Genomic DNA, 56,086 nt, shown 5'->3' on the forward strand with positions numbered 1-56,086 from the left:
ATGGACCCGTGGTTCGGAGGCAGACGCCCGAATACGCTTTCCGTAAGTGCTTATTTCTCTAAACAGACTGATATCAGTAGTAACTACTATAATAATAGTATGTCTAATTATTATAGCGGTTATCCATATTATGGTGGTTACGGTAGTAGCTATGGCGGTTATAACAACAACTACGAACTGGCATATGATCCGGATAAGTCGATCATGATGTTCGGACTTTCTGCCGGTTACGGTAAACGTTTGAACTGGCCGGATGACTACTTCCAGTTCATGGCAACTTTGAACTATCAGATGTATGTCATGCATGACTGGGCGTACTTTCTGGTTCAAAATGGTACCAGCCATAATATAAACCTGGAATTGATGTTGCAGCGTAACTCTACCGACAACCCGCTGTATACCCGTCGTGGTTCAGAGTTTTCCTTCTCTGTCAGCGCAACCCCTCCTTACTCTTTATGGGATGGAAAGAACTATGCAAACATGAGCGATAATGACGAAAGTAAATTCAAATTCATTGAATACCATAAGTGGAAGTTCAAAGCAAAGATCTTCTCCCCGTTGGCTCCTTCGGCAATTAAACGTACACCGGTATTGATGACCCGTGTGGAATACGGCTTCCTGGGATCTTACAACAAACATAAACGTTCTCCGTTCGAAACCTTCTATATGGGTGGTGACGGTATGAGTGGATACTCCAGCACATACGCAACGGAAACGATCGGTTTGAGAGGGTACGAAAACGGTAGTATCGCAGGTAATGCCGGTTACAATTCTTATGGATATGCTTACTCCCGCCTGGCCATGGAGTTACGTTATCCGTTCTTGCTGGAACCATCTTCTACGATCTACGGCCTCGTATTTGTTGAAGCCGGTAATGCATGGAAAGATTTGAAGAGCTTTAATCCGTTTGACCTGAAGCGTTCCGTTGGTATCGGTGCCCGCATCTTCCTTCCGATGATCGGTTTGATGGGAATAGATATGGCTTACGGATTCGACAAAGTCAACGGCAAAAGAGGCGGTTGGCATCCTCACTTTATTATAGGACATGAATTTTAAAACAATCAGGATGAAAAATATATTGATCTTAGTATTCGTCTTCACGACACAGATAATAACCTCTCAGAATTACAAAGAATTAACCCCAGAGGAAAAAGAGGGTGATTTGAATTATCTGATCGAAGTATTAAAAAATAATTATCCGTATTTCGATAGATACGAATGTACATACGGAAAATCCTGGCTATCTCAAAAAGATCTTTTTCTAGAGAAGGTGCGTAACTCGAAAGACAATGAAAATTACCTGGTCCAGCTTGATTCTATTATAAAAAGTTTACATGATAAAGAAGTCGATTTGGCTCCCACCTATTATTGGGATCACTTTCGGACTAAATATGGGGAAGCTTATTTTATGAATCCGGGATACACACCTTGGGTAAATACATTAAACCAATCTCAAAAAGAAATGCCCTATTGGAGCAATTTGTTAAAAAAGGAGAACATAAAAACAACTGTAAACAATAATGATTTACAATATAAAGATTCTTTGGTCCGTTCTCCGGAGATCGGGATAATGCGTATCCCATCATTCGATACGGAATGTATAACAAATACGTTCCAAAGAATAAACGAATTTCTTTACCTGGTAAATAGTTACGACTATCTTATAATTGATATACAAGGAAATAAGGGAGGTAGCAGTTCCTTTTGGATGGACGGCATAGTGAGTAGGTTAATACAAACACCCGTTAACTTTAACCGTCATTTTGCCATAAAAAAAGGAACGATCAATTATTTATTCTTCTCGCGGTATTTGAATAACATATCCGGTATAATTCCCTCATCGCTACCGTCATTGCCTTTGGAGTTTTCAGAACAGAACTTTAAACTCGTTGAAGAAACAACAACAATTCAACCTTTTCTACCCATACCTTTTAAAGGAGAGATCATACTGCTTACCGATTCTGCTGTTTTCTCCGCTGCAGACGAATTTGCCAGTTTTGCCAAAAGCAGTTCATGGGCTACTATTGCGGGAGAAACTACCGGAGGCGGAGGAATAGGAAGCGATGCCGTATTGGTCCGGTTACCGGCCAGCGGCATCATAGTCCGCTATCCGGCATTGGCCGGATTAAACTCAAATGGTAGTTTACACAGGGTAGATAAAACGACTCCGGATATAGAAATCAAAGGAAGCAATGCAGATGAAAGGCTAAACAATTTGATTAATAAATTAAACAACAGGCATTTATTGATGGTACAACTTTCTGAGAACAAAAGTCCTTATGAATAATATCATAACCCAGGAAATACTTTCTGCATTCCGTGAAGGTGATCATAAAGCATTCGAGATCATATTTCTGACTTATTACAACAGAGTCAAGTTTTTAATTTATAGTTTTACCAAATCAAATACTGATGCGGAAGATATTACGGAAGAGTTATTTGCTAATTTGTGGGCAAACCATACGACAGTTAATCTCAATAAATCATTCCATTCCTATCTGCATACGGTTGCCTACAATGCAGCAATCAACTTTTTAAAGCATAAATTAGTACATCAGGCCTATGTCAGTTGTAATCTGGATCAAAGGTATTCGCCAAGCAGTGAAGATGAAATGATTTGTAAAGAAACATCCTTATTGATCGATATGCTCGTAGATAAAATGCCTAATCAACGAAAACACATATTCATATTAAGCCGATATAAGGGTATGAATAACGGAGAAATAGCTACTTTTTTAAACACAACTAAAAGAAATGTAGAAACCCAGCTAAGTCTGGCCATCAAAGAGTTGAGAAAAGCTTTACTTATCTATTACCTGCTTTTATTTATATCCTGATCTCAATATATATCAAAGGTTTTATTATGATGGTATACAGATAACACAAATCAGACAGACAACCGCAGATAATCAATTTTAAGTATATATCTGTGGTATCTGCCTGATCTGCGTACCATTTAGTTCTCTTCAGGTAGACTTTCGTATTTAGACATTAATCATCCAACTCTCCCTGATTCCGCATATGTTTGCCATCGCAGAAGGGTTTGTTCTGTGAAAGACCGCAACGGCATAACGTAACGCGGTTGCGCACCGGATAGACACGTCCGTTTTCGTCTTCTATAGGAATACCGCCTTTCACCCAGATAGGACCGTGTACGCTGGCAGGGACATCTTCCAGGATACTGATGCCTTCAGGCAGTTCGGGTTCAATCCGTTTACCATCTTTCGTAACGGCTGTCAGACGACCGCTGGGGCAGTTGGCGCACTGTTGTTTTACTATTTCAATCGTATCCTTCGAGTCACCCTCCTCCACCTGTTGCCAGGCAGTACCGTGCGTATCGCAGAAACGGGCTACCGCACAGAGGCTTTCGGCATCCAGCATATCGATGACTTTACCTTCATAAAGGACAGACATTTCATCATACGAATCGTGACTGGCTGTCGTATCTCCTTTAAAGCCAATCTTTTTATGCGTTCCGTCGCAAAAAGGTTTGTTGTGCGAGCCACCGCAACGGCACAGATGATATACGCCTTCGACGGAATACTTTTGTATTTCCTTATAACCGGTGGAAGCTCCTTTCCGGTCGCCGATATAACGTAACTGATTCACCGGGACATCCCCGATCACTTCGTAAGGTCCGTTTGGGAGAACCTTGATTTTCTTTTCACTATTAGATTCCATCACCTAAGTTGTTTTAATTTTATGTACTATTTATTAAACAACGTGGATTTCAGTTTGTTTAGTCAAACCTTCCGGAAAATCAAGCCATCCGCTAAAATCCCAGTCCAAGCTCAAACATGAAACGGAAACTATCGGTCGAACCGAACCATGAATACTTCGTCGTGACCTTGTTGATCAACGTCAGCCATACCCCTCCTCCGTACGAGGTATGCCATCTTTTCGATTCTTCACCCGGGAACCAGACACGGCCGTAGTCGAATCCGGCAAACACTCCGTACTTCAAAGGGGTGAACGGATTCTTAAGTTTCCCCATATCCAACCGGATATCCGAATATTGGTAAAAAGCTTGTTTCCCGATAAAACGGTTATCCCGGTAACCGCGTAGCTCGGTGGATGCCGCCTGGTAGAATTCGTATTTATTGTTGAAGAGCAGTTTACATTTCGCCATCGTCGCCCAGGTCAGACGATCGGTAATCCGTACGTCCAGTTCCATGGAAGCACCGGCATAAGGGAAATTACGTCCGGCATCCCTCAGATTCATCATCCAACCGGCTGTTACAGCTCCACCGATCCGGGGGATAAAAGAAGAAAGCTCTTTCTCCGTCTCCAGCGTAGCCCCCAGGTCGAAGAAGTAGTTATTCTTGAAAATCCGGTGATCTTCGGGATAATATTGGTTGATGAAACGGTCGCTCGTTTCCTTCGCCTTGAACATTTCCAACGAAGTTCGAACAGTCAGCTTTTCATTCTTTCCGAAATTGAGCAGAAAAGAAGGCGACAGTTTGAACTCGCGGATATGGACACGGTTGTAATTTTTCTTCGCTTCCTTATATCCGTCCGTATTATTCCCGAAACCGAAAAAGTTATAGAAATTCCTCTTCGAACTGATTGTCGCCTCTATATTGAACGATTTCTTTCCGTCGTAAGAAGGAAAAATCCCTTGGTACATGAACCCTTGCAGGTAATTATAGCCGACACGGTGCTGGTAAGTAAACGGCGAACGTTTAAAGCCATACATCGTATAGGTAAAGAATGTACCGAGACTGAATCCTTTATCCGAGTCGTAAATCCCCCAGGGTGTGAGCGACATTTTATGATATTTGATCTTATTGTAGTCATACTGATGTATTTCCGGTATATCCGAAAAAACTTTACGAGCATGAGGAATGGAGTCTAACCGGGCCTTTTCCGACTTATACTCATAAATCCGTATATGATGGCCTGGGTCCAGCCGGTAGCTATTCTCACCACGGCCGGCAATCAGGAAGACGGGCATTTCTTTCTTTGCTTCTCCGTTCACTTCAAAACGGTCGTCACCTTCAAGACCGTATAGCCAAAGTTCCTTGGTCTTTTTACGGCTATATTTCCGGTCGAACACCAGTCGGTCTGTCTCTTTATCGTAGATGCGGATAAACAAACTGTCGGGATTAGTACGATCGATGACGAAACGGTCAGAACGGTTGCTTCCCGTCAGAACCGGGGTTCGCTGCAACTGATCGAAATAAGACGTTGCTATCTCTTCCAAACTATCCCGTCTCTGTTTCACGATCGCGCTGATCCGTTCGATCTCCTTATCCTCTATTCCCTTCGGCAAACGCGAGAAAGCATCGTCTATCACCGAATCGGTCAGTGTCCGGCGGATGAATCGGGCCTGCTGCATCCATACATCGGCATCACTTTGGGAAGCCAACGCCATATCCAAAGAAAAACCCAAGGCGTTCTCTTTGCGGACGCTTTTCAGCGAAGGATCGTAATTAACAATGAAACCCAGGCCCAACACCCGGAGCATTTGTTTGAACAAAACGCCGTCAACCTTCGTAAAAGCATGGTTACGGTCGATGACGATCGGGTCGAAGGTTAGGCTGTCGCCCTGCTGACGAGCTATCCAGTTCCAGTTTTCGGGTATCTTATTCCAGTCACCTATCACCATATCCAACAGACGTTCGCGGATATAAAGTTCCTGATTCACCTGATAATTCTTATCCGTCCGGATAGTATCCAGCAAATCTTCTGTCAGGAGAATATTCGGGCGGGTATTAAAATCGGGCACATCGATGACACTGACCAGTTTATTTCCGATAGGCGTTCCATCCGCCACTGTATCGGTTGTGGAATACTCGGGCAAGTAAAAGATTCGCGAATTATTTGAGTTCAGCCCCGACGAACGCGCCAGATAATCGGCAGAGATAAAGGTAAACGGATTGATAATAGTATAGGCATCACCGATAAACTGGTCCAGATATGTATTTCTGAATACTTGTTTGCTATAGACTTCCTGGAAGAATTTCGATTCGAGGAAGGTGGTATATCCGCCTAGCGGCTTTAAAAGACATAACTGTGCCTGATCGTTTTCCAGAAGTAATCCCTGGAAATCAGTAGCCTGCTCCACCACCTTCATCCCGCCCCAAAGCGTTTGCAGGGTGACGGCAGGCACGGTGATCGGGATAGCATATAATTTCCGGTAATGTTCTCCCCAAAGCATCTTATAAAAATCACTTTTCTCAGTGGCCGACGACGGGTAGATCGATTTCCGGACCAGCGAATCGCCTTCGGTCATACCGGCACTGTCGACCGGCAACAATAGATCCGCTGCCGCCTCCGGAGACGGAAAAAACAGCAGGACCAACAATAATATATAGTAACAGACAGTATAAACATGTAATTTCATCATCTGCAAACTGAATCACAATTATATTCAAACAAGTAACACCTGTATATTTACATAACAGAGCAGACATTCAACTTGTTTTACTCATAACGCCTGGCAGCCTGATCCAGTTTTTTTTCGTATTTTAGCAGACAAAAAACGAATCCTTTAAAAAGAGAAGCTTATGAGTTTTGCTGGCCATGTTTTCGATATGATACGAAGGAACAAAGAAGATCGGGAGATGCTCAGACAGCTCCGTGACCGGGGAAAAGACACCCGTGCAAAGTATGCTTCACAACTCCCGGACATCAGTGCCGAAGAGTTCGACCGGATCAACCGGCAGGTGAAAGAACGCGAACAAGATGAACAAAAGTACTTCTTACAAATAAAATATGTGATTTTACTGGCTGCCCTTGCCGCCTTTATCTTATTATGGATCATATTAAAAGTATTCTCTTTCTGATATCACTATAACTTCGCCTGGTGGGAAGAGATTTCACCCAACCGCTACGCCATCGTCCACCGCAAAGGGGCCACTCCTGCCGGAAAAGAGTAAAAGAGAGTAATCTACGAAACATCTTATATAATGTAAAACCAGCAAGATCGGACAAATAGAAACCATAAAAGTTTCTTATATTTGTCATCCAGGCCAAAAAGACTCTATTTTAATGAACAAACATAGTTTTACCGAATCTTACGACACATGCCCCGCCCTGCTGACAGAGGGTGCTATCGTCGAAAGATTACGCCACGAATACCGGATCTCACTGGACGAACAGATCGTCCACGCCGGATTGATATACGACGAACAACATAAGCAACAACTGGCTGCCATCTACAGCCAGTATCTGGATATCGCGGAAAGCTCGCGGCTCCCTCTCCTGCTGATGACCCCTACCCGGAGAGCGAACAAAGAACGGATTGCCGCATCGGTATTCAGGGAGAAAGATATCCTGGCGGACAATGTCGCCTTCCTTTCTGAGCTAAGGGACCGGTACACGACTCCGGTCTATATCGGCGGACTAACCGGATGCCGGGGAGATGCTTACAGTAACCGGAAGTATTTTTCCAAAGAAGAGGCTTTCAGCTATCATCTTCCTACGCTCCTTGATTTCAAAGAGTCCGAAGTCGATTACTTGTTTGCCGGCATCATGCCCGAACTGACCGAAGCAATCGGCATGGCCAAGGCAATGGAGACAACCGGTTTGCCCTACATCATCAACTTTATGATCGGACGCAACGGGCGGCTGATGGACGGCACATTCATCCACGAAGCAATCGAGGCTATTGATAAACAGACTTCACGCCCTCCCGTCTGCTATATGGCGAACTGCGTACATCCGGATGTCCTCTTTGAAGCTTTGTCGCATCCGATGAACGATACGGAGCTGGTGAGAACGCGCTTCAACGGCATCCAGGCGAACGCATCCAGTCTCAGTCCCGAGGAACTGAACGGTTGCTCCTGCCTGCAATCGTCGACCGCCGCCGAACTTTCAGACCGCCTTATGACTTTATTATGGGATTTCCCGCTGAAAATCTGTGGCGGTTGCTGCGGAACCGACGGCTCGCACCTGAAAGAGTTTGCCGATATCCTGTCGCGCCGCGCCGGATAGTTTCATTCACCCGGCACCACCTTCAAGGCGGTTGTATGCTTGATCTCGTTCAACACGAACGAACTTTGCATCTTGACGATACCATTTACTTTGGTAAGCTTGTTAAAGACAAACTGGTCGTATGCGGCCAGGTCTTTAACAACCACCTTGAGAAAGAAGTCGTAGATGCCGCCGATCGAATAACATTCCATCACCTCGTCGATCTCTTGTATCTCTGCTTTGAACCGCTGGATATGCTCATCGTTGTGCACCGCCAGCGAGACGTTGCAGAAAACCACGAGCGGAAGTCCTACCTTCTTATTATCCACCAGGGCGACATAATTCCTGATATAGCCTTCTTCTTCCAGCCTTTTCACCCGTTCGTAGACAGGCGTTTTCGAGATATTCAGCTCTGCCGAAAGCTCTTTCATATTCACTTTGGCATTATTCTGCAAAGCCTGTAAAATTTTAATATCGATCTGATCCAGTGTTGCCATAGTATTTTTTCCTATTTTCGTTGTAAAAGATATTCCCAAAACACACATTATCCTGTATAGAACCCAAATATAGGAATAATTCCTTATTTTCAACAAATATACAGAACCTATTTACTTAATACATATATTTGCGGAACCATTTTCCTCCATTGTTAATAGAAATTCATAAAAATATGGCAAAGAATAATCTGACTTACTGGTATCATCTGATCGCAATCATCACGGTTATTATCTGGGGTACGACTTTCGTTTCGACAAAAATCCTGATTCATAACGGACTGTCTCCCGTCGACATTCTTTTCTACCGTTTCGCGCTGGCTTATGTCTGCATCTGGTTTATTTCTCCAAAGGTACTGTTTGCCCGGAGTAAACGGGATGAACTTATGTTCGTAGCCGCCGGACTTTGCGGGGGATCGATCTATTTTATTACCGAAAATACGGCGCTGGGGATCACGCTGGCTTCAAACGTGTCGCTCATCATCTGCACCGCTCCTATCCTGACGGCGTTTCTTTCGCTCCTGTTTTACCGCGGGGAAAAGATCAAACCGAATCTGATCTACGGCTCGGTCATGGCGCTGATCGGGGTGGCGTTTGTCGTGTTCAACGGTAGTTTTCTACTGAAGATCAATCCACTGGGGGATATGTTGACGCTGATCGCAGCGTTGATGTGGGCGTTTTACTGCCTGATACTGAAACAGATGGGGAACCGGTATCCGACATTGCTGATTACCCGGAAGGTGTTTTTCTACGGGCTTGTCACATTAACCCCGATGTTCTTGCTCCATCCGCTGAATACGGATACGGCGATACTCTTCCGCCCGGTCGTTGCAGCTAACCTGCTGTTCCTGGGTGTGGTAGCATCGATGCTTTGTTACATCATGTGGAACACGGCAGTCAAAGAGCTGGGTCCGTTCCGCACGGCCAACTATATCTATATTGTCCCGCTGGTGACGCTGATCACTTCCGCCATCGTGATCGACGAAATCATCACGGTGATCGCCCTGATCGGATCGGTCTTTATCCTGAGCGGGGTTTATATTGCGGAGAGGGGATTTCATTTTAAAAGAAACAAGGGATAAATAAATATTCGTTTCATGTATCATCATAGTCTTAAAATCTTGCCTGAGAATAAAAAATAAGGCTTTAAGCATGCTGAAAACAAATAATGGTTATCTTTACGAGACTAAGATTAATCATAAAAAAATATCTTAACTATGAACGAATTGCAATTAATCCAAAGTAAGATCTATGAAATAAGAGGTCAAAAAGTGATGCTGGACAAAGATCTAGCGGAGTTATACCAGGTTACAACCGGAAACCTGAATAAAGCAGTTCAAAGGAACATTAAGCGTTTTCCCCTTGATTTTATGTTTCAGTTAACAAAAAGCGAGTTTGAAGAACAAAACTTGATATTCCAAAATGGAACATCAAGATGGGGTGGAACTCGTAAGTTTCCCTTTGCTTTTACAGAACAGGGATTAGCTATGCTTTCAGGAGTACTCAATTCGGACATCGCGATACAGGTAAATATAAATATTATGCGTGCTTTCGTTGCTGTCCGCCAGAAATTAATTATGCCCCCTATCGATAAGTTCACAGCACTTAAGCAGGAAATAAAAGACCTGAGAGAATATATCGAAGAGACGTTTACCGATTACAACGACATCAACGAAGATACCCGGATACAACTTGAATTAATCAATAAAACACTGGCTGAATTGCAAGTACAAAAGACACTATCGGATAAGCCACGTAACCCGGTAGGCTTTGTGAAGCCAAAATAATTTACTCATAGAAACGTACGGGGATAGTGTATCTTACCCGAATAACCTCTCCCCGACGTTTACCTGATTTCCTTTTAGATACCTTCTTCATCCAAGCGTTCGGACGAAGAGGAACGGATTACTTCAGTGCCTCAACCACCTGCGGCAGCATCGTCCAGATAGCGTTTTCGCACTGTGCTGTGTAGAAATTGCCATCTATCTCGGATTTTTCGTCGGTAGCCTGGGCAGACTGGATGGCAGGCTTTGCCAACGGGTGAACGGCCACTTTCTTTCCTTTCGCAACGCCTGCGATCTCAAACATCATCGCGGCGGCACAATGTCCGATCATGATCTTGCCTTTATCACCAAAGGCTTTGATAACGGCCAGCATATCCTGGTTGTACTGCTTGCCGGCATTTTCGCTGAACACCGGAACGGCATCGCCGCAACCGAACACCAGCGCATCGAACTCGTCCTCATGCCCTTTCAGGTTGGCTATCACATCATCCACGATCAGCTTGATACCTGAATTTGTCTTGATCTCTGCCGTCTCGGCAACAGCAAACACCTTATAAGAAATTCCGTTTTCAAAAAATGCTTCCAGATACTGGAACAACCCTGATCCGTTCACCGGATTTACTGCTAAAACTGCTACTTTCTTTGACATAATTGTAATTATTAAGTGAAACAATAGTTACCTTTCGTAAGTTTATTACCTTTGTGCAGCAAATGTAGACGATCCGGGCGAAAGAAACAAGAACGCACCTCGGAATAAGCTACTTACACGCAGGTAACCATTATTGAGTTTCAACATCATACGAAAAGAAAGAAAATGAAAAATTTTCATCCTACAGGAAATTGCCCGGTCCGGGACGTCCTCAGCCGACTTGGCGACAAATGGTCGATGCTGGTCCTGACTACACTGAGTGCGAACGGCACGATGCGTTTCAGCGACATCCACAAGACCATCGACGATATCTCGCAACGGATGCTGACCGTCACGCTCCGTACCCTCGAATCCGACGGCCTTGTGCACCGCAAAGTCTATCCCGAAGTGCCGCCCCGCGTGGAATATTGCCTCACGGAAATGGGCACGACACTCATGCCTCATATCCAGAACCTGGTAGATTGGGCACTCGGACATATGGACGAGATTCTGACCAGCCGGGAGACGGCTAAAGGATAAACAATCTTGAAAATCAGCCCTTTTCCCGAAACGGCCACCGCTACGGAGAAGTCCCTATTGCCTTGCCGGAAAAAAGAATACATGCCTTGCAAAAAGAGGATACATCCTTTTGAAAAATAGGGTGCATGCTTTTCGGAAAAAGGGTGCATGCTTTTTGAAAAGAGGGTGCATGCTTTTTCGATAAAGGGTGCGGACCTTTTGCGCAAGGGAAAAATAGGGTTTTATCCGAAGATATAGAGACAGTTGCTTTCAGATGCGGATCTTGCCGATCAACTCCCGGACGACCGTTTTCAAAGATTCCGGCGCGATGATCTCCGCCCGGTCGGCAAACGACAGGTACCAGTGGCCGAACTTGTCGAGCGAATAGGTCCGGTATTTCTGGACGAAGTACTCCCCGTCCGCCACCTCCTCATAAAGTCCGTAAGTGTATTTGGAAACTTCCGTATCGCGTGCCACGTCACGGTGGACACGGAGCGTCACTTCGACCTCATCCTCTACATCATAGATCCGGGGGATCAGCTCGTCAAGCGGAAGATGCTCCTCCTCGAAACCGTTTTCGCCCAGACAGAGGTGGACGATTCTGCCGAGATGGAAGGTGCGGTAATCCCTCCTCAACTTGCACCAGGCGAGGACATACCAGATGCCTCCCATGAAGAACATACCCTGGGGTTCGATCGTGCGGTGGGTGACCTGGTAGTTGTAGCCCGCCTTGTAGGTCATGACGAGCTGTTTCTTGTTCAGCAACGCCTTCATAAGGGTTTGCAGGACGTTGGCAGAGGCGGTGCGCGTATTCTGGTGGATACCCGAGATACGGATATAGGGGTCGAAATGATGGAGGATATCCTTGTCGGCCGTCCGCAGCACGGCGCGTATCTTGTCCATCCCGCTGCGGAATACATCGTAGGTATCGCCGTCGGTCTGATGGCAGACCAGTTTCTCCGCCACGAGGAAAGAGAGGGCCTCGTCGATCGTGAACATCAGGGGCGGCAGCTTGAAACCGTCCACCAGCGAGTAACCCAGCCCTGCCTCGCCGCCGACAGGGATCCCCGACTCTTCCAGCGAACGGATGTCGCGATAAACCGTCCGGAGACTTACACCGAACTGATCCGCTATCTCACGTGCGGTGACGACCGGGCGGGATTGCAGCTTGACCAGTATAGCGGATATTCGTTCCAGGCGGTTCATTGTGTGCGTTTGTCTGATTGATTGGTGACAAAGATACAACTTTTACGTTACCGGCAGCGGGATCAGCAGATCATCGCCCGGATAGAAGCCGGGATGAGGCGGATAATACAGATGCCCTCTCCCGTCGGTCCTTCGGGTGAGTATTCGTTCATCCAGTCTTGCCAGAGTTCGCGTTTCAATGCTTCGTCGGTGATGATCTCGGCTTTGCCTGCGATCTGGACCTGCCCGCTCTCCATCGTAGCGTACATCACTTCACAGCGCGGATCCAGGCGGAGGTTCGCTAATTTCTGACAGCTGGCTTCTGTCGCAAAATGGAGTTGCTGCAAGGTCTGGCCTGCCAGGTTGTTGAGCCCCGAAAGGCGCGGTCCCGTCTCCGGATTGCTGGTGGCAACGATGCCATATTCAAATCCCCGGATGAACTTTTCCGCTTCTTCCACCTGCTCTTTCGTCATCCCCGTAACTTCCCCTAAATAAAACAATTTCATTTCCATCTTCGTAGTTTTTTAATGTTAATATTCGAACTGTGAAGCAAAGGTATGGGGAGGCGGTGACAACAGTATGTCAGCAGGGAAGAGATTATTTCGATAGTAAAAAACATTTTATTTCGATGGTGATGAAAAAAAGAGAGGAAAAGATAGAGTATATCACAATAAGTATTTATATTTGTAACCCATAGGTTACATTATAAAACCTAGAGGTTATATTAATAAACACTAGTTAACACATTTGTCATTATGGAAGCATCTATCATTGAAAAAACAGAGAAAGCTAGATTTAATGTCATGTTATTGCAGATAATCAGTTTTGGATTTTGGATGGCCGGAGGGATTTTAATTCAATTTCCTTTCAGTAAACCTGTTATTATTATATGTAGTGTAATGTCGGCTATTTCCGGCTTATTATTCTGTTATGCAACGTTTAAGAACCTGTTCCTCAGCCGGGAGATCAAGAACAATAAAGAGTTATTCTATGCTCTAAGTAACGAAATGTACAAAAGTTTCGATTACAAAGCCCGAACCAGTGGCTTATTCTCCACACTTATAAGCGTAATACTTATTTATTTGCTGGATGATTATATCCACTTGCCGGTCAAGATGTACTGTTTAATCCTTCTGTTCATCGCCGTTATTACGGTAGGTGTACATCGGTTGATTCTATATAAATAATAGTCAGATGGAAAACAAAGAACTAATTAATAAAATAAAAGTCTACCGGGCGATAAAAAAGATCAGCCAGGAAGAACTGGCCATTGCCATCGGGGTTACCCGCAAAACTATAAATACCATCGAAACAGGTAAATATATCCCTTCAACTATCCTCGCATTAAGGATCGCCCGATATTTTAACGCTCCCGTCGAAGCTATCTTTGAGTTGAATGAAAACGACGAGGCCACTTGATCATACTCCGAAAACCGAACAATTTTCAGATAAATGAAAGGTCTCCTTCTTTTTTATTTCAAAGGATATAGAGTTTTCCTTTTTATTATGTAAGTTTACAACTCAAACCATAAATCTAAAATCGTATGCTTGATAATACTCAAATTGATAGAATATTTAAGAAGTTAAGAAAGATATATCCTATAATAACAGGAACAGCAATCGGACTATTTTTATCAGGGAATATTGTTCCTATACCTCCCAATTTCCCTTATAGTCACGGGATATGGGGAGTTATGGGAGTCTGCATAATTATCCTGATCTCCTTCATTTTCTCCTATCTGAGCTACGTGATTAAAAAAAAGATCGGCCTCCTGCAAAAGAAAGACGGCGAGGCATAGAATTAAGCTATCATTCAATCCTCTTTTCATCAGAAACATTTATACAAAACTACGGTTTATTTCAAAAAAAGTAGTCGTTTTGTACAAATAAGATCCAATTACACACCCAAAACAATATTAGCATCAATATGCAATTTCCGGCTTATATCTCTGGCTACCTTTAATGTCGGTTCACATTTACCGGAAAGATACTCACTAATCCGGGAAGGACTAACACTCAACAACTCTGAGAGCTTTGTCTGGGTAAGATTCATTTCATACATACGAAGCTTAAGTACATCTACCAGAAGAGGGGTTTCCACTGGAAAATGTTCTTCTTCGTAATCGGCTACTAAGTCCGAAAGCAAATCCAGTTCAAGGAAATTCTTGTTATCAGTAGGTGTATTGTTATTTACAACCTTCAGCAGTTCTTCTATTCTTGCACAGGCTGCATCATACTGTTTTTTATCTTTTATCTTTGCCATATTTATCTACAGTTTAAAGTGTGTCTCACTAATGCAAAATACTATATCTTAGAACAGTCTATTTTATCGTATTCATTATGTGTGCCTATAAAGCGAATGAAAACTTTTCTGGCAGCAAATAATATGATAGCAACCAATCTATAGTCATTACCTTTTATATTAAAAACAAATCGGTCATTACCCACAAAATCAACACTATTGAATGTTTGCTTTACATCTGCCAGGCATAACCAATCGCTTCTTTCCGTCTTTTTATACCAATCTTTCAAAGCGACATCTGCATCAGCATGTTTCTTAGAATATTCTCTTATGGCTGCAAATGTGATTATTCTCATGATTAATTATTTGCGACAAAGCTACTCACTTTATTCCAAATAACAAAATATTTTTCCAATATACAAAAGCATTTTCCCTTAAGAGTAGAGATTATCCCTCAAGGAGTATTTAATTCTATTTTTTATATACATTTGCGAATCGACATAACCATATACATAAATCATCTTATTATGAACGACAAATTAAACATTCTCTGGACAACCGACAATAAAGACACCATATTCAATATGTTATCGATGTACACCCTCAACTCCAAAAAGAGAGGCTGGTGGAAAGAAGTGAACGTGATCCTTTGGGGAGCCTCCGTTAAGCTCGCCGCCCGGGACACGCAGGTGCAGACGGAAATCCTGGAAATGCTTCAAGCAGGCGTCACCGTCGAAGCCTGCCAGGACTGCTGCGAAAGGTTCGAAGTGAAGCCAATCATCGAGAAACTGGGTGTTACCGTCAGATACATGGGAGCCCCGCTAACCGAATATCTCAAGAACGGAGAAAAAATATTGACCCTTTAACGGGCAACATATCCTTATATAATTCTCTTTATTTTATACACCGAAATACACAACATTATGGAACCTCTGATTTTAAAAGACAAAAACGTTTTCCCCACTAATGAAGTCATCGCCGACGTTCTGAAGGCTAGTTTTCCCGCATTCGAAGAATTCAGCGCATCGGCCGCAGCCGCCGACCTGACACTCGAGTGGAACTATTACAACGACGGGAAGGCCTGGTTATGCAAAGTCCTGTCAAAGAAGAAAAACCTTGCCTGGCTGGTTGTCTACCAGAGCTTTTTCAAAGTCACTTCCTACTTCACGGAAAAACACCTGGACCGTATCGCCGGAATGGAAATTACGGAAAGCATCAAAGAAGAATTCTACCGGGCCAAACCCAGCGGAAAACTCATCCCTATGACCGTTACCATCACCGAAAAAGAGCAGGTGAAGGATGCCTTATCGATGATACTTTTCAAAAAAGGATTAAAATAGACGCATATGCAACCCAACGAGATCATAAAGAAACATATCGCCCCCTGCGGACTTCACTGCGGGGGCTGCTTTGCCTTCAACGGAGGCAAGATACAGAAACACAGCGGCGAACTCGCTAAAAGCCTGGGTAACTTTGATGTCTACGCCCAACGTTTCGTCACCATGCTCGACGAACCTGTCTTCGAAAACTATCAGGCGTTCAAAAGTATGCTGCATTACTTCTCGGAAACCAAATGCAACGGCTGCCGCGAGCAACAATGTGCCTTGTTCAAAAGCTGCAATGTCAGGGATTGTTTCCGCCAGAAGGGAGTCGACTTCTGCTATCAATGTGACTCGTTCCCCTGCTCACAGACCGGATTCGACGAGCATCTGTACAAACGTTTCATCTCGATCAACGAAAAGATACGCGAAATCGGCATCGAAAACTATTACGACGGGATCAAGGATCTTCCCAGATATTAACAACCCAATAATAACACACGCTGCACCATAAAAAATAATATGATACGCAAGCTAGAAAAAACAGCATACAACATAGCAACCGACCTCGCACTCGATGTATATATCCATTGTGGCCGGTCGGACTTCAACGACGAAGGGTTGGAGAGTTTCAAAAGCTTTATTTACAATGAACAGCTCATGGACGAACTGACCATCTACGGGGCTTTTGAACAGAACGAACTTATCGGTATCCTGGGAACGAAGAACAACGGGAAACATATTTCGTTATTCTTCATCAAACCGGAACACCATAGAAAAGGAATAGGAAAAAAGCTTTTCGACTATATGGAAAACGATTCTCCGGTTTCCGAAATGACCGTCAACTCGTCCACATATGCTATTCCTTTCTACAAACAGCTGGGCTTCGAACCCACAGGCGAGATACAAAGTGTCAACGGAATGACATTTCTCCCTATGAAGAAATAACCCCTCTCGCATATTCGCCAGTCCCGTTTGGGAAATCAGATTAAAATCGAGTACCTTTGCCTGCATGGAAAAGTTAGTAATTGTCGGATGCGGACGGCTCGGAGGTATCGTGGCCGACGCTGTAATCAAAGGCATTTTGCCCGAATATGAGTTAGTGGGTGTCTACTCCCGCACAGTCTCCAAAGCAAAAAACCTGGCTGCCCGGATGCAACAACACGGGAAACCTTGCCGGGTATGTACGACCATCGAAGAGTTGCTTGCCCTGAAACCGGACTATCTGGTGGAAGCCGCCTCGCCTGCCGCCATGAAAGAGCTGGCGTTGCCTGCACTGAAAAACGGCACTTCCATTGTCACCCTTTCGATCGGGGCGCTGGCCGACGACCTCTTTTATCGCGAGGTAGCGGAGACAGCCAAGGCAAACGGCACCCGTGTCTACCTGGCCTCCGGGGCTACCGGCGGCTTCGATGTGCTGCGGACTACCGCCCTGATGGGAAACGCCACCGCCCGTTTTTTCAACGAGAAAGGCCCTAACGCCCTGAAAGGAACCGCCGTCTACGATGAATCGCTGCAAACGGAACAGCGCGTCGTCTTCTCCGGAAATGCGGTGGAAGCCATCCGGCTCTTCCCGACGAAAGTCAATGTTACGGTAGCGGCCTCGCGGGCTTCGGTAGGACCAGCGAACATGGAGGTGACAATGCAGTCCACCCCCGGATTTACGGGCGATACCCAGCGGGTAGAGATCAGGAACGATCAGGTGCATGCCGTCATCGACGTCTACAGCGCAACGGCAGAGATAGCAGGATGGTCGGTAGTGAACACCCTGCTCAATATCACCTCACCCATCGTATTCTGAGAGGTTAGCCAGTACTTTTTCGCTCAGGCGGTCGAACGCCTGGCGTGTACGGCCGGTCGACACCTGCATGCAACGTACGTGCGGATGGCTCAACAACTGGACGTTGCCCAAAGCACCTGCAGTATCACAGAAACAAAGGTTGTCGCCTTCCAGCCACTTCACAAACGGAGTCTCGTCCCAAGCGGGAGACAACCCCGTATTGAACAATATCTTTTTATTACCGAGCTGCTTAAATTCCGCTTCATGCAGCAAGACCGTGTTCTTATTCAGGCAGCAGCAAACCACTTCACTTTGTGCCAGCAGCTCACCCAGTGGCAGGAAACGGTAACCTTTCCTACGTGCCTCTTCCTTCTCGCTCCGGGCAAAATAGGCAACATCGGCACCGAAGAACTTCAAGGCATCGGCAATCATCCCACCGGACTTACCCAGCCCGACGATCCCCACTTTCAATCCGGTGATCTCGCGAGGCATCTCATCCCATGCCTCCTGTCCGAAGCCGTGCAGGCAACGAACCAGCTCGCTGATAACATACTCCACCACCCCTTCGTCGCCATAATCGCGGATACCGGTCACAACAATCCCCCGTTCGTTGGCATAGCGGATATCGACATTGGCGCTCTCCGGCGAGTAAAGGGAACAGCACATCCCGATATAGCGGACATTCGGGCATTTCTCCAGTGCCGCCCGTTCGATCCGGGAGGTGTAACTCAAAAGGACAGCGTCCGCATCCCCGATACGGACAGCCACCTCTTCATCCCCCGCGGGTATGTCATCGTACATAACTACTTCTTTCGCAAAATCTTGCAATTTCTTTTCTGCTGACGGAATCAGGCTTACAGGCTCTATCGCCACAAGTTTATTGAACATGAATATTTCTGCTTATTTGTTTCCTCACAAAATTAATCCTTTTCGGTAAGAAACAAAAGACTATTTCCATCCATTCTTCCTTTCTCTCCCCTATTTGCGCATCTGTTATGCTGCCGGGAAGCATCTGTTATGCCTCCGAATAGCATCTCTTTCCCGGAAATTCCATATCTCGAAAACTTATCTTATCTTTGGAAACATGGAAACAAAGCAAGCAACAATCAACCGGATCAACATCGTGATCGACTGTAAGGACGCGGGTCTCATGGCTTCCTTTTACAGCCGCCTCCTCAACTGGCAGTGGACACACCCGCAGGCAAACGGCTGGTCGGCCATCACCTCTCCCACCGGCATGGTCATCGCCTTCCAGGAGATAGAAGAATACGAACCGCCCGTCTGGCCCTGGCAAGAAGGGAGACAGGGACAAATGCTCCACCTCGACTTCTACGTCGACGACCTGGAGGAAGCCGTCCGCCACGCCCTCAGCCTGGGAGCTAGCTTGGCAGGCGAGCAATACTTCAAAACTTCCCGTACACTGCTCGACCCCTCCGGCCATCCTTTCTGCCTGGATACGGACGAACCGGAATAACCTTTCCAACCCTACCGCCATGAAAAATAAGAATTTGAACGAAATGAGTAACGAAGAACTCTGGCAGCTGTTCCCGATCATCCTCTCGGCACACGACCGGGACTGGCCCAAGCGTTACGAAACAGAAAAAGACTGCCTCGTGAAAGCCGTAGGAGCGGAAAATATCGTCCGCATCAGCCATATCGGAAGCACATCCGTACCGGGACTGACAGCCAAACCGACGATCGACATATTGCTGGAAATACAACAGAAAACCGACCTTGCCCGCCTCATCCCGACCATCGAAGCGGAGGGTTACATCTATTCCCCCCAACCCGGTAATCCGCCTCCCCATATGATGTTTATGAAAGGCTATACCCCCGAAGGCTTTAAAGGTCAGGCCTTCCACCTCCACATAAGATACTCCGGCGACTGGGACGAACTCTATTTCCGCGACTACCTTCTCTCCCATCCCGACACGGCGCAAGCCTACGGAGAATTGAAAGTCAAACTACAAAAAGAGTACGAACATGACCGCGACGGCTACACCGATGCAAAAACCGGTTTCATCCGCGAAATAACAAACCGGGCAAAAGAACAGGTTTGAATTTGGCCGGATTGGACAACTCCCGGTCAGTATAGATTGCCTACTTTTGTCGCTAAAGAATCAGAAGCATGCGAAGCAGTACCGAAAATATCTATCAGGAAAAGGTGAACCAGGTAATCGATTACATCAGCGCCAACCTGCACCGGACGTTACAACTGGACGTTATAGCCGGAAGGATCTGTGTATCCCGGCGGCAGTTGCTCCGCATCATGCGCTCCGCCCTCGACGAATCCCTCTATGCCTACATGGCCAGGCAACGGATGGAACGGGCCATCATGTATATGCAGACGGAGGAGATGACGCTGGCCGAGCTGGCCGCGCGGGTAGGCTACGACAATCCGCAATCGTTCTCGAAAGCCTTCAGGAAGCTGTTCGGAATCTCGCCGAAAGCCTATATCAATGGGTTGAACGCCCGCTTGCAGGAATATGTGAAAAGCAGCGGTGGCAAATACGAAACCGTCCCTTCAGAAATCTACGAGGAGGAAGACCTGAATCTGATTTATATCCGCATCGTGGGACAGTACGGGGAGGAAAAGCCTTACGAAACGGCCTGGAACAAGCTGATAAAGTTCCTGGAAGAAAAGCAGGCACTATCCGCCGCCACCCGCTTCATCGGCCTGAGCTTCGACGATCCGAATGTCACCACAGCCGGACAATGCCGCTTCTACGCCTGTGCAACGGTGGATAAGCCGGTCGAAGCGGCAGGCGTCTTCGGCACACTCCGGTTGCGGAAAGGGAAATATGCCGTTTATACGTTGAAAGGCAGTTATTCCAGCCTGCAGGAGTTTTACAACAACATCAGCGTCAGCTTCAACCACACCATCCGCCACGGGATGCCTTTCGAGGAATACATCCATTACACCGGGACGGACAGCGAAGCGGCTCTAACCAAGATTTACATACCCATAAAATAAGATCATCATGGAAACGAAATACATCACCCTGACGAAGGAAAACATCGCAACCGAACATATCTGCTGCGCCTTCTCCGACAAGAAATGCAAGGAAAGTTACGAGCTGAAAAAAGAATGGCTCAGGAAAGAGTTCGATAACGGATACGTATTCCGCCGTCTCGACGAACGCGCCAAGGTATTTATCGAATATGTTCCCGCCGAAAAGGCATGGGTTCCCGTCGATGCCCCCGGTTATCTGATGATAAACTGCTTCTGGGTTTCAGGGCAGTACAAAGGATGCGGGCACGGAAAGGCCCTGTTGCAATCCGCCATCGACGATGCCAGGACACAGGGAAAGGCGGGGTTGGTCACCGTAGCGGGCACCTCCAAGTTCCATTTTATGAGCGACACCAAATGGCTTTTGCGCCAGGGTTTCCAAACGGTGGAGAAGCTGCCTGACGGTTTCAGCCTGCTGGCTTTGAAAATCGACTCCGAAGCCCCCGACCCATCGTTCAGGGCAAGCGTGCGAAGCGGGGAATGCGAGGAGAAGAACGGCGCGGTCGTCTATTACACCAACCGTTGCCCGTTCACGGAATTTCATGTGCGCGGTACGCTGGCAGAGATGGCCGAAAGGAAAGGTATACCGCTGAAAATCATCAAACTGGAGACGATGGAACAGGCACAGGACGCTCCTACCCCGGCTACCCTATTCACTCTTTTCTACAACGGGAAGTTCGTTACGACCGACGTCAGCGTATGTATGGAGAAGCGGTTCGAGAAGATTGTCGGGATTTGATCGCCCGTCTGCCAGCAGACGGGTTACCCGAACAGGCCGGCAGGCGACTCCAATTCAAGCAGCAGCTTCTTCGCCGGAAGACCTCCGGCATAACCTGTCAGCTGACGGTTGCTGCCGATAATACGATGACAGGGCACAAAAATCGAGATAGCATTCGCACCGTTAGCCGCCGCCACCGCACGCACTGCCTTGGGATTGTCCAGGCGTTGGGAAAGTCCGGCGTACGACTCGGTCGCTCCATAAGGGATCTTCAATAGTTCATTCCAGACCTTTTTCTGAAAATCGGTTCCGGCAAAAAGCAGGGGGATATCGAAAAAGGTACGTTTATGGTCGAAATATTCGTCGAGCTGGGTGATCGCTTCTTCGATCGCCGCGGATCCGCCCTCCTCATATCCGGCATGCAATTCTTTCTGAAGCCGGGCGTCGATCAGCTTTCTACGCTCCTCATCCTGCCAGTCGCACAGGCATAGTTTATCACCGTATGAACCGATAATCAATTTTCCGCAAGGGGACTGATAGTATTGTATCCGGATCGTTTCTTCCATTTGGGTATCGTATTTATTTGTATGACAGCAAATCTACAAACTTTACAGGGAGGAAACAACAGGATAACAGGTGTTTTCATACATTTTAAGTTATAGGGAAACTGTCCGTTGTTTCAACAAAAAAGATACATTGCCCGGATAGGATACATGAATTTTCCAGATAAAAGACATTCATAGTCTGCATAAAAAGAAAAATCCTCATAAACCTAAGTTTACAAGGACTTCTTATACTCTGCGGAGAGATAGGGATTCGAACCCCAGGAACCTCTCAGTTCAACGGTTTTCAAGACCGCCGCAATCGACCACTCTGCCATCTCTCCAGTACGTTTTGCTATCGTTTTCTCTCGATTGCGGTGCAAAGGTAGTGATTATTTTTATATCTCCTAATCTTTGGAGAGATTTTTTTCTTTTTACGCTAATATTTTTCTTTTAACCGCAAGGGATGGGAGTTGTATCCGTTTTATTGCTATTTTTGTATTCTATAATTATCAATGAAGTAATAAGTTTTATATGAGAAAGTTGAAAGATTTATTCCTGATTTCAGTCGTGTTGCTGCTCGTCAGTTGCTCCATGTCTGCCAAATCGGATAAAAACGAAACGGGAGGTGTCGCTGCTCAGGGCGAAGTGGTCGTTCTGAACAAGGCAGATTTCCTGACCAAAGTATATAATTACGAAAAAAATCAATCGGAATGGGTGTACGAAGGCACCAAACCTTGCATCGTGGATTTCTATGCCGACTGGTGCGGACCCTGCAAGAAAGTGTCGCCGATCCTGAAGGAACTGGCCGGAGAGTATAAGAACGACATCATCATCTATAAGATCAACGTCGATAACGAAAAGGAACTGGCCGCCGCTTTCGGCATACAGAGCATCCCTACCCTGCTGTTCATCCCGGCAAAAGGAAAACCGCAGATCGCACAGGGCGCGCTTTCAAAGGAACAGTTCGTTGAACAGATCAACGGATTCCTGCTGGGTAAAAAGTAATTTTCAGCCACGTGGTTATATCATTCCACGTGGTTTCAACCATAAAAAAAGAGGGCACCTCAACGAGATGTCCTCTTTTTTATTTGGCATTGAGCGAATTATTCAGCGCTTTCTGCTGCGGGAGCTTCTTCTGCAGGAGCGTTGGCTGCTGCTTCTTCAGCTGCCTTTGCTGCAGCAGCTGCTGCTAATTCTGCTTTCTTTTTAGCTACTTCTTCAGCTTTTGCCTTGTTAGCTTCTTTTTCAGCGTCCATACGAGCTTTTTCAGCAGCCTTAGCTGCTTCGCTGTCTTTAGACTTTACTGCTTCAACAGAAGCCTGTTTGTTTTTCAACCAAGCCTGGAACTTTGATTCCGCTGCTGCTTCGTCGAATGCACCTTTCTTTACACCTTCCAGTAAATGCTTTTTCATGCATACACCTTCGCGTGACAGAATGTTGCGAGTTGTGTCTGTAGGCTGTGCACCTACCTGTAACCAATACAAAGCTCTTTCGAAGTTCAAATCTACTGTAGCAGGATTAGTGTTCGGATTATAAGAACCTATCCTTTCAATAAACTTTCCATCACGTGGAGCCCTGCTGTCTGCGACTACGATCTGATAAAAAGCGTAGCTTTTGCGACCGTGTCTCTGCAATCTAATTTTTGTTGCCATGTTTGAATAATTAATTTAAGCTGTTTGTATTAGCGGGTGCAAAGATAAGTTGTTTCGATTCATAAAACAAATCTTCGGAGAGGAAATATCCGGGAAATCCGGACTTTTTATGCGACAAATTGGATCGCCGGTTGCTTTTACAGACATTTTTCCTACCTTTGCGCCTTCTTTTTACACATATATATAATGTACGTATGATTTCTATAGACGGACTTACAGTAGAGTTTGGCGGAAGCGCCCTCTTTTCTGATATATCTTTCGTGATTAACGAGAAGGACCGGATCGCCCTGATGGGGAAAAACGGTGCGGGCAAATCGACTTTGCTCAAAATACTTGCCGGGACACGCGAACCGACACGCGGAAAAGTGTCGGCTCCCAAAGATACGGTGATCGCTTACCTGCCCCAGCACTTGATGACGGAAGACGGCCGGACGGTTTTTGAAGAAACGGCACAGGCCTTCGCCCACCTGCATGAGATGGAAGCGGAGATCGAGGCGATCAACAAGGAACTGGAGACACGGACCGACTACGAATCGGACAGTTATATGGAGCTGATCGAGCGTGTCTCGACACTCAGCGAGAAGTTTTATTCGATCGAAGAGATCAACTATGACGCCGACATCGAGAAAACATTGCTCGGACTGGGATTCAAGCGCGACGACTTCGGGCGGCAGACCAGCGAGTTCAGCGGCGGATGGCGCATGCGTATCGAGCTGGCAAAGTTGCTGTTGAAGAAACCCGACGTGCTGCTGCTGGACGAGCCGACCAACCATCTGGACATCGAATCGATCCAGTGGCTCGAAGACTTCCTGATCGACAACGGACAGGCGGTGGTTGTGATCAGCCACGACCGCGCGTTTGTCGACCATATCACCACCCGTACGATCGAGGTCACGATGGGCCGCATCTACGACTACAAGGTGAATTACAGCAGTTACCTGCAACTCCGCCAGGAACGCCGCGTACAGCAGCAGAAAGCCTTCGACGAGCAGCAGAAGATGATTGCCGAAACAAGGGAATTTATCGAACGTTTCAAAGGTACATACTCCAAGACCCTGCAGGTGCAGAGCCGCGTCAAGATGCTTGAAAAGCTTGAGATACTGGAGGTGGACGAGGAAGACACTTCGGCACTTCGCCTGAAATTCCCGCCCTCTCCCCGCTCCGGCAACTATCCGGTGATCGTGGAGGACGTGGCAAAGGCGTATGGCGACCATGTGGTGTTCCGCAACGCCAATCTGACCATCGAACGGGGCGACAAGATCGCTTTCGTAGGGAAAAACGGCGAAGGAAAATCCACCCTCGTGAAATGTATCATGAAAGAGATCGAACACGACGGTACGCTGACGATCGGGCATAACGTGATGATCGGCTATTTTGCGCAGAACCAGGCTTCGATGCTGGACGAGAACCTGACGGTTTTCCAGACCATCGACGACGTGGCGGTGGGTGATATCCGCAACAAGATCAAGGACTTGCTGGGCGCGTTCATGTTCGGCGGCGAAAATTCAGCCAAGAAGGTGAAGGTTCTGTCGGGAGGCGAGCGCACACGTCTGGCGATGATCAAGCTGCTGCTCGAACCGGTCAACCTGCTGATCCTCGACGAGCCGACGAATCACCTGGACATGAAAACGAAAGACATCCTGAAACAGGCGTTGCTCGATTTCGACGGTACGCTGATCGTGGTGTCGCACGACCGTGATTTTCTCGACGGCTTGGTAACCAAAGTCTACGAGTTCGGCAACCAGCGGGTAACGGAACATCTGGAAGGCATCTACGAATTCCTGCAACGGAAGAAGATGGAAAACCTGAACGAGTTGGAGAGAAACCAGAAGAAATAAAAACGCTCCGCCACGAAGGTGTGCGGAGAAGAGACAAGCGAGCAACAGGCGGCCGTCCGCAGAGCAGCCGACCTATCTCCTGAAAAGGATGCATGCTTTTCCGAAAAAGGGTGCATGCTTTTTCAAAAGAGGATGCACCCTTTTTATCGAAAGGGCGCATCCTTTTTTTCGCGAGTTTAAATCTTCACTCCGAAAGTGAGCATGAGGTCGTAAGTGGCGCGGTTCACGTCGTCATGATAGCTATAATGCGTGCGCCGCGAGAAATAGCGGTTCGAGAGCGCGATATTCCATTTTTTCCCGGAGAAATAAACCAGCTTGATGCCCATCACCGTCAGGCGTGAATGCCCTTTGTCGCCCTGTACGCTGAAGGTATTCGGGTCGACCGTACTCAGATCGATGTCCGGATTGTAACCTTTCCAGGTAAAGATATGGTAGTTCTCCATATTCAGCAGAAACGACCAGTGCCTGTTGTAAGTCAACCCCGTGAAAGCCTTCACACTGTAACCGCTTCCCATATTGTAATCGCGTTCGTCGAGGCGGAAATAATCGGACGAGCCACCGCCCAAGGCGACACCGTTCACGTAAAATTCGCCGTAAGCATCCACCTTGTCACTCGGTTCCGACCGTTTGTAATAGATCAGGCCGCCACCCACCGCTGCCGCTTCCGAGATGCGGTAAGGGGAAACTTTGTCGCCCTCGCTGTCGCGCAGCTGCGAGTCATAATAGTCAAAATGCTGGAAAATACCTGCCGTCAACGTGCGCGGCCCTTTCTCCCACACCCGCTTTCCCCACAGGGCGCCGATGGCATTCACCTGGGTGATGACGGGCTGACTGGAGAAGAAATCGAAACCGGCACGCAGTTGGAACCACTCGTAGGGCGAATAGAACTCATCTTCAAACGGGTCGCCATAATCCAGCCGCAGCGACAGGTGCATACTGGTCGTGCCATGCTTCGAATGCTCCTGTTCGGCCAGGAAACGGGGACCGGCACTCACGATAAAGTTCACGGGCACAAACGAATAGGTACGGCCTTTGTGCGGACGATAACGCCACGCCTCACCTGTTATCAGACGGTTGATGCCGCGCACGGGCGATATCAGTCCCGAAAGGATCTCGCGCCCGACACGCTCGGCTCCCGAGGTACGGTCGTCGATGAAAAGGTCGGACAAGCGGTAGGTGATCTCACCCAGCTCCACGCCGCCGAACGTAGTGGCCATCAGGTCGTTGATGGAGGGCGGCTCCGCCTCCATGAAGAATTCCCACATCAGACTTCCTCCGGCGGCGAAGGGAATGGATTGCCAGAAGTTCATCCCATTGCTACGGGCAGCATTGAAATACAACGATCCATGATAAGGATGCGCCACCAGGTTGGTAGAGAATTTATCCGTGTCCCAGACGGGACCTGTCTTGAAATTGTTCTTGATCGTACGGCCATTGATGCGGGCGAAGTCTTCGTTCATCGCAAAACGGTCGAAGGCCCAGATCGCCATGTTCAGGCCAAACACCTCACCGGCTGCCAGCCAAGGCTTCTTAGGCATAAAGGTGGTCGAGTCGCTCACGTAATTTCTTGTATCCATTTTTGGGAAGTGCTGCGCCCGAATCCATTGGGTCGAAAACAGAGCCAGCACCCCTATCCAAATAAACTTTTTCATTTTTTTTCAATCTTGTGCCTTAAAGACTAATCAACTAACTCATGCAAACTTATACATAATTAACAGTATGGAACTCGTTTGGTTTAAATTATTCTTAGGTTGTGTTGCTAGAAACAGACACAATTCAAAGGAAATACTTACTTTTGCAGAAAAAAACAAAATGATAGATTTCATTACCTTTTGCGACTACACCGGAACGTTCGCCTTCGCAATTAGTGGGATCAGACTAGCTTCTGCCAAACAATTTGATTGGTTTGGCGCCTATGTGGTCGGGCTGGTGACGGCCGTCGGAGGCGGTACGATACGCGATATCCTGCTGAACGCGACTCCTTTCTGGATGGAGCAGACTTCTTATTTAACAGTTTCGGCTCTCGCCTTATTATTTGTTATCATCTTCCGGAAATATGTGATCCGGCTGAATAATACCTTTTTCATATTCGACGCTATCGGCCTGGGGCTGTTCGGCGTGGTCGGGATCGCCAAAACACTCGAATTCGGCTTCCCCATGTGGGTGGCAATCGTGATGGGAACGATCACAGGGTCGTTCGGAGGTATGATGCGTGACATATTGATCAACGAGGAACCGCTGATCTTCCGGAAAGATATCTATGCCCTGGCGTGCGTGTTCGGCGGAGGCGTATATTATTTATGTATGCTTGCCGGGCTGAATCCCTCCATCACCCAGTTCGCGGCGGCGCTGGGCATATTCCTGGCACGTATTATAGCCGTAAAATATCACATAAGCGTTCCCGTATTGAAGGGAGAAGAATAAATTTATTACCTTTGCATTATGACAGTAAATATGAACGATCAGCGAGATAAGGCCTCCATCCTGCTCATCTACACAGGCGGAACAATCGGTATGATTGAAAACCCCGAAACCGGAGTATTAGAATCATTTAATTTCCAGCATCTTAGAGACAATATGCCGGAATTGAAGAAGCTCGGTTACGCGGTTTCGACCTATCAGTTCGACCCGGTGCTCGACTCGTCGGAGATGGGCCCCGACTCCTGGATGAAGATCGTGAAGATCATCGCAGACAATTATGCGAAATACGACGGCTTCGTGGTGCTGCATGGCACGGATACGATGTCGTTTACCGCCTCTGCCTTGAGTTTCATGCTCGAAAACCTGAGCAAGCCGGTCATCTTCACCGGTTCGCAGTTGCCCATCGGCATGTTGCGAACGGACGGGAAGGAAAACCTGATCACGGCGATCGAAATAGCTGCTGCCAAGGAAAACGGCGTACCGATCGTACCCGAAGTCTGCATCTTCTTTGAAAACGACCTGTTGCGCGGCAACCGGACAAGCAAGATCAATGCGGACAATTTCAACGCATTCCGTTCATACAATTACCCGGCGTTGGCGCATGCCGGTATCTATATCAAATATGACACAGGCCAGATTTATCACCCTGTTTCGCGCAAACCGCTGAAACCCCACTATCTACTCGACCGCAACATAGCGATCCTGAAGCTGTTTCCCGGCATCTCGCCGCAAGTGGTGGAAAGCATCCTCAATATTCCCGACCTGAAAGGGGTCGTGATGGAAACCTTCGGCAGCGGAAACGCTCCGAGCTACGACTGGTTCCTGAAGATGCTCAAAGAGGCGGTCGACCGTGGCATCGTGATCGTAAATGTAACCCAGTGTTGCGCCGGAAGCGTTGAGATGCACAGATACGAAACGGGCCATAAATTACTGGAAGCCGGCGTTATAAGCGGGTTCGACAGCACAACGGAAAGTGCCGTCGCCAAGCTGATGTTCCTTTTCGGCCACGGACTTTCTCCGGAGGAAGTGAAGGACCACATGAACTGCTCGCTGATCGGGGAAGTGACAATCCCTGATACGTTCCGTTCCTGAATATACTATGTAAAACAGAATGAGCCGCGAGGCGGAATAGAAAAACATGAAACTATCATTTCTTAGCTTAGCAAGTGGAAGCAGTGGTAACTGCTATTATCTGGGTACTCCCGAGTTCGGGATACTGATTGATGCTGGTATCGGAATACGTACCATAAAGAAGGTGTTGAAAGATAAGGCGATCGACTTTTCTAAAATCGTGGCTGTCCTGATAACCCACGACCACGCCGATCATATAAAGACGGTAGGTTGCCTGGGAGAGAAAATGAACATTCCGGTATATTCTACCGCCGCCGTCCACCGGGGGATCGAAAAGAGCCGCTATGTGGAGGAAACCTTGATCGGTTCGCGCCGGATCATCGAGAAGGAAGTGCCTTTCTCGATACGCGATTTCCTGATCACCGCCTTTGAAGTTCCGCACGACAGCACCGACAACGTCGGCTATTATATCGAGTATGGCGATCATAAGTTCACCTTCGCTACCGACGTGGGTCATATCACGGATACGGTCAGTCATTACATGCGGCTGGCGACCCATCTCATCATTGAAGCGAACTATGACGAGGAAATGTTGAAGTTCGGCACCTACCCCGCTTTCCTGAAAGAGCGTGTAGCAAGTCCGACCGGCCACCTGAGCAACCGCGAAGCTGCCGAATTCCTGGCCGCCAACTACGACCCCAAACTGAAGGATATCTGGTTGTGCCACCTCAGCCGCGACAATAATCATCCGGAGCTAGCCTATAAAACCGTCGATATCCGTCTTTTCCAGGAGGGTGTCCGTGTCGGCAAAGATGTCTCACTTATAGCACTTAAGCGTACGACTCCGTCTGATATATTTGAATTCGAGTAAAATTTAGTCAGAAAAAAGCGACAAAAAAATTTGCAAAGAAAAATTAAACCCCTATCTTTGCACCCGCAATCGAGAAACAAAGATCACGATCAGGAAACGAAGATAGCAACAGATTGACTTGGTAGCTCAGTTGGTAGAGCAAATGACTCTTAATCATTGGGTCGAGGGTTCGAGCCCCTCCCAGGTCACTCCAAGATACCAACATCGACTTGGTAGCTCAGTTGGTAGAGCAAATGACTCTTAATCATTGGGTCGAGGGTTCGAGCCCCTCCCAGGTCACTTAAAAAGAATTACATTCTTATTCTGAAAGCCTTTCGTAAATAAAATACGAAAGGTTTTTCTTTTTTATGGATGGCTTAAAAGAAGGACATTTCAAGTACGACAAAAATAAAAATGGCATCAGTTATTATTTACTGTAACATTTGTTACATTTTTAAATAGAAGTATCGTGTACCTTTGTTCCAAATTATTTAAGAATTAAAATATGGAACAGTTACATGCACACGAAGTCCTTTTCATGATGGAAGGAAATAGTTATTCGGAAGCCAGCCTGCGGGAAGCTATCATCGGGAAATTTGGCCGGGAACAACGTTTTTATGCTTGTTCGGCTGAAAATATGAATGTGGATGAGTTGATCGAATTCCTGAAACAAAAAGGGAAATTCATGCCGAAGGATGATGGTTTCACTGTGGATATCACGAAGGTTTGCAGCCACTAAAAAGATTTCTTCGGAATGAGAATCACACTTTTTCTGATTAAATAGTATTATCTATTTAATACGGCAAATAAAAACCGCCCTATTCTCACGAACAGGGCGGATGTTTGCCCACTAAAGGGCTTGGGATACAACGTTATTAGATATGAGGATTAACGTTATAGAGTAAAAAGTATGATTTCACCAATTACATTGAATTCATAAAAAAATTAGTTAGTCCAATCAACTACAAAATCAACGCCGGGGTCCTCTCTTGTACCCTGCGGCTCCTTAGGGATTTCCCAATCCGTAATAAAAGCACCTGTATAATCAGATCCGTAACCTGCCTCCTGGGTTTTATCGTCGCCGTCAGCAGGCTTTTTACAATTCCATACCGGTGAAGCACCACGTTTGCGTCTTGCAAGGCAAACGGCATACACTGATCTCTGTCTTCTTTTGTTCCCTCCACCCTTCCGGGGGAAGGAATTAGTTTCAGCACCAAAATATTCAACTCCAATCATCTATAAATAAATTTTCTCAAGTGACCCTGGTAAGAGTTTTTTTAACTCTGATGTAAAGGTATCCTACCGAATGTATTGTTTTGCACCCATCTCCAACTATTTTATTTACGAAATTTATAAATGTGGGGCATCGCTTAGCCGGAATACTCCAAAAATGCCAAAACGGGAGAGTGGAAAGAAAAAATACTCCTTTTCTATCAAAGCTGACTGTTTGTTGATAAAATCAGCTTATTTTGCAACGGCTGGCAGAAACGGAGGAAATACGCCTCCAACATTTCGCATCCGCCTGTTGTTGTATTGATACAAAAAGAAAGAAAATGAAGAATAAGACACACCAAAAAAGAGTCGCAGCCATACACGACATTTCCGGCTTCGGAAAATGCTCGCTGACGGTAGCGTTACCCATTTTATCGGCCGCAGGAATCGAGACCTCGGCGCTCCCCACAGCCATCCTCTCCACCCATACCGGAGGAATCAGCGGATACACTTACCGGGACCTGACCGACGATATGCGCCCGATCATGCAGCACTGGAAGTCGCTCGGCATACCATTTGACGCCATCTATACCGGCTATCTCGGATCGTTCGAGCAGCTGGACATCGTAAAGGAGTTCTTCGACACCTTCCGCAGAGACGGCAACCTGATACTGGTCGACCCCGTGATGGGCGACAACGGCGAGCTCTACACCAGCTTCACCCGCCAGTTTGCCGCCGGAATGAGGGCGCTCTGCCAGAAAGCGGACATCATCGTGCCCAACCTGACCGAGGCCGCCTTGCTGCTGGACGAGCCTTATCAGCCGGGACCTTATACGCACGCCTACATCGAAAGTATGCTGCACAAGCTGGCTGACCTCGGACCGAAACAGGTGGTCCTGACAGGCGTTTATTTCAAAGATGACGAGCTGGGCGCGGCTACCTACGACCGGACGACGAATGCGGTGGACTATGCCTTCACCAAGAAAGTGCCCGGCTATTACCACGGGACAGGCGACGTGTTCGCAAGCGCCTTGCTGGCCGCCTTGCTGAACGGCTTCACCCTGATCGGAGCGGCCGCTATCGCCGTGCATTTCACCGCCGAAAGCATCCGCCGCACCTATGAAGCAAAGACAGACTACCGCTTCGGTGTTAATTTTGAAGAAAGTTTTCCCGACTTTCTAAAAGAACTGAAACTCATATAAATAGTTTCGATTTTATTTTTCATCTTTGCGCTATTATAATAAAGTATAAACTTGAAACCGCCGATATTATAGACATGAGTAAAGTAAAAATTGCTATTTCCGGAATAGGAGCTGTAGGAGGCTATTACGGTGGGTTGCTGGCAGCCTACTATCAGAACTCGGAAAACGTGGATATCTTCTTCATTTCACGGGGCGAAAACCTGCAGGTTATCAGAAAAGACGGATTAGAAATAAAGAAATCATTCAAGAAAATAAACGCCCGACCGACGCTGGCCACCGACGATCCGGCAGAGATCGGCCCGGTAGACTACCTGTTCTGCTGCACCAAAAGTTACGACCTGGAGGATAATATCCGGAGCCTTGCCCCGGCGATCGGTCCCGACACCGTGATCATCCCGCTGCTCAACGGCGCGGATATCTCCGAACGGATACAGCAGGTGTTGCCCGGCAACAAGGTATGGAAAGGCTGCGTTTACATCGGCTCGCGGCTCGTCGCCCCCGGCTATGTGCAAAAGTTCACGCTGAAGGACCGTCTGTTCTTCGGACTCAACGGCAAGGACAAGGAAAAACAAGCCGAGTTGCAGAAAATACTTAGCAGCGCACGCATCCTGTCGACCAATCCGGACGACATAGACTTCGAGATCTGGAAGAAATTCTTTATGATCTCTACGGCCGCTACGGTCACCTCCTATTTCAACGAGACGATCAACGAAGTGATAGACAAGCACATCGACCTGTTCATCACCCTGGGATACGAACTCCAAAGCGTAATAGAGGCCAAAGGGATCAAACTGCCGGAAGACATCGTTTTCTCGTCGATCAAGTCGCAGCAGATGATGCCGAACGGTTCGACCACCTCCATGCACAGCGATTTCAGACGCGGAAGCAAGACCGAAATAGAGACGCTGACCGGCTACGTGATACGCGAAGCGGAGGCGCTGGGGCTGGAAGTCCCGACCTACCAGTTCATGTACAAAGGGCTGACCCAATTCCCCTATCCCCGCTAAGGTTCACGGAGAACGTCCGGACAGCCTGACAAAACAAAAGGGAACGCAGACAACGCAAAATACGCAGAGAAGTGCAGGTATCATATTGATCGGTAATCAAATATCCTGCAAGACTCTGCGTATTCTATTTTATCTGCGTTCCCTGATATCTGTTTTCAGAAAGACGCATACCGTTTTTCCCGAAAGATCAGCCGATATAAGTTTCCATAAACTTCGCATTCGGAGCCGGCGAGATCGTCACCACTTCCGTATCAGCCGGGATCAGCACGGTCTGCCCCTGGTGGATAAAGACCTCGTTCCCCTTATTGTCGCGGATGGAAGCCTTGCCCTCCATACATATATATACGACAAACGAATCGAGTTCGGAGAAGTCGCGCACCATCATCGTATCCAGATCGAGCAGGTTGGTCGTAAAATACTTGCAGTTGGCAAGCTCGACCGTAGCGTTGGTATGCGCCTTGTAATGCGTGCGGTAGTCGGGAAGCGTCGTATAGTCGATCGCATCCTTAGCCAGTTCGGTGTGCAGCTCGCGCCCGTTGCCGTTGGCGTCCTTGCGGTCGTAGTCGTATATGCGGTAAGTGATGTTGCTGGTCTGCTGTATCTCGGCGATGAAACATCCGGCACCGATGGCATGCACACGTCCGGCAGGCAGGAAGAAAACATCGCCCGGAGAGACTTCATAGCGCTGCAAAACATCCATGATGGTGTTGTCGCCTACCCGTTTCACATACTCGTCCGCGTCGATCTGCTGCGAGAAACCGGAGTAAAGCCCTGCGCCCTTTTCGGCCTTTATCACGTACCACATTTCCGTCTTTCCGAAAGAGTGATGCCGTTTCATGGCCAGTTCGTCATCCGGATGCACCTGGATAGAGAGGTCATCGCGGGCGTCGATAAACTTGATGAGCAGGGGGAAGGTGGAACCGAATTGCTCCATCACCTTCTCACCCAGCAACTGCTTGCCGTAGGTACGGATCAGTTCGTCGAGCGATTTGCCTTCCAGTCCGCCGTTATCGACGATCGAATAGTTTCCTTCCACATGAGAAAGTTCCCAGCTTTCGCCGATACCTTCTTCTACTGGCGTGATGCCCTTGAACGGGCAGATGTCTGCGCCTCCCCAAATGATCTTCTTGAGGATAGGCTTAAATGTCATTGGATATAACATAACTGTGTTTTTGTTGTTTGGTTATTTCTTTACTTTTACTTTTCTCAGTACAACAGCACTGCGTGCCGGAATGTACAGTTTCAACCACTCTTTTTTCTCTTTTTTATACAAAGGGTCAAATTGTGTGAAATGATGTACCGAATCGTCCGCGATGCCGAAGCCTCCGAAACGGGTAGCATCGGTGTTCAAAACCACCTCATACTCGCCTTGGGGCACAAGGAAGCCGTAATCGGTATAGGATTTTGAAGGACTGAAATTGAAGACGAACACGAGGTCTTTGCGCATATAGGCCAGGATCTGGTCGCCATCGCTGTCCCACACCTTCTGTATCGGGGTGGACTGGAAATTCTTCACGCTGCGGATCAACTCGATCATCTCGCGGTCGAAATCGCCCAGGTAGTGGTATTTCAAATCCATGTTGTCTACCAGCTCCCACTGGCGGCGTGCGTACTTGCATGACCAGCCGTTGCCCTCGCGCGGGAAATCGATCCACTCCGGATGCCCGAACTCGTTGCCCATAAAGTTGAGGTAACCGCCGTTGATGGTCGAAGCCGTCACAAGGCGTATCATCTTATGGAGTGCCACACCGCGTTCGACCACGAAGTTACGGTCGTCCTTCTGCATATGCCAGTACATATCCGCATCTATCAGGCGGAAGATGATGGTCTTATCTCCCACCAGCGCCTGGTCGTGGCTTTCGGCGTAACTGATCGTCTTTTCGTCGGCCCTGCGGTTGGTCGTCTCCCACCAGATGGAGGAAGGATGCCAGTCCTCGTCTTTCTTCTCCTTGATCGTCTTGATCCAGTAGTCGGGAATGTTCATCGCCATGCGATAGTCGAAGCCATAGCCGCCGTCTTCATATTTGGCTGCCAGTCCGGGCATGCCGCTCACTTCCTCGGCGATGGTGATGGCATTTTTATTCACTTCGTGTATCAGTTTGTTGGCAAGGGTAAGGTAAGCGATCGCGTCGCCGTCTTGATGCCCGTTGAAGTAGTCGCCGTAATTGCAGAAAGCCTCGCCCAACCCGTGGCTGTAGTAAAGCATCGAGGTGACACCGTCGAAACGGAAACCGTCGAACTTATACTCTTCGAGCCAGAATTTACAGTTGGAAAGCAGGAAATGCAGCACCTCGTTCTTGCCATAGTCGAAGCAAAGCGAGTCCCAGGCCGGATGCTCGCGGCGTGAACCGCTGAGGAAATACTGGTTGTAGGAGCCGTCGAAACGTCCGAGGCCCTCCACCTCATTCTTGACAGCATGGCTGTGCACGATGTCCATGATCACCGCAATACCCATCCCGTGCGCATCGTCGATCAACTGTTTCAGCTCTTCGGGCGTGCCGAAACGCGACGAAGCGGCGAAAAAGCTGCTGACATGGTAGCCGAAGGAGCCGTAATAAGGATGCTCCTGGATAGCCATGATCTGGATGGCGTTGTAGCCTTCGCGGGCGATGCGGGGCAGAACGTTGCGGCGGAACTCATCGTACGAGCCGACCTTTTCCTCGTTCGTCGACATGCCGATATGACATTCGTAGATGAGGAGCGGGGCGGTATCGGGTTTGAAACGCTTGTTCTTGAACACATACGGCGTAGCCGGGTTCCAGACCTGTGCGCTGAATATCTTCGTCGTGTCGTCCTGTACGACGCGCCGTATCCATGCCGGGATGCGTTCGCCGCTGCCCCCGTCCCACTCGACCAGCAGCTTGAACAGGTCTTCGTGGTGCAACAGATCTTCTTCGAGAGCAATCTCCCAGACGCCATATCCCTGGCGTCTCATTTTATATCGTTCTTCTTTTTTCCAGTCGTTGAATGTACCGATCAGGTAGATGGCCGTGGCGTTCGGGGCCCATTCGCGGAATACCCAGCCCTTGTTGGTCTTGTGCAAACCGAAGTACAGATATCCGGAAGCCATTTCCGACAAGGTTTGTTTTCCTTTGTTCGTCAGGCTCCTTTCCTTATCAATCACGTATTGATACCGTCCTTCTATCGCCTCTTTATAAGGGGCAAGCCAAGGGTCATTCTTTATTAGATTCAGAGACTCCATGATTTATTTGAGATTGGTTTAGCGCAAAGATAAAAGAAAAAAACATACTGTATTGATATTCCCGGGATATTTCTTAATTTTGCGTCAAACCCCATATAACATATGAGTAAAGGAACAAAGAGTATTGCCTTTTATTTTATAATGATCCTGGTTTTTGGTTCATTAATGTATCTGATCGCCAAAGAAGGAGAAAGACAACAGATTGAAAGCGCCATCACTGCTGCCTACGACGCCCCGAAAGACCTTGGTGAAGGTTTTTCTTTGTTCTGGGAGCTGATGACGCACCATATACAGTCGCCCATCGGAATATTATTGTTGCAGATCATCACGATCCTGCTGACCTGCCGCCTGTTCGGATGGTTGTTCCAGCGGATCGGGCAACCGACGGTGATCGGCGAGATCGTGGCGGGTATCGTGCTGGGCCCCTCGGTGCTGGGGCATCTCATGCCCGAAGTTTCGGGGTTCCTCTTCCCGGTCGAGTCGCTCGCCAACATCACCATCCTGAGCCAGTTCGGGCTGATCCTGTTTATGTTTGCCATCGGTATGGAGCTGGATATCACCGAGGTACGGAAGAAGCTGAAGGAAACGATCCTGATCAGCCATACGAGCACCATCGTGCCCTTCTTCTGCGGGATGCTTACCGCCTACTTCGTCTACGACACCTATGCAGATAAAAGCACCCCCTTCCTATCGTTCGCCCTGTTTATCGGTATCGCCATGAGTATCACCGCCTTCCCTGTGCTGGCACGCATCATACAGGAGAAGGGACTGACGCGGACGCATCTGGGGACGATCTCGCTCGCCAGCGCCGCCAACGGCGACATCACGGCCTGGTGCCTGCTGGCTGTCGTGATCGCCATCGCACAGGCGGGCACGATGCTGAGTGCGATCTACAACATTCTCTTCTCGATGCTTTACATCGCTTTCATGTTCTTCGCCGTCCGTCCGTTCCTGAAGATGATCGGGCATATCTATCATAACAAAGAAGTGATCGACAAGGGTCTGGTCGCCTTTATGTTCCTCCTCCTGATCATCTCGGCTTACCTGACGGAGATGCTGGGGCTGCATGCGCTGTTCGGTGCGTTCATCGCGGGCGTGGTGATGCCGAGCAACGTGAAGTTCCGCAAGATCATGACCGAGAAGGTGGAAGACGTCTCGCTGGCATTGTTCCTGCCGTTGTTCTTCGTCTCGACGGGGTTGCGCACGGAGATCGGGCTGCTCAACAGTCCGGAGCTGTGGTGGATGTGCGGAGTGTTCATCGTGGTGGCCATCGTCGGTAAGTTCGGCGGGGCGATGTTCTCCGCCCGTTTCGTGGGCGAGAGCTGGAAAGACAGTTTATATATCGGCGCGCTGATGAATACGCGCGGACTGATGGAGCTGGTAGTGCTTACCATCGGTTACGAAATGCATATCCTCCCCCCCTCCATTTTCGTGATGCTGGTGCTGATGACGTTGGTAACGACGTTTATGACGATCCCGCTGGTTTCGTTCATCAAGTTCTGCTTCCAAACGCGCGAGAAGATCAAAGAATACAAGGCGGTAGACGTGGCCGACGGCACCTACAAGGTGTTGCTCTCGTTCGGACGCGCGGGTAACGGGCAGATCATGCTCGACGTGGCGTACCAGATGTTTGCCCACCGCCGCCACCAGGTAGACCTTACGGCACTCCATCTCACCGTCGGCTCGGACGTGAACCCGCTCCACACCGACAACTTCGAGGAAGTGAGCTTCGGCCCTATCCTTTACGGAGCGAAAAAGCTGGGGATCAACATCGAGACGCGCTACGAGGTGTCGAACAACGCCGGACAGGATATCACGGACATCGTCAACACGGAGGGTTTCGACTTCCTGCTCGTGGGCTCGGGCATCTCGATGAGCAACCAGCCTGACGACATCGAGGCGAACCGTTACCGCACGTCGTTCTACAACCGCTTCTTCCGCCGTTTCAAAGCGCCCGAATCGTGGTTTTACCCCGGCGCGCTGCTGAAAGACAAGACGAAGATGTTTATCGGGAAAAGCAATTGCGACGTGGGCGTATTCGTGAACCGGGGATTCGTGAAGGCGAGCAATGTGATCGTGGTGATCGACTCGGAGAAGGATCTCTTCCTCCTGGATTATACCTCGACGTTGCTCAAGACGACCCACGGCTCGGCGAGCATCCTCGACCGCAGCAGCTCGACGACGCCGGGCAGCGAGAAGATACAGTATGCCATCCGCCAGTTCACCGAATCGGCCAAGCAGGCGAACCTGCTGGCGGAAAAAGACATGACACCGGCTATTTTCAACGGCTACAACTTCATGCTGATCAGTTACGATAGCTGGAACGACGTCTCCGAACACCGCCGCGAAGCGTTGCAGAAGATGCCGTCGACGCTGATCCTGAACCATAAGGAACGGACGGAGGAATAAAAGAGGGCTTCCAAGAGAAAAAATAAATAAAACTATGGAACTATACACACAAAACTATGGGATTTATATATGCATAGAAACAGGCTGAAAAAGGGCCTGAAAAGATGAAAAGCCACAGGGCGCATGCTGGAAAAAAAAGCATGCGCCCTATTTTTTAAAAGGGTGCGGGCTTTTTCCAAAAAGGATGCATGCTCTTTTCGGAAAGGGTGCACCCTTTTTGGGCAAAAGGATGCGGGCTTTCAGGGCGGTCGTCCTCTATATACTGTTTTTAGGGAAGAATGCCGCGATATTTCCCCCTCTTCCGCCCCGGAAACAGACAGCTCCGGAACCGGCCGCCGGAAACAGAGGGAAATGCTTGATTATCATAGTAATTGAAAATTATGACGCACTACTTGCAAATATTACAATTTACAAGTGGAAAACTTGTATATTCCGTTCAAATTCAGGCGGTTTTAGCATACAAATATTAATAGTGAGGCTGCATCATTAATATTAGTAAAATAATTAGTTTTTTATAAAGTATAAGTTTATTTTTGTATTGTATTAGTTGTTGAATTACAGCTATTAACCGACTTATAAACATTCAAAAAGTTAAAATTATGAATGGGATACAATTTCAACAAAAATTATTGGGCTTACAAGAGAACATGATGAATTTCGCTCTTATGCTCACAGCAAACCGGGACGATGCCCAGGATTTATTGCAAGATACAGCACTTAAGGTTTTAGATAATCAGGATAAATTCGTTGACAACGTTAATTTCAAAGGTTGGGTTCTGACCGTCATGCGTAACATTTTCATCAACAACTACCATAAGGTGGTACGCGTGCAGACGGTGGTAGACTCCAGCGCAGACCTTTACAACCTGGACGTGGCCAACGACTCCGGTTTCGACTCGCCTGAAAAGGCATACAACATTCAGGAGATCACGAAAGTAATCAACGCCTTGAATGACGACCTGAAAATGCCGTTCTCCATGTTCGTCAGCGGCTACAAGTACAACGAGATAGCCGAGAAGCTCAATCTTCCGCTCGGAACAGTCAAAAGCCGTATCTTCTTCGCCCGGCAGGAACTACAGAAGAAGTTGCAGGATTTCAGATGATAAAATTCAAAAAGTCAAGTCCTAAATAACCGTAAAAAGTTATTTAGGACTTACTTTTTTCTCCCTGCCTTTCTCAAAAATAACCTATCCCGATTCATACGTGAAATCAAACAGAGGTACTGCTCCGGGAAACCGGAAGACATAAGTTTTTTTCCCGCCTGCCACATTCACCACACAGGAGATTGCCCCAAATATACGGAACAACCTCCTTTAGAAGTAATTTATTTAACAGGAACTAGAATGTCACATCAATCCCTCCCATAAACACAGCCTTGGGCATCGGATAACCATCGTTGATGGAGTAGCGGGTGGCCGTCAGGTTCTCTCCTTTTACAAACAGCTTCAACCCTTTATCCTGTGAGCCGAAACGATAAGAGGCACGAGCGTTCAGTACCGTATAGTCTTCCTTTCTATTATCTTCCGGCTTATTCCCTACATTTGTATACAGGTCGAAAATAGATTGCACACTCAGATTAAATGTAAAGCGTCCGGGCATATAGGTAGCACTGGCATAAAATTTATGGGCAGGGGCGGCTACTATATCTTTGTTCATATACAGGTAACTGTAGTTCATATCCACGTTCAAGTTGTTCAGAATCTGATAACCGGCTTCAAACTCGACACCCTTATTATAAAAACGATCGATATTCGACATCTGACGGTCTACAACAGAGATCATATCTTTACCTTCAATATAAAAAGCTGTCAGTTCGGCATGCAGGCGATTATCGAGTAGATATTGCCCGACGGATAACTCATAACTCAGCATACTTTCCGGCTTCAGATCCGGATTCGCTTTTGAATAAGGGAGATATGAGATATACAATTCACGCAACGTCGGACTCCTGTAGCCTTTTGAAAAAGATCCTTTGATCGTATTTCCTTCAAACGGACGGAGTGCAAATCCCGCCTGTGGCACCCATTCGTTGCCATAAACACTGCTATGTTCATAACGCACACCGGCATTCAGGCTCAGGATATCAAATAAATCCTGCTGCATGATTGCATAACCGGCCACCTCGTTCACCGATTTCTTGACAATCTCTCCGATCGGTCCGTTAATCGAATCGTTCCAGGCATGCCCTCCCCAATTCTTATAATCGACACCGGCTGTAAACGTATTTCCTTCCACCAAGCGGAAAGACTGGTATAGTTGTACCCCCGTGTTATGGTCGTCGGAATAGAAAAGGAACTCGCGAGGATCGGCATTTACCGCATGCCCGTCGTTGATTTTATGGTGGCCCCAGTTATAAAAAACGCGCAGGGCACCGCTTGTCTTCTCATGGTGATTCTCCAAAGCGAACGAGGTTGTACCACGAAGGATATGCATATCATGGTCTAACAACGGGCTCGTGATCGTCCCGGGGTCTTCGGTATTGTACTTGGCCAGGCTCAAATTGCCGGTAACCTTATATTGGTTGTTGATACGGTATCCGAGGTTGGCAAAACCGTTGGTGATATTAAATTTGGAATCCGGCCTATGCCCATCCGAACGATCATGGTTCAAAGAGATGAAACTGCTGAAATTTCCTATGTTATAGCCGTTGTTAACCATGTATTTCTGTGTATTGTAAGAACCGAACATCACCCGGGCCTGCGTACGGCGGCCTTGCTGTTTATGCTGCCGGGTTATAATGTTGACCACGCCACCCATCGCATTCGATCCATACAACAACGAACCCGGCCCACGGATCACCTCCACCCTTTCAATATCAGAAGCCACATAAGTATCCGGCAAGGAATGTCCGAAAACGCCTGCCCACTGCGGCTGGCCGTCAAACAGCATTAGTACCTTACTCCCTTGCCCTACCCCGCGGATGTTCACGGTTCCCGCCGATCCGGTAGAAACTCCGAAGCCAGTCACACCCTTCTCGGTCACAAACAACCCGGGAACCCGCTCCGATAGAACCGGCAGTAAAGCCGATTCGCTACTTGCTTCTATCTGATCCCGGTCTATCACCGAGACAGTCAGCGGGACACTGTTACGGTTCACCTGTATCTTATTCGCAGATACGACAACACCCTGCAGATTAATCAGACTATCTATTTCCATTGGTTCGACAGGTTCGGTTGCATAAGCTGTCGCTCCTGCCAACAATCCTGAAATAAGTAAAAATCCTTTCTTCATAATTTATTCTTGTATAATGTAAAATCGTCCCTATCGGTGACACAAAACAATCAAATCGTGTTACCTTTCGAGCAAAAAAAATAGACTCAATCCGCCCGGCTCATCACCAATTTGCCATGTTTAATTCCCTTGATAGCAGTCAGTTTATCCGACAATTCAGTCAGGCGATGGGCGGTTCCCATCACAGTAACGATGTGAAGGCAGAAATTCTGATTGACATAATATTGGGAAGAAGACAGTATCGCATCCTGATAGTCCTGCTGGATGCTTACGATCTTTGCAGAAATAGCCTTCTTCTCCTGGTCGTACATGATAATAATTGTGCCGGCCACGATGTGATTGCATTGCCATTTCTTCTCAGCCACGTTCTTTTCTATCAAGAAGCGGATGGCCTGCGAGCGGTTGGCAAAGCCATTCTCGTCCACATACTGATCCAGCGATTCCAACAGGTTGTCTTCCAAAGAGACGCCAAAACGTTTTATCGACATATAGTGCTTCATTTATTTTGAGCGGTAAATATACTATTTTATTACCGGTACAAAGATAATTTGTCTAAAAAGAAATAATGTAATATAAATTACAGATATTATTACCAGTATTACTGATTTCACAAAAAACGGGAGTCACATTCCTGCAACTCCCGTCCTCATTACCTCATACTCTAACTATAATCTAATAACTCTGTGTTATCAATCTAATAACGTTGTATCCTTTAAAAGTTTCTTCCGGTGTCCCACCACAGGCGGGTTCCGCAATTGTCTGCACCACCTAAAGCCGTTACTAAAGCAGCATACTGATCAGGATTGGCTGTTTTGATGCCGACAAAGAAATTCAACCTGCGCGGGCCCAGCTTCGAGTCGATCGTACCCTGGCTGTCGTTCACCAGAACCGGGAACAACTTAGGATAACCCGTACGTCTCTGTTCGGCCCAGGCTTCGCAACCTTCCGGGAAGCAGGCGATCCATTTCTGGGTGATGATTTTTTCCAGCTTCTCCTCATTCGTTGCAGCATTATCCCATGCCGGTGTGACGGTACCTACCGCTTTTGCGTTGAAAGAGGCATCGAAAGCATCCAGATAGTCTTTCGGCGTTTTCGTACTTTCCAGGTAAGTAGCCACCTCTTTAGCACCCCACTGGGCAAAAGAAGCCTTGACGCCATTTTCGTAACAAGAACCCGGATTTTCAGAAGACCAGCCTCTCAAAGCAGCTTCTGCACGTAGGAACCATACTTCGGCTGCCGTCATCAGGATCGCATCGGTTGTCTGTGCGACGGTACTCTTTGAATGCTTGCTGTAATTTTTATGTTTGAAACCTGTACCCTGGCGGATTCCTTTGTAGGTACCCTTTACCGGAACGATCTCAGTGCCTTCGCCACCGGCCGCTTTATCAAAGTACTTCGGCAAGCGGGGATCTTCATAACCTCCCATATAGGATTCCATGTTCGCGTTCAGGAATACTTCGCCCCATCCTTTGTTGATCTCACCAAACGGATTATTGTAGCCGGTGCCATCGGTAGAAACAGCCACGATATCGTTGTCGTCTTCCAGCAAACCACCTGCATCCGCGAATGCTTTCTTCGCTTCTGCGGCAGCCAGCTGAGGATCGGCCATAGCGATACGGACAGCCAAACGGAGGCGCAGCGAGTTAGCGAACTTGATCCATTCGGAATAGGTCCGTTTGCCTTGAGGCATCAGGATATCGAACTTCGCGAAGTTCTCCACATCCGGATGAGCTTCCATGTAAGCGCGGATCAAACCGATCCCGTTATCGAGGTCTTCAAAGAAAGCCTTATAGGCAGCAGCCTGCGTATCCGGCATGGAACCGGTCTTCGATCCGAACTGTGTATAGACAACAGGGCCGTACAAATCGGAGACGCGATGTATCAATTCCACCTTCAGAATCTGGGTGATCCCGTAGAAAGAAGGATAATCCTTTTCTGTCAGGTCCTCGGATTTCTGTATCTCCGTCATGATATACCCGTAGGTATTTTCCCAAAACGAGCCGTTCCATCCGTCCTGCATGTTGTAGGTTGTGTTCGCACGGCCTTCGTTAAACGGGTTGAAGTCGTGCACATAACCGGAAAACATATCGGCACTCAGGTTCTGCATGACCTGGAAAGGCCAGTTTTTACCACCACCCCAGTCGTAATTGAAGTAAATGCCCTGCTGAACAACTCCCAGAGGAATCCCGTATTTATTGAACTCCTGCTCCTTCGACTTGTCCGGGAAACCGGCCTGGTTCGTATTATAAGATTCAAAATCATCCGTACAAGCTGAAAAACCGATCAATCCGCCCAGAAAAATTGCGGCTATATATTTATAATTCTTTTTCATAATATACTGTCTTTATTAGAATGTAAATTTAACATTGAAACCTAAGCTTCTGGTAGTCGGCATACCGAATACATCGATACCCTGGTTGTCGTTGCCTGTTGAAAGGACTGCATCCGGATCGAAAGGAGCCGATTTGTGGAAGAAGAATAAGTTACGACCGACAAATGACAACTGTACATCCTGGAAAACCTTCGTTTTCTCCAGCAATCTCTTCGGGAACGTATATCCTAAAGATAGTTCGCGCAGGCGGATATTGGTTGCACTATACATATAATATTCGGTACATCCGTTACGACCGCTGACAGCCGTATAGAATTTATCCGGTTTCACTTGCGTACCTTCCAGGTCTACAAATCCGGCATTACGTGCTGCGGCTGATTCGACGCTCACACCCTTCTGGTCCATATCGGCCTGTGTCTGCGACAAAACATCGCCACCAAAGCGGCCATCGATCAGGAAGTAAAGGCTAAATCCTTTATAAGTCAGGGTATTTCCCCAGCCCAACATAAAGTCGGGGTTGCTGTTGCCAACCTTGATCGTGTTGCCTGAACCGACCACGTTAGGGATCAAATCGCCATCATCATCCTTCGAGAAAACAATTTGGCCTGTCGCTTCGTCGCGTTCAAACGCCTTACCATAGATATCACCCAGTGCACCCCCTTCTACAAGGCGCATAGAGTAAGAAGAAGAGAAACCTTCGTCGCCATAAACAAATGTCTTCAGGTCAGGGTGAAGCTCGATCACCTTGTTCTTGTTCGTCGAGAAGTTAAAAGAAGTCTTCCAGCGGAAATCTTCCGTCATCACCGGCGTGATACCCAAACTGATTTCAATCCCCTGGTTCTGGATGTTACCCGCATTCACATAGTAATATTTATAAGCTGCACCGGCAGAAGAAGGCAACGTAAACAACTGGTTCTTCGTGTTTGTCTTATAGTAAGTGAAATCGAAGTCCAGGCGGTAGTCGAAGAATTTCCACTCCGTACCCACTTCCCATGAAGTACTCATTTCAGGTTTCAGTTCATCGAACGGAGCTTTTGAATTTGTCTGGATAGCTCCACCGGCGACGATCAGGTCGTTGCTTCCGGCAATCGGGTTGCTGATGAAAAGAGGCAGGTCATTACCTACTTTACTCCACGAACCTCTCAGCTTGCCGAAGTTGATCCATTCCGGCATCGTCAGCGAGTTGTTGATGATCCATGACAGACCTACCGAGGGATAGAAGAAGCTGCTGTGCTTCGTATAAGCCAGGGTCGACGACCAATCGTTACGGGCGGTCAGGTCCAGGTACAGACTTTCTTTCCATCCCAGCTGGGCGGTTGCGAAGATAGACTGCATCACACGTTTCTGGTCGATCTGCTGGTCGATGTAAGAAGCCGTAGACATCATAATGTTAGCTACCGAGAACTGGTTGGGGTAATACAGGGAAGCCGTCTTCGAGTCGAGCCTCAGCGAGTTGACGGTCGTGCTGTTGATGCTACCACCGATGGCGCCTGTCAAAGCAAAGTCGTCCCACTTTTTATTAAACATGGCCATAACGTCGCCATAATAGAGCGTCTCCGTATGATTCAGATCGATATAACGACCGTTCGATCCGGCGATAGCCGGGGCGGTGGTGGCATACATTTTCTGGTTGTATGTATCGTGTGTATAATCGACTGTTCCGCGAGCTTGCAGGCTTAACCAATCTGTCACCTTCACGTTGGCAGTCAAAGAAGCGATGGCGCGCGAACGTTTGTCGTTACTTTGGATGCGGTTGGTGATCCAGTAGGGATTCTGTTCCATATCGCGTTCGGCATCCGTGTACCAGTTTTGCTGCATCAGGTTGCGGTCGTTGTTGAAAGTTTCAAAGTTCGTGCGGTACTCGCCGATGTTCTCGCCACGCGGGAAACGGTAAAGGCCCACCAACGGGTTCATATAATAACCACCGGAAGCCGGGCGGTTCTTGATACTTTGCGACATCAGGTTCACGTTAGCATCCAGTTTCAGGTAATCGTCGAAGAAACCGGCGGTTTCACGGAAGTTCAGGTTATGCTTCTGCATCTTGTTATGTTCCACGATACCCTTGGCACTGGTGTTGGCATAGGAGAAGTAAGTCTGCATCTTTTCGTTACCGGTCGTAAGCGACAGCGAGTTGATGGCCGTCACCCCGTTCTGGAAGAAGTCGCCGGCATTATCATAATCAGCCAGATTCCCCTTCGCGCCCCAGCTCGTCTTCGTTTCCTTGTCCATGCCATATTCGTTCTGGAATTCGGGCAAACTCATCGCATGATCCACCGTCAGGTTGGAAGAGAAAGTTACTTTCTGCACGCCCGCTTTTCCTTTCTTTGTAGTGATCAGGATGACACCGTTGGCAGCTTGCGAGCCATACAGGGCAGCAGCCGAGGCTCCTTTCAAAATGCTCATGCTCTCGATGTCGTCCGGGTTAAGGTTGGAAATACCGTCGCCACCGTCGCGGTTACCAGCGTCCGCCGTACCACCGATTGCGCTGACTGCCTGTTCGTTGCTGCTGTTCAGCATCGGCACACCGTCGATAACGTATAACGGCTGGTTGTTACCGCTTACCGAGCGGTTACCACGGATAGAAACTTTGGCAGATCCACCTAAACCGGAAGAACTCTTGTTGATCTGCACACCGGCGGTCTTACCTGCCAGGGCATTGATCATGTTCGGGTCTTTGGCACGAGTCAGCTCATCGCCGCCGACCTGCTGGGTCGAATAAGTCAGGGAGGATTCTTTTTTCTTGATACCCAAAGCAGTCACCACCACTTCTTCGATATTCTGTGAATCTTCTTCCAGCAGCACCTTCAGGGATGCTTGTCCCGCATATTTGATTTCCTGCGGGTTATATCCGATATAAGAGATAACGATGATGGAATTATCGGGCAAGGTCAATGTAAACTGGCCGTCGACATCGGTTATCGTCCCGTTCGTTGTACCTTTTTGCAGCACGTTCGCACCGATGATCGGTTCGCCGGACTTATCCGTAACAACTCCTTTGACAGTCTTGGCTGCCTGCTGCATGATCGCCTCTTTCTTGTTGAGGATAATTTTGGTGTTTACCACCGTGTAGGCCACATCGGAGTCGCCGAACAATTTGTTCAAGACATCGAAAATGTTTTTTTCGTCCACTTTCACCGACACCTTACGGCTGGTGTTCACGATACTGGCATCATAGATAAAAGAGAAATCCGTTTGGTTCTCAACGGCTTCGAGCACGTTGGCTATCGTGCTGTTCGACATATCCAGCGAGAGCGTAGCATTCTGTGCATACGTATTACCCGCTACTGCGATACCAAGACTAAGGAAAAAGAATACAACGCTCAATCTCATAACTAATGGTATTTTTCGGAAAAGATGAAAACTTTTCTTCCCGATAATTTCTAAGGTTACAATTTTATTCATAATTTTGTGATGCTTATTATTTAATATAAAGTTAACTATAGCTGCGTCAACAGCTTGGACTTTTGCATGCGGGGAGATGCGTCAACATCTTTCCGTATGTTTTTGGACTTTTTTTCTACTTCCACATAGGCATTTCGATTTAAAAAGGTTCTACACTATTATTTTACTCTTTTGATATTTCTATGACTGACATTTCCAGCCGATTGTCGGCCGTTATCACCGGTTTGCTGATCTTAAACTTGACGTTCGACGCCAGTTTGAGATATTCCATCACCTGCGGTAACTGTTCCTCTTTGAACTTCGCGGTGATGATGGCTTCGAGCACTTCCTTGTCTTTCACATCGAACCGTACGTTATAATGGCGCGTCAACGCCTTGAGTACCCGCGACATGGGTTGGTTTTTGAAGATGATCTCGCCGTTGCGCCAGGCGGTATTGTTGTCGGCGTTGACCGAAGTGATGTACAACTTACCGCCCACCCGTGTAAACTCCGCCCGCTCGTCGGGTTTCAGGATCTGATGGGTGACGTGGCCGCCTGCCTGCGCGATGTTGAGCTGCACCGAGCCTTCGACGAGGGTGGTCGAGACAAACTCGTCATCCTTGTAGGCCGATACGTCGAAGCGGGTTCCGAGCACTTCCACCGAATAAGACGGATCGACTTTCACGATAAAAGGTTTCTCCGGATTCTTCGCCACCTCAAAATACCCTTGTCCGGTCAGTTCGACCTGGCGGCATTCGGGCCAGAAATTTTTAGGATATTTCAATGAACTTCCTGCGTTCAACCAAACTTTCGAACCGTCCGGCAGGTCGAACGTCGAAACTACCCCGGGATTGGTGCGCACTTCGACCATGCGCACCTCTTCTTGCCCAATCTGCATGAAAAGGTATGCAGATAAAACTAACACCGGGATAAAAAGTACGGCTGCAACTCTTTGCAGCATCTGTAGGGAACGGTGTAAACTAACTTTCTTATTTTGTTTACGTACTTTCGATTTGAAACGGACCAGGGCCATTTCAGGATCGACCGACTCCATCACCCGTACGCGGTCTGTCACCTGCAAGGTAAAATAAACCTGCTCCAGCAACTTTGCGTTTTCCGGCGAGGCTGCCACCCAGTCGTCAACCTGGGCGCGTTCGTCGTCGGGCAGTGTCCCTTCGATATATTTTATCAGTATGTATTCGTCTACTATCATCGCTGTTTCTCCTGTTTCTATTATTAATACAATTCAGAAAAAGGATATACTAAACGAAAATGTTACTTTTTTAAGAAAAAATTCAAAATCTTTTTCCTATCCCCGTTTGTTATCTAAAATACAGACAGTTATCATAAATAAAAAAGAACATGAAAAAGATAGTTTTGCTCCGCCACGGCGAAAGTGCCTGGAACAAGGAGAACCGGTTTACCGGATGGACCGACGTCGATCTTACCGAAAAAGGTATTGAGGAAGCTCGCAAGGCGGGCGATTTGCTGCGTAAAGAAGGGTATGTTTTCGACAAAGCCTATACATCTTATTTAAAACGTGCTGTTAAGACATTAAATAATGTACTCGACCGGATGGACCAGGACTGGATTCCGGTAGAAAAAAGCTGGCGCCTGAACGAGAAGCATTACGGCGCACTGCAGGGCCTCAACAAAAGCGAGACGGCCGAGAAGTATGGCGACGAACAGGTGCTGATCTGGCGCAGAAGCTACGATGTGGCACCACATGCCCTGAACGAGGACGATCCGCGTAACCCACGTTTCGAGATCCGTTATAAAGATGTACCCGACAAGGAGCTGCCGCGCACGGAGTCGCTGAAAGATACCGTCGAACGCATCCTGCCTTACTGGAAAGACGTGATTTTCCCGTCGCTCGAAACTGCCGACCAGATCCTGGTGACGGCCCACGGGAACAGTCTGAGGGGCATCATTAAATATGTACGCAACATCCCGGACGAGGATATCGTGCATCTGAACCTGCCTACGGCCGTTCCTTACGTACTCGAATTCGATGACAACCTGAACCTGGTAAAAGATTATTTCCTGGGTGACCCGGAAGAGATCAAGAAATTGATGGAAGCCGTTGCAAACCAAGGAAAAAAAGAAAAGAAATAGTTGTTTTTCACAGTCCGCGCCCGGGATTTTTTTGGAAATTTTCCGGGCGTTGATTCTTTATTCACCAAATATTTGTTTAAGTTTGCATTCAATCAAATTAACTATCAGTGATTACAAGCAACGAAGAGACCTTAAATAGACTAAAAACCGGCGACGAAAGCGTATTTGATACGGTCTACAAACAATATTACAGGGGGCTATGCGCATTTGCATCCCAATATGTGGCCGAAACAGAAACTGAAGAAATCGTGCAGGAAGTGATGATGTGGCTTTGGGAAAACCGTTCTGCGCTGATCCCGGAAATGTCCCTGAAATCGCTGCTGTTCACCATGGTAAAAAATAAATGCCTCAACAACATCACGCACAACCAGATCAAACAACGGGTACACGAGGCGTTATATGCCCGGTTTGAAGAGCAATTTGAAGATCCCGACTTTTACATGGAAAGCGAACTGATCGCCCTGGCGGCCAAGGCAATCCACGCGCTGCCGGAGGAATACCGGAAGGCGTTCGAGATGAACCGCTTCGGCCACCTTACCTACAACGAGATAGCCGAACGCACCGGCGTATCGCCCAAAACCATCGCCTACCGCATCTCCCAATCACTGAAAATACTGCGCACGGAACTCAAAGATTACATGCCGCTGCTGATGGCGTTGCTGAACTGACCGGCGAACTTCAGCAGCCCCAAACAAGGCACTTTTCCCCCGTCCGGAAAAGGACGCATCCCTTTTCTAAAAAGGGCGCACCCTTTTTCGGAAAAGCATGCACCCTTTTCCGAAAGAGCATGCATCCTATTTTACAGAGAGCATATACCCGGTCATTTATTAAAAAGCATGTATCCTATTATTCAATTATAACCTTTACTGAACAAAAATTAATCAAGCATGTTTAAATAATAGGGCGCCCCTTATAAAACAACTAAAATAAAACAGAATATGAAACGTACATGCTTAATGATAGTATTCGCCGTGCTGGCCGGCATCACTCATGCCCAGACCGACGATAAAGGATATGAAGAAGGAAAATGGGTATTGAAAGGCGTATCAGGCCTCAACCTGTCGCAGACCGCCATGACCAACTGGTCGGCAGGCGGCGAAAACTCCGTTGCCGGAAATGCTTACCTGAACGGCTCGCTGACACATAAAAGCGGTAACTGGCTATGGATGACCACCCTGGTTGCCGACTACGGTCTGGCGAAAACCAAATCGCAGGGTGTCAGGAAGAGCACCGACAAGATCGGAATCTCGACCCAGCTAGGCTATTCGACCAACAATGTCTGGTTCTACACCCTGATGGGCGATCTCAACACCCAGTTCGCCAAAGGCTACAATTACCCGGACAAGGAACATTACATCTCCAACTTCTTTGCCCCGGCCTACTCCAACATTTCGCTGGGTATGGAGTTCCGCCCCAGGAGTAACTATTCGGTCTTTCTCTCGCCCGTCTCCGCGAAGATGACCTGGGTGGCAGACGATTACCTCTCCGACATAGGCGCATTCGGCGTCGATCCGGGCGACCGTTTCAAGATCGAATGCGGCGCTTACCTGAAAGCCCGTGCCGAAATGCCGGTGATGGAAAACGTGAGCCTGATCACGACGGCCGACTTCTTCACCCCGTACAACGACCAGTTCGGGAATATCGACGTCAACTGGGATGTATTGATCAGCATGAAGATCAACAAATTCCTCTCGGCCACGCTCAACACCACCCTGAAATATGACAACGACGTGAAAACGTTCGACGACAACGGCACGAAGCACGGCGCGAAAGTGCAGTTCAAAGAGATACTCGGTGTAGGACTTGCCTATAACTTCTGACCGGATTAAGGAACAAGAATATAGCAATCAACCCGCAGAATCACGTTTTTAATAAAAAACCTGCTGCAATCGGTTGCAGTATCCAAAAGAAAGGAGTAAATTTGCACGTCGAAAACAAATATGATTAGAAATGATCGATAAAATTAAAGCTCTGCTTCAGGAAGTAGAGAATATGAAGGCTGCAAATGCCGAAGAACTGGAAGCTTTACGTATCAAATATCTCAGCAAGAAAGGTGAGATATCTTCCCTGATGAACGATTTCCGCAACGTTGCGGCCGATCAGAAGCGTGAAGTGGGACAGTTTCTGAACCAGCTGAAAGAAGCTACTCAAAATAAGATCAACGAACTGAAAGAAGGTTTTGACAACGTACAGACAGGCAACGACGACATCGACCTGACCCGTACCGCTTATCCGGTGCAACTCGGTACACGCCACCCCCTTTCGATCGTTAAAAAAGAAATCTGTGATATTTTCGGACGCCTGGGATTCAGCATCGCTGAAGGACCGGAGATCGAAGATGACTGGCACGTGTTTTCTTCCCTGAATTTCGCTGAAGATCATCCTGCGCGTGATATGCAGGACACATTCTTCATACAACATAACCCGGACGTTTTACTGCGTACGCACACTTCGTCGGTACAGACCCGCGTGATGGAGAATCAAGAACCTCCCATCCGTATCATCTGCCCGGGACGTGTGTACCGTAATGAGGCCATCTCTTACCGTGCTCACTGCTTCTTCCACCAGGTGGAAGCGCTTTACGTCGATAAGAATGTCTCATTCGCCGACCTGAAACAGGCATTGCTTTTCTTTGCAAAAGAAATGTTCGGTCCGGAAACGAAAATACGTTTGCGCCCCTCCTACTTCCCGTTCACGGAACCTTCTGCGGAAATGGATATTTCCTGCAACCTCTGCGGCGGTAAAGGATGTGCTTTCTGTAAACATACCGGCTGGGTAGAGATCCTCGGCTGCGGTATGGTAGACCCGAATGTACTCGAAAATTGCGGTATCGACAGTAAAGTCTATACCGGCTACGCTCTGGGAATGGGTATCGAACGTATAACCAACCTGAAATACCAAGTTAAAGACCTTCGAATGTTCTCTGAAAACGATGTCCGTTTCCTGAAACAATTCGAATCAGCCAATTAAATTGAAAACCTAAATCATGTACCATCATCCCCGGGCCTCTAACCAGCCCGGGGAAAACACACTGGAGGATGAAAGATGATAAAGGTTTTGATTTTAATTACAGGAGGAGCAATCGGATCGGCACTACGCTATTGGGTTTCCATGTGGGTGCAGCGGTCGTTGCTTTACTCCTTTCCCTTCGGGATACTTTCCGTTAACGTAATCGGCTCTTTCCTTATCGGCTTCTGCTGGAGCCTGGCCGAAAATTACAACTTCTCTGCCAACACAAGAGCTTTCCTGTTCACCGGACTTTTCGGCGGATTTACTACTTTCTCTTCGTTCGCACTGGATACAATGTCGCTCATGAAAACGGGCGATTATAAATTAGCATTTCTAAATATACTGGCTAGCAATATCTTAGGACTTATTGCGGTATTTTTGGGTTTGTTACTCGGAAAAAATGTCTTATCTTTATTGAAATAACAATATGAGAAAGGAAGAACGATATAAAGGTGTATTGAACTGGTTCGAAGAAAACGTACCGGTTGCTGAGACGGAGCTTCATTACGACGATCCGTACCAACTGCTTATTGCCGTGATCCTGTCGGCCCAGTGTACCGACAAGCGTGTAAATATGATCACCCCCGCCCTGTTCAGGGATTTCCCTACAGCCGAAGTGCTGGCTGCATCCACGCCGGAGGTGGTGTTCGAATATATCCGCAGCGTCTCGTATCCCAACAACAAATCGAAACATCTGGTCGGCATGGCACGGATGCTGATCTCTGATTTCGGAGGCGTGGTGCCGTCCGACATCGACGAGTTGCAGAAGCTGCCCGGCGTAGGACGCAAAACGGCGAATGTCATCGCATCGGTGGTCTACAACAAACCGACGATGGCGGTAGACACACACGTCTTCCGCGTAGCCAACCGCATCGGCCTGACCAACAACAGCAAAACGCCGCTCGAAACGGAAAAGGAACTGGTGAAAAACATACCGGAAAGGCAGATACCCATCGCCCACCACTGGCTGATCCTGCACGGACGATATGTCTGCGTGGCACGAAAACCCAAGTGCGAAGCCTGCGGCCTGAAGCCCTGGTGCAAGTATTTCCTGAAGGCAAAAATATAAAGCATGAGAATATACAGGCGGGAAATAGTGATTACCATTTTAACTGCTCTCGCTACCCTGTCGGCAGTCTGCTACTTTTTCGGTGACATGAAGAAGAGTAAGGAGCTGGCACAAACCGACCTGTACACCCTGACCGCACCGGCACCGGAAGCCATACTGGTCGTCAACCGCCCCGCCGTCTTCGCCAAGGTCATACTGACGAAAGAGCCTGTTTACCAGGCGTTCGCTTCCGAAATTCCGGATATATACCTGAACATCATACGGAAGAATCCGGAGATCGCCTCGCTGCATCTCTCGTTTCATCCGCAGGGTGTCGTCATGTATGCGAAAGCGGATAACAACATCGTGCGGCAGATCGAGGAGAATGTGCTGAAACAGGCTTTCAGGTCGTTCGCTCCCCAACAACAGGCAAGAGGGGGAATTACTTTCACCTATTGCCCGGATACGGGAAACAAGTTCTTCGGCTATTACGAATATAATGGTGTCTGGGTGGCCAGTTACAGCAAGAAATTGCTGGAGGAAGTGGCCGCCATACAAAGGAAGCAGAAAAACAACCTGTCGAAAGAACAGATGAGGCTTCGCAAAACGCTCGACAACAATGCCCCGGTCAACCTGCTGATACAGTCGAAATTGCTCGACTTATACGTGAAGAGCAACGATTCGACGCAGTGGAGGGTCAGCGACAGGTGGCTGGCAGCGGATTTGTTCGAGAGTGAAGGGAATATCTGTTATTTCAGCAGCCTGTCTTATCTTGAACCTGCCGACACGCTTTTCCGGACGATAGCCGATACGCTGGCGGTCAGGCTGGAACAGCGTTTCCCACAACTCCATATCTCCAACCAGATTTACGAAGAGAACGGAAAGTTCTTTTATACGGGATGTACTTTCTAGTTGACAGGTGACAGTTGACAGATGACAGATACGGATTACTCACAATCACCAGACTGTTCTTCCAACTGTCAACTGTCACTTGTCAACTGTCACTTGTCAACTGTCAACTGAAAAGCATCAGTCCGTCGTACGCAAAATGCACATGCGGGGGTAATTCTTTTTCCACCTCGGCATGCAAACCGATGCGGTGACTCATATGAATAAGGTAGGCTTCCTTCGGACGCAAACGTCCGATCATGGCCAGCGCCTCTTCCAGGCTCTCATGTGCCGGATGCTCTCCTTTCCGGAGGGCGGTCAGGATAAGCACGTCCAATCCCTGCAATTTGGCAAACTCTTCCTCCGGCAGCGACTTCAGATCCGTCAGGTAGGCCATATTCCCTATCCGGTAACCCAGGATAGGCAGGCGCCCGTGCATCACACGGATCGGCACGACCGGCAAACCGGCGGCTACGAAAGGAGTATTGTCTATAGTGTGAAGTTCCAGTTTGGGGACACCCGGATATTTATGTTCGCGGAAGACGTAAGGTATGCGGGTACGGATCGCTTCGGCCACATTCTCCTCCGCGTATATATCCACACTCTTGTCACGGGTAAAGGGACGCAGGTCGTCCAGCCCTCCGACATGGTCATAATGTTCGTGTGAAATCAGGACTGCATCCAGCTGATACGTTTTACTTTGGATCATCTGCCAGCGGAAATCCGGTCCGCAGTCCAACAAGATACGTTTGCCCTCCGTTTCTACTAATACCGATGTGCGCAGACGCCAGTCGCGAGGGTCTTTGCTTGTACATACTTCACACTGGCAGCCTATTTCGGGAACCCCGGTCGAAGTTCCCGTTCCCAGAAATGTAATTTTCATTATCCTACATATTTAACCTCAGGCATTATCTCGATGCCAAAACGATCTTTTACGGCGGTACGGATACTTTCCGCCACCAAAGCAATCTCGTGCCCTCTGGCCTCTCCCAGATTGACGAGGACCAACGCCTGCTTCTCATATACCCCTACCTGGCCATGCGACTTTCCTTTGAAACCGCACTGTTCGATCAGCCA

General features: G+C 47.8%; 58 protein-coding genes and 3 tRNA genes (1 of these 61 cut by a window edge). 38 read left to right on the forward strand and 23 right to left on the reverse strand.

The window, feature by feature from the left end:
- From DWW23_RS14585 to DWW23_RS14595, 3 genes are all read left to right on the forward strand, one after another.
- A partial coding sequence (locus DWW23_RS14585; RefSeq protein ID WP_370449274.1) for a BamA/TamA family outer membrane protein occupies positions 1-1,056 on the forward strand: 1,056 nt, incomplete at its 5' end.
- 10 nt (positions 1,057-1,066) lie between these two features.
- The gene (locus DWW23_RS14590; protein WP_158583193.1) at positions 1,067-2,287 is read left to right on the forward strand and encodes a S41 family peptidase; all 1,221 of its coding nucleotides are present in this window, start codon (positions 1,067-1,069) and stop codon (positions 2,285-2,287) included.
- Positions 2,280-2,837: an RNA polymerase sigma-70 factor gene (locus DWW23_RS14595; RefSeq protein WP_122354018.1), complete on the forward strand. Its 558-nt coding sequence runs from the start codon at positions 2,280-2,282 to the stop codon at positions 2,835-2,837. The genes DWW23_RS14590 and DWW23_RS14595 overlap by 8 nt, the downstream gene beginning before the upstream one ends.
- Positions 2,838-2,991: 154 nt before the next feature.
- On the opposite strand, the gene DWW23_RS14600 is transcribed toward DWW23_RS14595, so the two are convergent.
- Both DWW23_RS14600 and DWW23_RS14605 read right to left on the reverse strand, forming a co-directional pair.
- Positions 2,992-3,681 (reverse strand): CDGSH iron-sulfur domain-containing protein, encoded by a 690-nt coding sequence (locus DWW23_RS14600; RefSeq protein WP_122354019.1) that lies wholly within the window; start codon positions 3,679-3,681, stop codon positions 2,992-2,994.
- Between the two features lie 91 nt (positions 3,682-3,772).
- Positions 3,773-6,349, reverse strand: a complete 2,577-nt coding sequence (locus DWW23_RS14605; protein WP_233564343.1) for a hypothetical protein — start codon at positions 6,347-6,349, stop codon at positions 3,773-3,775.
- A 160-nt stretch (positions 6,350-6,509) separates the two neighbouring features.
- Between DWW23_RS14605 and DWW23_RS14610 the strand changes: the two genes are divergently transcribed.
- Both DWW23_RS14610 and DWW23_RS14615 read left to right on the forward strand, forming a co-directional pair.
- Positions 6,510-6,788 (forward strand): hypothetical protein, encoded by a 279-nt coding sequence (locus DWW23_RS14610; protein WP_122354020.1) that lies wholly within the window; start codon positions 6,510-6,512, stop codon positions 6,786-6,788.
- A gap of 205 nt (positions 6,789-6,993) precedes the next feature.
- Positions 6,994-7,938, forward strand: coding sequence for a homocysteine S-methyltransferase family protein (locus DWW23_RS14615; protein WP_122354021.1), 945 nt, complete (start codon positions 6,994-6,996; stop codon positions 7,936-7,938).
- A 2-nt stretch (positions 7,939-7,940) separates the two neighbouring features.
- On the opposite strand, the gene DWW23_RS14620 is transcribed toward DWW23_RS14615, so the two are convergent.
- Positions 7,941-8,414, reverse strand: coding sequence for an Lrp/AsnC family transcriptional regulator (locus DWW23_RS14620; RefSeq protein ID WP_075558120.1), 474 nt, complete (start codon positions 8,412-8,414; stop codon positions 7,941-7,943).
- A gap of 173 nt (positions 8,415-8,587) precedes the next feature.
- On the opposite strand from DWW23_RS14620, the gene DWW23_RS14625 reads away from it, so the two are divergent.
- A complete protein-coding gene (locus DWW23_RS14625) occupies positions 8,588-9,493 on the forward strand; it encodes a DMT family transporter (protein WP_122354022.1) in 906 nt (301 codons plus the stop codon).
- 135 nt (positions 9,494-9,628) lie between these two features.
- Positions 9,629-10,198, forward strand: coding sequence for an ORF6N domain-containing protein (locus DWW23_RS14630; RefSeq protein ID WP_122354023.1), 570 nt, complete (start codon positions 9,629-9,631; stop codon positions 10,196-10,198).
- 118 nt (positions 10,199-10,316) lie between these two features.
- Here DWW23_RS14630 and DWW23_RS14635 read toward each other — a convergent pair whose 3' ends face one another.
- Complete coding sequence (locus tag DWW23_RS14635) at positions 10,317-10,844, reverse strand: DJ-1/PfpI family protein (protein ID WP_122354024.1); 528 nt, start codon at positions 10,842-10,844, stop codon at positions 10,317-10,319.
- Positions 10,845-11,009: 165 nt separating this feature from the next.
- Between DWW23_RS14635 and DWW23_RS14640 the strand changes: the two genes are divergently transcribed.
- Positions 11,010-11,363: a helix-turn-helix domain-containing protein gene (locus tag DWW23_RS14640; protein WP_122354025.1), complete on the forward strand. Its 354-nt coding sequence runs from the start codon at positions 11,010-11,012 to the stop codon at positions 11,361-11,363.
- 249 nt (positions 11,364-11,612) lie between these two features.
- On the opposite strand, the gene DWW23_RS14645 is transcribed toward DWW23_RS14640, so the two are convergent.
- Positions 11,613-12,548 (reverse strand): YafY family protein, encoded by a 936-nt coding sequence (locus tag DWW23_RS14645; RefSeq protein ID WP_122354026.1) that lies wholly within the window; start codon positions 12,546-12,548, stop codon positions 11,613-11,615.
- A 62-nt stretch (positions 12,549-12,610) separates the two neighbouring features.
- Positions 12,611-13,039 carry a pyridoxamine 5'-phosphate oxidase family protein gene (locus DWW23_RS14650; protein WP_122354027.1) on the reverse strand — a complete coding sequence of 143 codons (429 nt, stop codon included), beginning with the start codon at positions 13,037-13,039 and terminating at the stop codon, positions 12,611-12,613.
- A gap of 243 nt (positions 13,040-13,282) precedes the next feature.
- On the opposite strand from DWW23_RS14650, the gene DWW23_RS14655 reads away from it, so the two are divergent.
- Positions 13,283-13,714 carry a hypothetical protein gene (locus tag DWW23_RS14655; protein ID WP_122354028.1) on the forward strand — a complete coding sequence of 144 codons (432 nt, stop codon included), beginning with the start codon at positions 13,283-13,285 and terminating at the stop codon, positions 13,712-13,714.
- A 7-nt stretch (positions 13,715-13,721) separates the two neighbouring features.
- Positions 13,722-13,946, forward strand: a complete 225-nt coding sequence (locus DWW23_RS14660) for a helix-turn-helix transcriptional regulator (RefSeq protein ID WP_122354029.1) — start codon at positions 13,722-13,724, stop codon at positions 13,944-13,946.
- 478 nt (positions 13,947-14,424) lie between these two features.
- Here the strand turns inward: DWW23_RS14660 and DWW23_RS14670 are convergent, their stop codons facing one another.
- On the reverse strand, positions 14,425-14,790 hold the full coding sequence (locus DWW23_RS14670; RefSeq protein WP_075558127.1) for a type II toxin-antitoxin system HigA family antitoxin: 366 nt from the start codon (positions 14,788-14,790) through the stop codon (positions 14,425-14,427).
- 41 nt (positions 14,791-14,831) lie between these two features.
- Positions 14,832-15,125, reverse strand: a complete 294-nt coding sequence (locus DWW23_RS14675) for a type II toxin-antitoxin system HigB family toxin (RefSeq protein ID WP_122354031.1) — start codon at positions 15,123-15,125, stop codon at positions 14,832-14,834.
- 171 nt (positions 15,126-15,296) lie between these two features.
- On the opposite strand from DWW23_RS14675, the gene DWW23_RS14680 reads away from it, so the two are divergent.
- The 5 genes from DWW23_RS14680 to DWW23_RS14700 all read left to right on the forward strand — a co-directional run bounded on the left by DWW23_RS14680 (position 15,297) and on the right by DWW23_RS14700 (position 17,889).
- Positions 15,297-15,635, forward strand: coding sequence for a DsrE family protein (locus DWW23_RS14680; RefSeq protein WP_122354032.1), 339 nt, complete (start codon positions 15,297-15,299; stop codon positions 15,633-15,635).
- Positions 15,636-15,692: 57 nt separating this feature from the next.
- Positions 15,693-16,109: a DUF3788 family protein gene (locus DWW23_RS14685; RefSeq protein ID WP_075558129.1), complete on the forward strand. Its 417-nt coding sequence runs from the start codon at positions 15,693-15,695 to the stop codon at positions 16,107-16,109.
- A gap of 6 nt (positions 16,110-16,115) precedes the next feature.
- Positions 16,116-16,571 carry a DUF3795 domain-containing protein gene (locus DWW23_RS14690; protein ID WP_122354033.1) on the forward strand — a complete coding sequence of 152 codons (456 nt, stop codon included), beginning with the start codon at positions 16,116-16,118 and terminating at the stop codon, positions 16,569-16,571.
- A 39-nt stretch (positions 16,572-16,610) separates the two neighbouring features.
- On the forward strand, positions 16,611-17,036 hold the full coding sequence (locus tag DWW23_RS14695; protein WP_122354034.1) for a GNAT family N-acetyltransferase: 426 nt from the start codon (positions 16,611-16,613) through the stop codon (positions 17,034-17,036).
- 64 nt (positions 17,037-17,100) lie between these two features.
- On the forward strand, positions 17,101-17,889 hold the full coding sequence (locus tag DWW23_RS14700; RefSeq protein ID WP_122354035.1) for an aspartate dehydrogenase domain-containing protein: 789 nt from the start codon (positions 17,101-17,103) through the stop codon (positions 17,887-17,889).
- Here DWW23_RS14700 and DWW23_RS14705 read toward each other — a convergent pair.
- Positions 17,872-18,756, reverse strand: coding sequence for a D-isomer specific 2-hydroxyacid dehydrogenase family protein (locus tag DWW23_RS14705; RefSeq protein WP_122354036.1), 885 nt, complete (start codon positions 18,754-18,756; stop codon positions 17,872-17,874). The two genes, DWW23_RS14700 and DWW23_RS14705, sit on opposite strands and share 18 nt — an antisense overlap.
- A 94-nt stretch (positions 18,757-18,850) precedes the next feature.
- Between DWW23_RS14705 and DWW23_RS14710 the strand changes: the two genes are divergently transcribed.
- The 4 genes from DWW23_RS14710 to DWW23_RS14725 all read left to right on the forward strand — a co-directional run bounded on the left by DWW23_RS14710 (position 18,851) and on the right by DWW23_RS14725 (position 21,617).
- Positions 18,851-19,342, forward strand: a complete 492-nt coding sequence (locus tag DWW23_RS14710) for a VOC family protein (RefSeq protein WP_233564344.1) — start codon at positions 18,851-18,853, stop codon at positions 19,340-19,342.
- 19 nt (positions 19,343-19,361) lie between these two features.
- Complete coding sequence (locus DWW23_RS14715) at positions 19,362-19,928, forward strand: GrpB family protein (RefSeq protein ID WP_122354037.1); 567 nt, start codon at positions 19,362-19,364, stop codon at positions 19,926-19,928.
- A 68-nt stretch (positions 19,929-19,996) separates the two neighbouring features.
- Entirely contained in the window at positions 19,997-20,842 is an 846-nt protein-coding gene (locus DWW23_RS14720) for a GyrI-like domain-containing protein (protein WP_122354038.1), read from the forward strand.
- 7 nt (positions 20,843-20,849) lie between these two features.
- Entirely contained in the window at positions 20,850-21,617 is a 768-nt protein-coding gene (locus DWW23_RS14725; protein ID WP_122354039.1) for an N-acetyltransferase, read from the forward strand.
- 23 nt (positions 21,618-21,640) lie between these two features.
- On the opposite strand, the gene DWW23_RS14730 is transcribed toward DWW23_RS14725, so the two are convergent.
- Both DWW23_RS14730 and DWW23_RS14735 read right to left on the reverse strand, forming a co-directional pair.
- The gene (locus DWW23_RS14730; RefSeq protein WP_122354040.1) at positions 21,641-22,162 is read right to left on the reverse strand and encodes a methylated-DNA--[protein]-cysteine S-methyltransferase; all 522 of its coding nucleotides are present in this window, start codon (positions 22,160-22,162) and stop codon (positions 21,641-21,643) included.
- Between the two features lie 235 nt (positions 22,163-22,397).
- A tRNA-Ser gene (locus DWW23_RS14735) sits at positions 22,398-22,482 on the reverse strand.
- A gap of 190 nt (positions 22,483-22,672) precedes the next feature.
- Between DWW23_RS14735 and trxA the strand changes: the two genes are divergently transcribed.
- Positions 22,673-23,146, forward strand: a complete 474-nt coding sequence (gene trxA / locus DWW23_RS14740) for a thioredoxin (RefSeq protein ID WP_122354041.1) — start codon at positions 22,673-22,675, stop codon at positions 23,144-23,146.
- Between the two features lie 98 nt (positions 23,147-23,244).
- On the opposite strand, the gene DWW23_RS14745 is transcribed toward trxA, so the two are convergent.
- Positions 23,245-23,793, reverse strand: coding sequence for a 30S ribosomal protein S16 (locus DWW23_RS14745; protein ID WP_122354042.1), 549 nt, complete (start codon positions 23,791-23,793; stop codon positions 23,245-23,247).
- Positions 23,794-23,987: 194 nt separating this feature from the next.
- Between DWW23_RS14745 and DWW23_RS14750 the strand changes: the two genes are divergently transcribed.
- Entirely contained in the window at positions 23,988-25,631 is a 1,644-nt protein-coding gene (locus tag DWW23_RS14750) for an ABC-F family ATP-binding cassette domain-containing protein (RefSeq protein WP_122354043.1), read from the forward strand.
- A gap of 176 nt (positions 25,632-25,807) precedes the next feature.
- Here DWW23_RS14750 and DWW23_RS14755 read toward each other — a convergent pair whose 3' ends face one another.
- A complete protein-coding gene (locus DWW23_RS14755) occupies positions 25,808-27,283 on the reverse strand; it encodes a DUF3943 domain-containing protein (RefSeq protein WP_122354044.1) in 1,476 nt (491 codons plus the stop codon).
- Positions 27,284-27,443: 160 nt separating this feature from the next.
- On the opposite strand from DWW23_RS14755, the gene DWW23_RS14760 reads away from it, so the two are divergent.
- The 6 genes from DWW23_RS14760 to DWW23_RS14785 all read left to right on the forward strand — a co-directional run bounded on the left by DWW23_RS14760 (position 27,444) and on the right by DWW23_RS14785 (position 30,712).
- Complete coding sequence (locus DWW23_RS14760) at positions 27,444-28,055, forward strand: trimeric intracellular cation channel family protein (protein WP_122354045.1); 612 nt, start codon at positions 27,444-27,446, stop codon at positions 28,053-28,055.
- Between the two features lie 30 nt (positions 28,056-28,085).
- Positions 28,086-29,144: an asparaginase gene (locus DWW23_RS14765; RefSeq protein WP_370449275.1), complete on the forward strand. Its 1,059-nt coding sequence runs from the start codon at positions 28,086-28,088 to the stop codon at positions 29,142-29,144.
- A 46-nt stretch (positions 29,145-29,190) separates the two neighbouring features.
- Positions 29,191-29,994 (forward strand): MBL fold metallo-hydrolase, encoded by an 804-nt coding sequence (locus DWW23_RS14770; protein WP_122354047.1) that lies wholly within the window; start codon positions 29,191-29,193, stop codon positions 29,992-29,994.
- Positions 29,995-30,109: 115 nt separating this feature from the next.
- A tRNA-Lys gene (locus DWW23_RS14775) sits at positions 30,110-30,182 on the forward strand.
- Between the two features lie 18 nt (positions 30,183-30,200).
- Positions 30,201-30,273 (forward strand) — tRNA-Lys (locus DWW23_RS14780).
- A gap of 205 nt (positions 30,274-30,478) precedes the next feature.
- Entirely contained in the window at positions 30,479-30,712 is a 234-nt protein-coding gene (locus DWW23_RS14785; RefSeq protein ID WP_122354048.1) for a YecH family metal-binding protein, read from the forward strand.
- Positions 30,713-30,918: 206 nt separating this feature from the next.
- On the opposite strand, the gene DWW23_RS14790 is transcribed toward DWW23_RS14785, so the two are convergent.
- On the reverse strand, positions 30,919-31,209 hold the full coding sequence (locus DWW23_RS14790) for a hypothetical protein (RefSeq protein WP_222941130.1): 291 nt from the start codon (positions 31,207-31,209) through the stop codon (positions 30,919-30,921).
- Positions 31,210-31,526: 317 nt separating this feature from the next.
- Here DWW23_RS14790 and DWW23_RS14795 point away from each other — a divergent pair, with 317 nt between their 5' ends.
- Positions 31,527-32,387 (forward strand): pyridoxamine kinase, encoded by an 861-nt coding sequence (locus tag DWW23_RS14795; RefSeq protein ID WP_122354049.1) that lies wholly within the window; start codon positions 31,527-31,529, stop codon positions 32,385-32,387.
- Positions 32,388-32,461: 74 nt separating this feature from the next.
- Positions 32,462-33,394 (forward strand): ketopantoate reductase family protein, encoded by a 933-nt coding sequence (locus DWW23_RS14800; protein WP_122354050.1) that lies wholly within the window; start codon positions 32,462-32,464, stop codon positions 33,392-33,394.
- A gap of 187 nt (positions 33,395-33,581) precedes the next feature.
- Here DWW23_RS14800 and DWW23_RS14805 read toward each other — a convergent pair whose 3' ends face one another.
- Positions 33,582-34,556: a type I phosphomannose isomerase catalytic subunit gene (locus DWW23_RS14805; RefSeq protein WP_122354051.1), complete on the reverse strand. Its 975-nt coding sequence runs from the start codon at positions 34,554-34,556 to the stop codon at positions 33,582-33,584.
- Between the two features lie 21 nt (positions 34,557-34,577).
- Positions 34,578-36,596, reverse strand: coding sequence for an alpha amylase C-terminal domain-containing protein (locus tag DWW23_RS14810; RefSeq protein ID WP_122354052.1), 2,019 nt, complete (start codon positions 36,594-36,596; stop codon positions 34,578-34,580).
- A gap of 102 nt (positions 36,597-36,698) precedes the next feature.
- Here DWW23_RS14810 and DWW23_RS14815 point away from each other — a divergent pair, with 102 nt between their 5' ends.
- Positions 36,699-39,005, forward strand: coding sequence for a cation:proton antiporter (locus DWW23_RS14815; RefSeq protein WP_122354053.1), 2,307 nt, complete (start codon positions 36,699-36,701; stop codon positions 39,003-39,005).
- A gap of 599 nt (positions 39,006-39,604) precedes the next feature.
- Positions 39,605-40,108: an RNA polymerase sigma factor gene (locus DWW23_RS14825; protein ID WP_122354055.1), complete on the forward strand. Its 504-nt coding sequence runs from the start codon at positions 39,605-39,607 to the stop codon at positions 40,106-40,108.
- Positions 40,109-40,343: 235 nt separating this feature from the next.
- On the opposite strand, the gene DWW23_RS14830 is transcribed toward DWW23_RS14825, so the two are convergent.
- From DWW23_RS14830 to DWW23_RS14850, 5 genes are all read right to left on the reverse strand, one after another.
- The gene (locus DWW23_RS14830) at positions 40,344-42,236 is read right to left on the reverse strand and encodes a TonB-dependent siderophore receptor (protein ID WP_122354056.1); all 1,893 of its coding nucleotides are present in this window, start codon (positions 42,234-42,236) and stop codon (positions 40,344-40,346) included.
- An 86-nt stretch (positions 42,237-42,322) separates the two neighbouring features.
- Complete coding sequence (gene nikR / locus DWW23_RS14835) at positions 42,323-42,724, reverse strand: nickel-responsive transcriptional regulator NikR (RefSeq protein ID WP_122354057.1); 402 nt, start codon at positions 42,722-42,724, stop codon at positions 42,323-42,325.
- Between the two features lie 224 nt (positions 42,725-42,948).
- Positions 42,949-44,568: a SusD/RagB family nutrient-binding outer membrane lipoprotein gene (locus tag DWW23_RS14840; protein ID WP_122354058.1), complete on the reverse strand. Its 1,620-nt coding sequence runs from the start codon at positions 44,566-44,568 to the stop codon at positions 42,949-42,951.
- A 15-nt stretch (positions 44,569-44,583) separates the two neighbouring features.
- Entirely contained in the window at positions 44,584-47,970 is a 3,387-nt protein-coding gene (locus DWW23_RS14845) for a TonB-dependent receptor (protein ID WP_370449276.1), read from the reverse strand.
- Positions 47,971-48,133: 163 nt separating this feature from the next.
- On the reverse strand, positions 48,134-49,162 hold the full coding sequence (locus DWW23_RS14850) for a FecR family protein (RefSeq protein ID WP_122354060.1): 1,029 nt from the start codon (positions 49,160-49,162) through the stop codon (positions 48,134-48,136).
- Between the two features lie 149 nt (positions 49,163-49,311).
- On the opposite strand from DWW23_RS14850, the gene gpmA reads away from it, so the two are divergent.
- The 7 genes from gpmA to DWW23_RS14885 all read left to right on the forward strand — a co-directional run bounded on the left by gpmA (position 49,312) and on the right by DWW23_RS14885 (position 55,033).
- The gene (gene gpmA, locus DWW23_RS14855) at positions 49,312-50,064 is read left to right on the forward strand and encodes a 2,3-diphosphoglycerate-dependent phosphoglycerate mutase (protein ID WP_122354061.1); all 753 of its coding nucleotides are present in this window, start codon (positions 49,312-49,314) and stop codon (positions 50,062-50,064) included.
- Positions 50,065-50,171: 107 nt separating this feature from the next.
- Positions 50,172-50,732 carry an RNA polymerase sigma-70 factor gene (locus tag DWW23_RS14860; RefSeq protein ID WP_122354062.1) on the forward strand — a complete coding sequence of 187 codons (561 nt, stop codon included), beginning with the start codon at positions 50,172-50,174 and terminating at the stop codon, positions 50,730-50,732.
- Between the two features lie 270 nt (positions 50,733-51,002).
- Positions 51,003-51,884, forward strand: a complete 882-nt coding sequence (locus DWW23_RS14865; protein ID WP_122354063.1) for a DUF3078 domain-containing protein — start codon at positions 51,003-51,005, stop codon at positions 51,882-51,884.
- Between the two features lie 130 nt (positions 51,885-52,014).
- The gene (gene pheS, locus DWW23_RS14870) at positions 52,015-53,034 is read left to right on the forward strand and encodes a phenylalanine--tRNA ligase subunit alpha (protein WP_122354064.1); all 1,020 of its coding nucleotides are present in this window, start codon (positions 52,015-52,017) and stop codon (positions 53,032-53,034) included.
- A 75-nt stretch (positions 53,035-53,109) separates the two neighbouring features.
- Positions 53,110-53,496 carry a fluoride efflux transporter CrcB gene (crcB, locus tag DWW23_RS14875; protein ID WP_122354065.1) on the forward strand — a complete coding sequence of 129 codons (387 nt, stop codon included), beginning with the start codon at positions 53,110-53,112 and terminating at the stop codon, positions 53,494-53,496.
- Between the two features lie 4 nt (positions 53,497-53,500).
- On the forward strand, positions 53,501-54,142 hold the full coding sequence (nth, locus tag DWW23_RS14880; protein ID WP_122354066.1) for an endonuclease III: 642 nt from the start codon (positions 53,501-53,503) through the stop codon (positions 54,140-54,142).
- A gap of 3 nt (positions 54,143-54,145) precedes the next feature.
- Positions 54,146-55,033, forward strand: a complete 888-nt coding sequence (locus DWW23_RS14885) for a hypothetical protein (RefSeq protein WP_122354067.1) — start codon at positions 54,146-54,148, stop codon at positions 55,031-55,033.
- Between the two features lie 103 nt (positions 55,034-55,136).
- On the opposite strand, the gene DWW23_RS14890 is transcribed toward DWW23_RS14885, so the two are convergent.
- A complete protein-coding gene (locus tag DWW23_RS14890; RefSeq protein WP_122354068.1) occupies positions 55,137-55,892 on the reverse strand; it encodes an MBL fold metallo-hydrolase in 756 nt (251 codons plus the stop codon).
- Positions 55,892-56,086, reverse strand: the end of a protein-coding gene (gene murB, locus DWW23_RS14895) for a UDP-N-acetylmuramate dehydrogenase (protein WP_122354069.1). 819 nt of this gene lie beyond the right edge of the window; only the last 195 of its 1,014 coding nucleotides appear in the window; its start codon lies off the right edge, out of view — the gene reads right to left on this strand; its stop codon occupies positions 55,892-55,894. The genes DWW23_RS14890 and murB overlap by 1 nt, the downstream gene beginning before the upstream one ends.

It is taken from the genome of Parabacteroides sp. AF14-59, from assembly GCF_003479515.1.
GTDB lineage: Bacteria > Bacteroidota > Bacteroidia > Bacteroidales > Tannerellaceae > Parabacteroides > Parabacteroides faecis.

What these genes read in the sequence shown, in the direction of transcription:
- DWW23_RS14845 (WP_370449276.1), bottom strand. Translation starts at nt 47,970, where the DNA reads ATGAATAAAATTGTAACCTTAGAAATTATCGGGAAGAAAAGTTTTCAT.
- DWW23_RS14600 (WP_122354019.1), bottom strand. Translation starts at nt 3,681, where the DNA reads ATGGAATCTAATAGTGAAAAGAAAATCAAGGTTCTCCCAAACGGACCT.
- crcB (WP_122354065.1), top strand. Translation starts at nt 53,110, where the DNA reads ATGATAAAGGTTTTGATTTTAATTACAGGAGGAGCAATCGGATCGGCA.
- DWW23_RS14800 (WP_122354050.1), top strand. Translation starts at nt 32,462, where the DNA reads ATGAGTAAAGTAAAAATTGCTATTTCCGGAATAGGAGCTGTAGGAGGC.
- DWW23_RS14590 (WP_158583193.1), top strand. Translation starts at nt 1,067, where the DNA reads ATGAAAAATATATTGATCTTAGTATTCGTCTTCACGACACAGATAATA.
- DWW23_RS14700 (WP_122354035.1), top strand. Translation starts at nt 17,101, where the DNA reads ATGGAAAAGTTAGTAATTGTCGGATGCGGACGGCTCGGAGGTATCGTG.
- DWW23_RS14640 (WP_122354025.1), top strand. Translation starts at nt 11,010, where the DNA reads ATGAAAAATTTTCATCCTACAGGAAATTGCCCGGTCCGGGACGTCCTC.
- DWW23_RS14625 (WP_122354022.1), top strand. Translation starts at nt 8,588, where the DNA reads ATGGCAAAGAATAATCTGACTTACTGGTATCATCTGATCGCAATCATC.
- DWW23_RS14720 (WP_122354038.1), top strand. Translation starts at nt 19,997, where the DNA reads ATGCGAAGCAGTACCGAAAATATCTATCAGGAAAAGGTGAACCAGGTA.
- DWW23_RS14815 (WP_122354053.1), top strand. Translation starts at nt 36,699, where the DNA reads ATGAGTAAAGGAACAAAGAGTATTGCCTTTTATTTTATAATGATCCTG.
- DWW23_RS14760 (WP_122354045.1), top strand. Translation starts at nt 27,444, where the DNA reads ATGATAGATTTCATTACCTTTTGCGACTACACCGGAACGTTCGCCTTC.
- DWW23_RS14795 (WP_122354049.1), top strand. Translation starts at nt 31,527, where the DNA reads ATGAAGAATAAGACACACCAAAAAAGAGTCGCAGCCATACACGACATT.
- DWW23_RS14725 (WP_122354039.1), top strand. Translation starts at nt 20,850, where the DNA reads ATGGAAACGAAATACATCACCCTGACGAAGGAAAACATCGCAACCGAA.
- nth (WP_122354066.1), top strand. Translation starts at nt 53,501, where the DNA reads ATGAGAAAGGAAGAACGATATAAAGGTGTATTGAACTGGTTCGAAGAA.
- DWW23_RS14730 (WP_122354040.1), bottom strand. Translation starts at nt 22,162, where the DNA reads ATGGAAGAAACGATCCGGATACAATACTATCAGTCCCCTTGCGGAAAA.
- DWW23_RS14785 (WP_122354048.1), top strand. Translation starts at nt 30,479, where the DNA reads ATGGAACAGTTACATGCACACGAAGTCCTTTTCATGATGGAAGGAAAT.
- DWW23_RS14605 (WP_233564343.1), bottom strand. Translation starts at nt 6,349, where the DNA reads ATGATGAAATTACATGTTTATACTGTCTGTTACTATATATTATTGTTG.
- DWW23_RS14635 (WP_122354024.1), bottom strand. Translation starts at nt 10,844, where the DNA reads ATGTCAAAGAAAGTAGCAGTTTTAGCAGTAAATCCGGTGAACGGATCA.
- DWW23_RS14790 (WP_222941130.1), bottom strand. Translation starts at nt 31,209, where the DNA reads ATGATTGGAGTTGAATATTTTGGTGCTGAAACTAATTCCTTCCCCCGG.
- DWW23_RS14670 (WP_075558127.1), bottom strand. Translation starts at nt 14,790, where the DNA reads ATGGCAAAGATAAAAGATAAAAAACAGTATGATGCAGCCTGTGCAAGA.
- DWW23_RS14610 (WP_122354020.1), top strand. Translation starts at nt 6,510, where the DNA reads ATGAGTTTTGCTGGCCATGTTTTCGATATGATACGAAGGAACAAAGAA.
- DWW23_RS14660 (WP_122354029.1), top strand. Translation starts at nt 13,722, where the DNA reads ATGGAAAACAAAGAACTAATTAATAAAATAAAAGTCTACCGGGCGATA.
- DWW23_RS14595 (WP_122354018.1), top strand. Translation starts at nt 2,280, where the DNA reads ATGAATAATATCATAACCCAGGAAATACTTTCTGCATTCCGTGAAGGT.
- DWW23_RS14680 (WP_122354032.1), top strand. Translation starts at nt 15,297, where the DNA reads ATGAACGACAAATTAAACATTCTCTGGACAACCGACAATAAAGACACC.
- DWW23_RS14770 (WP_122354047.1), top strand. Translation starts at nt 29,191, where the DNA reads ATGAAACTATCATTTCTTAGCTTAGCAAGTGGAAGCAGTGGTAACTGC.
- DWW23_RS14810 (WP_122354052.1), bottom strand. Translation starts at nt 36,596, where the DNA reads ATGGAGTCTCTGAATCTAATAAAGAATGACCCTTGGCTTGCCCCTTAT.
- DWW23_RS14655 (WP_122354028.1), top strand. Translation starts at nt 13,283, where the DNA reads ATGGAAGCATCTATCATTGAAAAAACAGAGAAAGCTAGATTTAATGTC.
- DWW23_RS14825 (WP_122354055.1), top strand. Translation starts at nt 39,605, where the DNA reads ATGAATGGGATACAATTTCAACAAAAATTATTGGGCTTACAAGAGAAC.
- DWW23_RS14620 (WP_075558120.1), bottom strand. Translation starts at nt 8,414, where the DNA reads ATGGCAACACTGGATCAGATCGATATTAAAATTTTACAGGCTTTGCAG.
- DWW23_RS14630 (WP_122354023.1), top strand. Translation starts at nt 9,629, where the DNA reads ATGAACGAATTGCAATTAATCCAAAGTAAGATCTATGAAATAAGAGGT.
- DWW23_RS14705 (WP_122354036.1), bottom strand. Translation starts at nt 18,756, where the DNA reads ATGTTCAATAAACTTGTGGCGATAGAGCCTGTAAGCCTGATTCCGTCA.
- DWW23_RS14765 (WP_370449275.1), top strand. Translation starts at nt 28,086, where the DNA reads ATGAACGATCAGCGAGATAAGGCCTCCATCCTGCTCATCTACACAGGC.
- DWW23_RS14745 (WP_122354042.1), bottom strand. Translation starts at nt 23,793, where the DNA reads ATGGCAACAAAAATTAGATTGCAGAGACACGGTCGCAAAAGCTACGCT.
- DWW23_RS14850 (WP_122354060.1), bottom strand. Translation starts at nt 49,162, where the DNA reads ATGATAGTAGACGAATACATACTGATAAAATATATCGAAGGGACACTG.
- DWW23_RS14690 (WP_122354033.1), top strand. Translation starts at nt 16,116, where the DNA reads ATGCAACCCAACGAGATCATAAAGAAACATATCGCCCCCTGCGGACTT.
- DWW23_RS14685 (WP_075558129.1), top strand. Translation starts at nt 15,693, where the DNA reads ATGGAACCTCTGATTTTAAAAGACAAAAACGTTTTCCCCACTAATGAA.
- DWW23_RS14865 (WP_122354063.1), top strand. Translation starts at nt 51,003, where the DNA reads ATGAAACGTACATGCTTAATGATAGTATTCGCCGTGCTGGCCGGCATC.
- DWW23_RS14830 (WP_122354056.1), bottom strand. Translation starts at nt 42,236, where the DNA reads ATGAAGAAAGGATTTTTACTTATTTCAGGATTGTTGGCAGGAGCGACA.
- DWW23_RS14615 (WP_122354021.1), top strand. Translation starts at nt 6,994, where the DNA reads ATGAACAAACATAGTTTTACCGAATCTTACGACACATGCCCCGCCCTG.
- DWW23_RS14750 (WP_122354043.1), top strand. Translation starts at nt 23,988, where the DNA reads ATGATTTCTATAGACGGACTTACAGTAGAGTTTGGCGGAAGCGCCCTC.
- DWW23_RS14645 (WP_122354026.1), bottom strand. Translation starts at nt 12,548, where the DNA reads ATGAACCGCCTGGAACGAATATCCGCTATACTGGTCAAGCTGCAATCC.
- DWW23_RS14890 (WP_122354068.1), bottom strand. Translation starts at nt 55,892, where the DNA reads ATGAAAATTACATTTCTGGGAACGGGAACTTCGACCGGGGTTCCCGAA.
- DWW23_RS14695 (WP_122354034.1), top strand. Translation starts at nt 16,611, where the DNA reads ATGATACGCAAGCTAGAAAAAACAGCATACAACATAGCAACCGACCTC.
- DWW23_RS14755 (WP_122354044.1), bottom strand. Translation starts at nt 27,283, where the DNA reads ATGAAAAAGTTTATTTGGATAGGGGTGCTGGCTCTGTTTTCGACCCAA.
- DWW23_RS14885 (WP_122354067.1), top strand. Translation starts at nt 54,146, where the DNA reads ATGAGAATATACAGGCGGGAAATAGTGATTACCATTTTAACTGCTCTC.
- nikR (WP_122354057.1), bottom strand. Translation starts at nt 42,724, where the DNA reads ATGTCGATAAAACGTTTTGGCGTCTCTTTGGAAGACAACCTGTTGGAA.
- DWW23_RS14675 (WP_122354031.1), bottom strand. Translation starts at nt 15,125, where the DNA reads ATGAGAATAATCACATTTGCAGCCATAAGAGAATATTCTAAGAAACAT.
- DWW23_RS14840 (WP_122354058.1), bottom strand. Translation starts at nt 44,568, where the DNA reads ATGAAAAAGAATTATAAATATATAGCCGCAATTTTTCTGGGCGGATTG.
- gpmA (WP_122354061.1), top strand. Translation starts at nt 49,312, where the DNA reads ATGAAAAAGATAGTTTTGCTCCGCCACGGCGAAAGTGCCTGGAACAAG.
- DWW23_RS14805 (WP_122354051.1), bottom strand. Translation starts at nt 34,556, where the DNA reads ATGTTATATCCAATGACATTTAAGCCTATCCTCAAGAAGATCATTTGG.
- DWW23_RS14650 (WP_122354027.1), bottom strand. Translation starts at nt 13,039, where the DNA reads ATGGAAATGAAATTGTTTTATTTAGGGGAAGTTACGGGGATGACGAAA.
- DWW23_RS14715 (WP_122354037.1), top strand. Translation starts at nt 19,362, where the DNA reads ATGAAAAATAAGAATTTGAACGAAATGAGTAACGAAGAACTCTGGCAG.
- pheS (WP_122354064.1), top strand. Translation starts at nt 52,015, where the DNA reads ATGATCGATAAAATTAAAGCTCTGCTTCAGGAAGTAGAGAATATGAAG.
- trxA (WP_122354041.1), top strand. Translation starts at nt 22,673, where the DNA reads ATGAGAAAGTTGAAAGATTTATTCCTGATTTCAGTCGTGTTGCTGCTC.